Origin of the sequence: Burkholderia sp. Ac-20379, from assembly GCF_017104645.1 — a bacterium.
In the GTDB taxonomy this organism is placed as follows: Bacteria; Pseudomonadota; Gammaproteobacteria; order Burkholderiales; family Burkholderiaceae; genus Burkholderia.
This window is the reverse complement of the sequence record NZ_JAAGPF010000019.1, coordinates 1-46,434: the sequence shown is the minus strand read 5'-3', so window position 1 is coordinate 46,434 and position 46,434 is coordinate 1. Positions and strand designations below refer to the sequence as shown.

The window sequence follows — 46,434 nt, the reverse complement described above, 5'->3', positions numbered from 1 at the left end:
CGCCGTGCCGCGCGCGGACCGGCCGGCCGCCGCGCTGCAACGCGGCCTGCGCGACGCGCTGCACGCGCTGGTCGGTATCCGGCTGTCGCTGAACCCGGCGTTGATGCAGCCGCTGCCGCCACCGCCGCCCCGCTCCTGACCGACACCATGCAGAACACCAGAACGCAATCATGATCGGCGAAATCGACATCTTCGGCGTGTTCGTCCCGGCACCGCTGGTGCTGATGCTGATCGCCTATCTCATCAACATCGCCGTGCGCGCGCTGCTCACGCGCACCGGCATCTACCGCTTCGTCTGGCACCGGTCGATCTTCGATCTCGGCATTTATGTCTTCATCCTGGCCGGCGTCGTGATCGCCTCCCACCATTTCGTGGCTACCTAACGTGAACGTGAAAAGAACCTGGTTTTCCGCGGGGCAGATCCTGCTGACGCTGATCGTCGTCGTGATCGCGGTCGTCGTGCTCTGGCGCATCGTCGACTACTACATGTTTTCGCCGTGGACGCGCGACGGGCACGTGCGCGCCGACGTGATCCAGGTCGCGCCGGACGTCTCGGGCCTGATCACCGACGTGCGCGTGGCCGACAACCAGGCCGTCAAGCAGGGGCAGGTGCTGTTCGTGATCGACCGCGCCCGCTACGAACTGGCGGTGCGGCTCGCCGAGGCGACCCTCGAACAGCGGCGCGCCACGCTGGCCCAGGCCCGGCGCGAATACGCGCGCAACCTGAAGCTCGGCAACCTGGTGGCGAGCGAGCAACTGGAAGAGAGCCGCACGCGCGTCGATCAGGGCGACGCGGCCGTGGCCGATGCGCAGGTCAACGTCGATACCGCGCGGCTGAACCTGCATCGCACCACCATCGTCAGCCCCGTCGACGGTTATCTGAACGACCGTGCGCCGCGTGTCGGCGAATACGTGCCGGCCGGGCGCGCGGTGTTGTCGGTGGTCGATCAGCACTCGTTCCGGGTGGATGGCTACTTCGAGGAAACCAAGCTGAGCGGCATTCATATCGGCCAGCCGGTCGATATCCGCGTGATGGGCGAGCCGCGGCCGCTGCGCGGGCACGTGCAGAGCATCGTCGCCGCCATCGAGGATCGCGACCGCTCGCAGAGCGCGAACCTGCTGCCGAACGTCAATCCGGCGTTCAGTTGGGTGCGGCTGGCGCAGCGGATTCCGGTGCGCGTCTCGCTCGACGAGGTGCCGGACGATTTCCGCATGATCGCGGGGCGCACGGCCACGGTGGCGATGGTGTCGCCGGATGCGAAGCGGGATCGGAATGCGGCTTCGGCGGGGGCGGCTTCGGGTGCTTCGGGTGCTTCGGGTGCTTCGGGTGCTTCGGGTGCTTCGGGTGCTTCGGGTGCTTCGGGTGCTTCGGGTGCTTCGGGTGCTTCGGGTGCTTCGGGTGCTTCGGGTGCTTCGGCAGGCATCGTACCGGCCTCGGGTGCGGCATCCGCCGCCAACGGAGCCTCCCGATGAGCACGCGAGCCTATCGCCGCGCGGTCGCGCTCACGCCGCTCGCGGTGGCCGCGTTGGCGCTGGCCGCCTGCACGACCGTCGGTCCGAACTATCGGGTGCCCAAACAGGCGCTCGTCAACGCGCCGCTGGCCGATGCCCCGCTCGATGGCGCAGGCGACGGCAGTTCGCTCGTCTCGCACGGCGACGTGCCCGTGAAATGGTGGCGGCTCTACGACGACCGGGTGCTGGACGGCCTCGTCGAGCAGGCGCTGCAATCGAACACGAACCTGCGCGTCGCCGCGGCGAACCTCGCCCGGGCGCGCGCCACGCAGGCCGAGGCGAACGCGCAAGGCGGCTTTTCTGGCGGCTTCGAAGGCGCCGCCCAGCGCGCTCAGGAATCGGCCGAGCAATATCTGCTGACCGAAAAGCTGCCGGTGGTCAACGAAGGCGCGTTCAACATCAACGTCTCGTACGAGTTCGACCTGTTCGGCAAGCTGCGCCGCGGCGTCGAGGCCGCGCGCGCCGACACGGACGCCGTCAAGGCAGCGGGCGATCTCGCCCGCATCACCGTGGTGGCCGACGTCGTGCGCGCCTACGTCGAATCGTGTTCGGCCGGCGAGGAGCTCGACATCGCCCGGCGCTCGCTCGATCTGCAGCAGCAGCGCGTAACGCTGTCGAAGCGGCTGCGCGACGCCGGACGCGGCAGCCAGACGGCCGTGACGCAAGGCACCACCCAGGTGCGCACGCTGGCCGCCGACATTCCGCGCTTCGAAGGCCGCCGCAAGGTCGCGCAATATCAGTTGGCGGCGCTGCTGGCCCGCTCGCCGGACAGCCTGCCGGCCGCCGCATTGACCTGCAAGACGCTGCCGCAACTGAAACAGCCGATCCCGGTCGGCAACGGCGCAGCCCTGCTGCGCCGCCGTCCCGACGTACGCGAGGCGGAACGCAAGCTGGCCGGCGCCACGGCACGCATCGGCGTGGCGATCGGCGCGATGTATCCGACGATCAGCCTCGGCGCGTCGGTCGGCACGACGGGGATTTTCGGGGATCTGCTCGGCCCGACCACGAACCGCTGGTCGTTCGGCCCGCTGATCAACTGGACGTTCCCGGCCAACGGGCAACGCGCCCGCGTGCAGGAAGCCGAAGCGGCAACCGGCGGTGCGCTCGCGCAATTCGATGGCGTCGTGCTGAACGCATTGCGCGAAACGCAATCGAGCCTCGCCACCTACGCCGCCGACACGCAGCGCGCCGATGCACTGCGCACCGCGTATCAATCGGCGCGCGATTCGGCCGACGAAACGCACCGGCTGTATGCCGTGGGGCGCGAGTCGTTCCTGTCCGATCTCGATGCGACACGCACGCTGACCAGCGTGCGCGCGCAGGTTGCCGCCGCGGAAGGTGTGGTGGCGGCCGATCAGGTGAGACTGTTCCTGGCGCTCGGCGGAGGATGGGAAAACGACGCGGCGAATCAGCCCGGAACGCCGCCGGCGCCGGCAAGCGGCACCGCCGCGCCTGCCGCGTCAGCCAGGCAATGAAGCGAGACGGGCGCGCCATGCCTGACGGCGCGCCCGATTGGATGTTCTACAGCAGCTTCTCGATACGCCGCGACAATTCGATTTCATTGCTCACGCCGAGCTTGCGCATTGCATTGCGCTTCTGCGCACTGATGGTTTTGTGGCTTCGATGCGTGGCGTGAGAGATCTGCTTGATCGTCAAGCCTTCGGACCACATGCGCACCACCTCCAACTCGCGCGTGCTGAGCGTTTGCACCGAGGCGCGCGGCCGGCTGTCGAGCATCGCTTCATGGCGCTCCCGCAAATAGCGCTGCATCGCGATGTCGAAGTGCGTATCGCCATCGCCCAGCTTGCGCACGACGTCGGCCAGCTCGATGAACGCCTCGTCACCCTTGTACAGAAACCCGGCGATGCCACCGTGGTCCACCGCCCGCGCGACGATTTCAAATTGCTCGTATGCCGACGTGACCAGTAACTTCAGACGCGGGTGCACGGCACGGAGATGTTCGATCAGGGCCAAACCGTCGGCACCCACCGCTTCGCCCAACTGGTAATCGAAGATCAGGACGTCGCATGCGATTTCATCGAGCGCGGCGAAGAGTTGCGCCACCGAACTCACGCACGCGATCGTCTCGATACTGCCAGCCTGGTCGAGCAATGACCTGATGCCGATCAGCGTGATCGGATGCGCATCGGCAGCCACTACACGAATCGATCCATCGCACGCTTCGGCATCGGTGAGGGCATCGCTGTCGTAAGTCATGGATTGTGCTTCGCGAACTGGAAGGAAGTCAGCGCGCTGTCAGTCGAACCTGATAGTTCAACAGAGACACGGCGTTGGCAGGCATGTCTCGTGACACGGGAGCGTGAGCACGAGCCGCTGCGTCCTGTCGTGCCAGTTCGTTGCGAATGGCACGCAGGGTATCGTCATTCCGCCAATCGTCGCTCACGAACACGCGCGGAGCCGGAGACGGTTGGCGATGCGCAACGACGCGCACGCGTGCCGGTGTCTGCTTCTTCGGCGCCAGCGTTTGATGCGCCGTGCGCACGGGATGCGGGCGATGAACACTGCGCTTGACCGACCTCGCCACGGCCTCCCCGACATGCTTTGCCGGCACGACCGTTGCGGCGCGCATGATGTGCCGAACCGATGCCGCGCGAACCATCGGCCGCGCAGAGGCAGCGACGGCGAGCCGCGGCGCCGCCTGTTTCGGCGCGCGACGTATGTCCGCCAGGAATGCCGGTCCGGATTGAGCGCCGATTCGCCCATCGAACCATGGCATCGGATGTTTCACCGCGCTATCGACGCGCATGAAGCGCAATACCGAAACCAGGGCGAACGCGCCGATCAGGATCGCGCAGCACGCCAGCGCGACCGCCCGCAATGGCCGGCGAACAGGTTGCGACACGATCACCATCCAGGCATTGTTGTCGGTTCCGAACGCCGACGCGGCGATCGTCCGCCCCACCGCTCCGTCGAACTTGCGCCACCGTTCCGACATGTACGCGCTCCGAGGGCCTACCGGCCGTCGGCCGCTCGATCTGAAATTGCCGAGCAGCTTGCCCCGGAACGTGCCGTAGGGAGGCGGCAGATAGCCGGCGACAGGCGGCGACACGACAAAGCGGGACAGCGATACGAGCACAGCCGACGACATGATTTGCTCCTCCTTATCTCAAGCGGCAATACCGGCCCCATCGCCAAGCGGCGGCGATTCGCATCAGGCCACCACACCATCGCGCAACCAGCGCATCAGCACGCCGGCCGATGCGTAGCCCTGCAACGTCGCGGCATACCCTTCGAACCGGTAAGCGATTTCGTTGACGCGGTTGTTGTAGTAGTCGTTCTCCGCGATCAGCACATCGAGCAGCGAACGCTTGCCAAGGTGGTACCACTGATCGTAGAACGCCTGGCGCACCCGATCCGACTCCAACGATAGCGCGCGATACTGCTCCGCCTGTGCGGCATAGGTGCGCGCATTTTGATCTGCCGCACGCAGTTGATATTCGAGATCGAGGCGCGTCTGGTCGACTTGACGATGGCTTGCGATGGCGCGATACGACGCGGCTTCTCTCATGGCGGTGGAGGCCCCGCCGTTGAAGGCGCTCCAGGTCAGCGTCAACATCGTCTGCCAAGGCATGCGCCGGCCCAATGCGTCGCGCCCGGTATTGGCGCTGACCACCCAATCGAGCTGCGGTTTGGTGGAAGCCTTGACGGCGTCGCGGTTCAGATCGGCGGCGTTCGCCTCGGCGCGCGCCTGAAGCAATATCGGATTCTCGTCCAGCGACGACATCAGCGCGGCGAGCGGCTGCGGACGCAACGGCCAAGCGGCAGCGACCGGAACCGGCACCGGCCGCTCGCCAACCAATTTGCGCAAATTCAATTCGGCGTCGCGGAACTTGGACTGTGCCGAATCGCGGCTCGCCATCGCTTGCAGCAGCCGTGCCTTGGCCTGCGTCAACTCGCTGCCGCGCCCGCGATCCACGGCAACGATCGATTCGAGCATGGCGACGAGACGCGACATGCGGTCGACGAACCGTTGACTCAGCACGGTCATGTTGCGCTGCTTGCCGAGCTCGACGAGCGTGCTCGCCACCTGGTATGCCGAATTCTCGATCTGTGCGACATAGTGTTCCTGCGTCGCCACCGCCGACTCGCGGCGGCTGCCAATCAGCTTGTTGGTGCGTCCCCAGTCGAACAGCATGGTACGGAGGTTCACGCCGACGGAATTGCCGGCATCGTACGCACTGCCCGCATTCGCGCCGAACTGCGCGGTGCGCGTCTGCCCTGTCAATTGCAATTGCGGCCAGCGCGAGCCCTTTACCTGATCGACATCGGACTGCGCGGCCTGATATTCGGCATACATTCGCTGCACGGTCGGGTTCACGTCGACGGCGGCTTCGGTGGCCGCGTAAAGCGCACTGCGCAGCTCGGCTTCGGTGACGGGGTCGACGTCGATATCGATATCGACATCGAGCGCGGCATCCGCCGGATCGCCGGGTTGCGGCAGCGCAGTTGAGGGCGGGCAGCGCCGTATCGCATCGCCGGCGATACCCGACGCCGGCGTCGCTGCCTCATGACAGATCGAGGCTTCGCCATGCCGGGCCGGCAGTGCGAGCAACACGGCCGCCATCATCGCGAAGCCGTGCCGGCGAACGATGCGCGGGCAATCATGCAGGTTCATTTCAGCGCTCCCGGAAAGCCTCGCGGGCCTTGAAAATGGGTTTCAGCAAGTAATCGAGAATGGATTTCTCGCCGGTCCGAATATCGACCGTCGCCTGCATCCCGGGCAAAATCGGCAGAGCCTTGCCGCCGGCATCGAGCGTCGTTGCGTCCGTCTCGATCATCAACCGGTAGTAGTTCGCATCGGGACGCCCGGTGGCGGCCTTCTGCTCGTCGCGCAGGGTGTCCGGGCCGATACTGACAACGTGCCCGTCGATCCCGCCATAGATGCCGAAGTCGTAGGCCGACAGCTTCACGAGCGCCGGCAGGCCAACCCGCAGGAACGCCACGTCCGATGGCTTGATCCGCGCCTCGACCAGCAGCCGGCCATCGAGCGGCGCGATCTCCATGATGTGTTCGCCGGATTGCACGACGCCACCGGCCGTATGCATCCGGATGTTCTTCACGATGCCGTTCATCGGCGCCACGACTTCGGTACGCGCGAGCACGCCGGCGCGCCCGGCCAGCACCTCGATGGTCTGCGCCAGTTCGGATTCGCGTCGCAGCAACTCGTCGTTCGCATCGGAACGGAAGCGGTTCTCCACATCGGCGATCTGCGAATCGATGTCGGTTTCCTGGCGCCGCATCCGCAGAATCTCGACTTCGGAGATCAACCCCTTGGCCGACAGCGGCTCCGACATCGCGATCTCGCGGCGCACCAGCGCCTGGCTCTTCTTCAGCGCGGCAACGCGTTGATCGACCGCCTGCCGTTGTGTGCGATAGGCGTCCCGCTCCTGAGCGACGACCTGCGGCTCGCGCATGACCTCCTCGGGAAACACGAGCGGCCGGCCGGATACTTCCGCCTTGAGACGGGCGATGCCAGCCTTCAGGTCGACCGCCTTGGCGCGCAATTCCCGATAGCTCGATTCGGCCGATGTCGGATCGATCTTCGCAAGCGGTTGCCCCTTTTCGACCTCCTGCCCTTCGTGCACCAGCACATCGCGAACGATGCCGCTCTCCAGCACTTGAATGACCTGCTCCCGACTCGGCGACACGATGGTGGCTTCGCCACGCGTGACTTCTTCGACGCGCGCGAAATGGGCCCAGACCAGGCCGAGCATCAGCACCGCGGCGATCAGATACAGCACGGCCTGCGCGCCGGCCGACGAGCGAACCAGCATGGCCTCGCGCAGATCGCTCATGAATACTGAATCGGCCGCGGCGAGGCGGGGTTCGGTTGCGCTTCGGCGCGAACGGAAGAATGGATTTCGCATGATCACGCCTCCTTGTGCGTCGCGGCTTCCGCTTGGGACGCGTGCCCGCGCGACGGTACCGGCCGCACGGGTGCGGCGGGCTCGCCGGTGTGCCTGGAAACCGGGTTGCCCGACAGGGCGGCCAGGACGCGCTCCTTCGGGCCATCGGCGACGATCCGGCCCTGGTCGACGATCACGAGCCGATCGACCAACGGCAATAGCGACATGCGGTGCGTCACGACGACCAGCGTCTGACCTGCGGACGCCGTCCGCAGATGTCCAATGAATTGCTGCTCGGTTTGTGTATCCATCGCGCTGGTTGGCTCATCGAGCAGCAACGTTCGCGGACGGTTGACGAGACTGCGCGCGAGGGCCACGAGCTGCCGCTGGCCACCCGACAACGCGCCACCGTGCTCGCCGACCTGCAGATTGATGCCGAGCGGATGCGTGGCCACCAGTGCATCCAGCCCGGTCACGCGCAATACGTACAACAGCTCCTCGGGGGTGGCGCCTGGGCGGCCGATCGTCAGGTTCTCGCGCAGCGAGCCGTAGAAGAGCCGGCTGTCCTGCCCGACATAGCCGAACGTCGCGCGCCAGTCGGCAGGCGAGATCTGGCCCGCATCGAGGCCGTCGGCAAACAGCTTGCCCGAGGTCGGCTGGTACAGGCGCGCGATCATCCGCAGCAACGTGGATTTGCCGCTGCCGACGCGCCCGAGTATCGCCACGCGCTCACCGGCCTTGATGTCGATCGACACGTCATGCAACACGGCAGGATTCGACTGCTCGAGCTGCGCGGGATACGCGAACGCCACCTTGTCGAGCTTCACCTGTCCACTCAACGATGGGCTGCCGAGATACGCCTGATTCGTGTCGTGATCCACCGGCATCGCCATCAGTTCGTTCAGCGAGCGCAGCGCCGCACGCGCCTGTTGAAAGCGCAGCGCAAGGCCCATCACCTGGCTGAGCGGCGCGGTAATGCGCCCGGCGAGCATCACCGAGCCGATCAGCGCCCCCTGCGTCAACTGGCCTTCTCCGATCAGATAGACGCCGCAAACGACCAGCACGACTGTCTGGATCTGCTGCAGGAACGTGACGACGCAGGTCGCGGTGCTGGACAACTGGCGCGACCGCATCGCCGTCTCGGCCGTTTTTGCACTGCAATGATCCCAGCGATGGCGCATCGTGCCTTCGCCGCCTACCGCCTTCAGCGTCTCCAGCCCCTCGATCGATTCGATCAGCACGCCTTGTTTGAGCGACCCTTCGCGCAGGTTCTCGCGCATCACGCGCGCGAGCGGCCACTGCACGATCGCACCGATGCCGACGATCAGCGGAATCATCAGCAATGGAACCCAGCCGAGCGGCCCGCCCACCGAGAAGATAACCGCGACGAACAGCAGCACGAACGGCAGATCCGATAGTGCGGACAAGGTGGCCGAGGTCGCGAAATCGCGCAACGATTCGAATTCGCGCAGACGATTGGCAAACGATCCTGCCGATGCGGGCCGCTGCTCCATCCGGATCGACATGGTTTGCCTGAACAGCAGGCTGCCGAGCACGAGATCCGCTTTCTTGCCCGCCATGTCGAGCACATGCGCACGAACGTGGCGAGACACGCCTTCCATCGTCATCGCGATCATCACGCCGATCGCAAGCGACCACAGCGTCACATAGGCTTGCGTCGGCACCACGCGGTCGTACACGTTCATCGTGAAAAACACGCTCGCGAGCCCAAGCACATTGATCAGCAGGGCGCCAAGCGCCGCACTCGAGTAATAACGACGGTACGACCAAAGCGTACGCAGCAGCCAATGGCCGGCCGGCTCGGGCGCCGGCTCGCCGGCGCGATTGTCGGCGCGCGCAGCCGGCTTCACGAATACGACGTAACCGGAATAGGTTTTCTCGATCTCCGACGCGTCGTATTCGACCGGCGTCACCCCCACTTCAGGAATCACAATCCGGTAACGAAGCACGTCGTCATCGCGTTGCGCGCCATCGCAGCGCCCCAGCAGCACGGCGGCTCGGCCATCGCGCAGGAACAGCAGCGCCGGCATCAATGCATCGGGTAACTGCGACAGTTTTCGCGTCAACAAGCGCGCCGAAAATCCGGCGCTCGTCAGCGCTTCGACCGCGTGCGACGGCAGGAGGCGCTCTTGCATCGCCAGCCCTTGCGTGAGCACGCTGTGGCTAAGGGACATTCGATGATGCGCACACATCCACGCGAGTGCGTCGAGCAAACTATCGCTCGTGATCGTGGTCGGAGCCGGGATGGCTTCGGCGGATTCCGATGTCGTCGAATCGGGTGTCGTTTCTGCCTGCATGATTGAATACTTGTTGGCGAACCGGAAAGCAAGATCCAATTCGTATGGATAACGAATCGATTTGTTGATGAATCCAATTTCGATTCGTGCCGAACAGCCTGTCTTCGCTCACGACGTGAGCGATCGACATTCAGCGTGTTGGACAGTAGAAGCACATCGCGAGGCTGGCGGCCCGCCTTGCGATGCGCAGGATTGAGCCGTCACGCTCGAAACGCCCGACGGCTCATCAAGGATGGCAATCGTCCGATTGCGACTATTGTTCGATATGGATTTCGACTCGGCGGTTCAGCGCACGCCCTTCTTCTGTCTTGTTAGATGCGACCGGCTCGGCCGAGCCGGCGCCTTGAGCGGAGAACGATTGCGCATTCAATCCCGCGTCTTGCAAATAGCTCACAACCGATTGCGCCCGAGCCACGGACAACTTGAGGTTGTGGGCCGGCATGCCAGTCGAATCGGTGTGACCCACCACGGTCACGCGATTGAACGCGTTTCCACGATTGATCTCGACAAAGCGACTGAGCCGCGCACGCGCGTCCGGCAGCAGCATGGCGCTGTCGAACGCAAAGTTTGCACCGCCCTGCAGCAGCACCTGGCGCTTCACGACCGGCTTAGGGGGCTGCGGCTGCGGCTGCGGCTGCGGTTGAGGCCGGAGCTGCGGTTGAGGTTGCGGTACCTGGCGAGAAACCGGAGCGGGCTTCGGTACGCCGCAGATAAAGGTCAGCGCGCGAGGATCCAGTTTGGGTTCGTTGTCTGCGACGCGGTCGATTGCTTGCAATACCGTGATGCCCTGGTTGGCGCAGAAATCCTGCGCGGCCGATTCGCATTGCCGGGTACTGGACAGCAACCCTTCACACGTCACACGAAATGCCGCGCCTGGTTTATTTGGCAGATTGACTGCGCGAATGCTGTAAGTCGGCCCGGATTGCGTTGTGCAGGCACCAAACAAGATGCTTGTGGCCGCAATGACGCCACCACAGAGAAAAGTGGAAATTTTCATGACTTGAATGACCCGCCAGAGCGGGTAAGGAAAATTAGCGAATGGAGTAAAAGCGGAATGAGTGAGGAGGCGCCGTGCCGGGAACGCGCACCGCCTGCGCCGCTCATCGAGCGGCGCGCGGCAAGGCGCAAGCAACGCGCCTTGCCGTCACGCTCGTGTGATTACCACTGATACGATGCGCCCACGCCGAACGTGTTGCCGCCGCTTGCCAGGCCAACACCCGCTCGAATCTTCAGGTTCTCCGTGATGCGAGCTTCACCGCCCAGCGCCACGGCCTGATACCCCTTGTACGATGCGCCGGCAACGCCGAACGACAGGTTCTTGCCTGGATCGACACCTGGAATCATCGTCAGCGCCGTTGCCGCCGCGATACCCGAATAGGCATTCTTCGACAGATCGTTGATCTGGCCGCGCACACCGCCGATCGCACGATCCAGTTGCCCCTTGTTGACCGCGTCCGTCGAATTCACACCGTCCGCAACGTGGACGATCCTGCGCTCCGAGTCGGCCGCACCGACCGACACGGTATTGGCCTCGCTCGCAACCGAGCCGTTACCCAGCGCAACCGAGTTTTCGGCACTGCTGCCCACCTTGGCGCCTTCGCCGATCGCCGTACCGCCGTTCGCCTTGACTTGCGCCTCGGTGCCGATGGCCGTGCCGTCGTTGACGCCATCCGACACGCGCGAGCTCGAGCCCGCGGCAGTGTTGCCGTTGCCATTGCCCGAGTTTGCGGCAACCACCTCGCCCTCCTCTGCGGCATGACCACCGGTGCCGCTGATCAGGTCGTTGCCTGCACCGCCGCCCGGGTTGCCCGGATCGCCAGGGATCGTCACTGCGCCCAGTCGATCGTCGAGATCGTCGACACGTTCCGACAGTGCCGACAACTGGCCGTAGTTGACCGCATCGTACGTGCTGGTGCCGTCGGCAACATTGGTCAAATGCACCGGCCCCGTCGAACGACCATTGCCCAACGTTACCGAATCGAAATTCACGGATTTGTCCGCGTTTCGATCGTAGGCAACCGCACCCGCCAGATCCGTCGCGTCGCCGATGTTGCTCTGGATGTCCTTGACACGGCCGTCGATATCCGTCAACGCATCGCCGACGTTGTGATACGTGTTGCCGCCGATATCGTAGGTCGGCGCCACGATCGCCCCGGTGGTCGGATCGATCGTTGTACCGCCGCCGAGCGCATCGGTGACACCGGTCAATTGACTGACGTTGACGGCATCGGTTGCAGCCGTACCGGCAGCAACGTTGTGCAGGCCCACGGCCGTATCGGCCTTGCCCAACGTCACCGAGCTGTAGTCAGGATTGCCGTCCGCGCCCTGGTCGTAGGTCACGGCAGCGAGCGTCTTGCCACCGTCGCCGATCAGACCTGCGGACTTCATCTGCGACACGTTCACCGCGTCCTTGTCGGCCACGCCATCCGCGACGTTCGACAGCGTCGTGCCATTGGCGCCAGCCAACGTCACCTTCGACTTGTTCGAATCGGCATCGTACGTCACCGCAGCCAGCGGCTTTCCGTCATCGCCGATCAAGCCAGACGACTTCAGTTGCGACACGTTCACTGCATCCTTGTCGTCGACACCCGCGTTCACGTTCTTCAGCGTCGTGCCATCCTTGCCGGCAAGCGTCACCTGATCCTGGTTCGGACCGTCGTACGTCACCGCCGCACGCGACTTTCCGTCGTCGCCGATCAAGCCGGCATCCTTCAACTGCGCTACGTTGACCGCGTCCTTGTCGTCAACCCCCGCGTTCACGTTCTTCAGCGTCGTGCCGTCCTTGCCGGCAAGCGTCACCGTGCCGTTGTTCGAGCCAACGTCGTAGTGCACCGCGCCTTCATCCGGGCCATTGCCCGTTTCGGCGGCGGCCTTCAGCGCATCGCCCACGTTATCGTAGGTCTTGTCGCCAATCTCGTAAGACGGCGCCTTGATCTTGCCGTCTGCACCGACCCCGGCATCGCCACCCAGTGCATCCGTCACACCCGTGAGCTGCGATACGTTCACTGCATCGGTGTCCGTCCTACCCGCCGCTACGTTGTGCAGCCCCACCGGAGCGCCCGCATTGCCCAGCGTCACCGACGCATAGTTCGTCTTGCCATCCTGCCCCTGGTCGTACAGCACCGCGGCACGCGACTTTCCGTCGTCGCCGATCAGGCCCGTATCCTTCAACTGCGCTACGTTCACTGCGTCCATGTCCGCCGTGCCGGCCTTCACGTTGCTCAGCTTCGTGCCACCCGTACCGGCAAGCGTCACTTGATCCTGATTCGGACCGTCGTACGTCACTGCGGCAAGCGACTTTCCGTCGTCGCCAATCAGGCCCGTATCCTTCAACTGCGCTACGTTCACTGCATCCATGTCCGCCGTGCCGGCCTTTACGTTGCTCAGCTTCGTGCCGCCCGTACCGGCAAGCGTCACCTGATCCTGGCTCGGACCGTCGTACGTCACCGCTGCGCGCGACTTCCCGTCGTCGCCGATCAGGCCCGTATCCTTCAACTGCGCTACGTTCACTGCGTCCATGTCTGCGGTGCCGGCCTTTACCTTGCTCAGCTTCGTACCATCCTTGCCGGCAAGTGTCACCTGATCCTGGTTCGGACCGTCGTACGTCACCGCCGCACGCGACTTTCCGTCGTCGCCGATCAGGCCAGCATCCTTCAGCTGCGACACGTTCACTGCATCCTTGTCGTCAACCCCCGCATTCACGTTCTTCAACGTCGTGCCGTTCTTGCCGGCAAGCGTCACCGTGCCGTTGTTCGAGCCGGTGTCGTAGTGCACCGCGTTTTCATCCGGGCCATTGCCCGTTTCGGCGGCGGCCTTCAGCGCATCGCCCACGTTATCGTAGGTCTTGTCGCCAATCTCGTAAGACGGCGCCTTGATCTTGCCGTCTGCACCGACCCCGGCATCGCCACCCAGTGCATCCGTCACACCCGTGAGCTGCGATACGTTCACTGCATCGGTGTCCGTCCTACCCGCTGCAATATTGTGCAACCCAACCGGAGCGCCTGCGTTGCCCAGCGTCACCGACGCATAGTTCGGCTTGCCGCCCTGATCCTGGTCGTACAGCACCGCTGCACGCGACTTCCCGCCATCGCCAATCAGGCCCGTATCCTTCAACTGCGATACGTTCACCGCGTCCATATCCGCCGTGCCGGCCTTCACGTTGCTCAGCTTCGTGCCACCCGTACCGGCAAGTGTCACCTGATCCTGGCTCGGACCGTCGTACGTCACAGCCGCACGCGACTTTCCGTCGTCGCCGATCAGGCCGGCATCCTTCAACTGCGACACGTTCACTGCATCCTTGTCGTCAACCCCCGCGTTCACGTTCTTCAGCGTCGTGCCGTTCTTGCCGGCAAGCGTCACCGTGCCGTTGTTTGAGCCGACGTCGTAGTGGACCGCGCCTTCATCCGGGCCATTGCCCGTTTCGGCGGCGGCCTTCAGCGCATCGCCCACGTTATCGTAGGTCTTGTCGCCAATCTCGTACGACGGCGCCTTGATCTTGCCGTCTGCACCAACCCCGGCATCGCCACCCAGTGCATCCGTCACACCCTTCAGCTGCGACACGTTCACTGCATCGGTGTCTGTCGAACCCGCTGCAATATTGTGCAACCCGACCGGAGCACCTGCGTTGCCCAGCGTCACCGACGCGTAGTTCGGCTTGCCATCCCTACCCTGGTCGTACAGCACCGCGGCACGCGACTTCCCGTCGTCGCCGATCAGGCCCGTATCCTTCAACTGCGATACGTTCACTGCGTCCATGTCCGCCGTGCCGGCCTTCACGTTGCTCAACGTCGTGCCGGTCTTGCCGCCCTTCAGCGTGACCTTGTCTTTCTTCGTGCCGTCGTACGTGACGGCGAGAGATTCACCCGTCGTCGGATCGATCACGCCACCGTCTTCCAGCGAATCCTTCAGGTCGCCAATGCTCTTGTTCGTCTGGAACAACTGACCGCCGTTGACCGCATCCGTGCTCTTTTCCGTCAGCGCGCCTGCCTTCACGTTCGTCAGCGTCGTACCTGCCGCACCACCGCCCAGCGTGACTTTATTCTTTGACTCATCGTCATACGTCACAGCCGATCGCGCCGAGCCTTTGTCGTCGATCAGGCCCGAATCCTTCAACTGCTTCACGTTCACCGCGTCCATGTCCGCCGTGCCCGCCTTCACGTTGCTCAGCGTCGTGCCCGTCTTGCCGCCCTTCAGCGTGACCTTGTCTTTCTTCGTGCCGTCGTAGGTGACAGCGAGAGATTCACCCGTCGTCGGATCGATCAAGCCACCGTCTTCCAGCGAATCCTTCAGATCGCCAATGCTCTTGTTCGTCTGGAACAACTGGCCGCCGTTGACCGCATCCGTGCTTTTCTCCGTCAGCGCGCCTGCCTTCACGTTCGTCAGCGTCGTACCTGTCGCACCACCACCCAGCGTGACTTTATTCTTTGACTCATCGTCATACGTCACAGCCGATCGCGCCGAGCCTTTATCGTCGATCAGGCCCGAATCCTTCAGTTGCGACACGTTCACCGCGTCCATGTCTGCGGTGCCGGCCTTTACGTTGCTCAGCTTCGTGCCATCCTTGCCGGCAAGCGTCACCCGATCCTGGTTCGGACCGTCGTACGTCACCGCCGCACGCGACTTCCCGTCGCCGCCGATCAGGCCGGCATCCTTCAGCTGCGACACGTTCACTGCATCCTTGTCGTCGACACCTGCATTCACGTTCTTCAGCGTCGTGCCGTCTTTACCCGTCAACGTAACCGTGTCTTGCTTGCTGCTGTCATAAATCACACCGTTCGGATCCGTGCCACTTGCCAGTTTTGCCGTTGCGGCCAGAGCGTCGCCGACATTGTCATAGGTGTCGTCTCCGATCTTGTAGGACGGCGCCTTGATCTTGCCGTCTGCACCAACCCCCGCATCGCCGCCCAGTGCATCCGTCACACCCGTGAGCTGCGATACGTTCACTGCATCGGTGTCCGTCCTACCCGCTGCAATATTGTGCAACCCAACCGGAGCGCCTGCGTTGCCCAGCGTCACCGACGCATAGTTCGGCTTGCCATCCCTACCCTGGTCGTACAGCACCGCCGCGCGCGACTTCCCGTCGTCGCCGATCAGGCCGGCATTCTTCAACTGCGTTACGTTCACTGCATCCTTGTCGTCAACGCCGGCATTCACGTTCTTCAACGTCGTGCCGTCCTTGCCGGCAAGCGTCACCGTGCCGTTGTTCGAGCCGGCGTCGTAGTGCACCGCGCCTTCATCCTTGCCATTGCCCGTTTCGGCGGCCGCCTTCAGCGCATCGCCCACGTTGTTGTAGGTCTGGTCGCCAATCTCGTAAGACGGCGCCTTGATCTTGCCGTCTGCACCAACCCCGGCATCGCCGCCCAATGCATCCGTTACCCCTTTCAGCTGTGACACGTTCACGGCATCGGTATCTGTCGAACCCGCCGCGATATTGTGCAACCCGACCGGAACGCCTGCGTTGCCCAGCGTCACCGATGCATAGTTCGTCATGCCACCCTGATCCTGGTCGTACAGCACCGCTGCGCGCGAATTCCCGTCGTCGCCGATCAAACCCGAGTCTTTCAGCTGCTTCACGTTCACCGCGTCCATGTTCGCGGTGCCGGCCTTCACGTTGCTCAGCGTCGTGCCGGTCTTGCCGCCCTTCAGCGTGACCTTGTCCTTCTTCGTGTCGTTATACGTGACGGCAAGAGATTCGCCCGTCGTCGGATCGATCACGCCACCGTCTTCCAGCGAATCCTTCAGGTCGCCAATGTTCTTGTTCGTCTGGAACAACTGGCCGCCGTTGACCGCATCCGTGCTCTTTTCCGTCAGCGCGCCTGCCTTCACGTTTGTCAGCGTCGTTCCGCCTGCGCCACCGTCCAGCGTGACTTTATTCTTTGACTTGTCGTCATAGGTCACGGCCGATCGCGCCGTGCCGCCGCCATCGATCAGGCCCGAATCCTTCAACTGCTTCACGTTCACCGCGTCCATGTCCGCCGTGCCGGCCTTCACGTTGCTCAGCGTCGTGCCGGTCTTGCCGCCCTTCAGCGTGACCTTGCCTTTCTTCGTGTCGTCATACGTGACGGCCATCGATTCACCTGTCGTCGGATCGATCAAGCCGCCGTCTTCCAGCGAATCCTTCAGGTCGCCAATGTTCTTGTTCGTCGCGAACAACTGACCGCCGTTGACCGCATCCGTGCTCTTTTCCGTCAGCGCGCCTGCCTTCACGTTCGTCAGCGTCGTCCCGCCTGCGCCACCGTCCAGCGTGACCTTGTTCTTCGACTCGTCGTCATACGTCACGGCCGACCGCGCCGTGCCATCGTCATCGATCAGGCCCGAGTCCTTCAGCTGCGACACGTTCACGGCGTCCATGTCCGCCGTGCCGGCCTTCACGTTGCCCAGCGTCGTGCCGGTTTTGCCGCCCTTCAGCGTGACCTTGTCTTTCTTCGCGTCGTTATACGTGACGGCCAAAGATTCGCCGGTCGTCGGATCGATCAAGCCACCGTCTTCCAACGAATCCTTCAGGTCGCCAATGCTCTTGTTCGTCGCGAACAACTGGCCGCCGTTGACCGCATCCGTGCTTTTCTCCGTCAGCGCGCCCGCCTTCACGTTTGTCAGCGTCGTCCCGGCCACACCACCGTCCAGCGTGACCTTGCTCTTCGATTCGTCGTCATACGTCACGGCCGACCGTGCCGTGCCATCGTCATCGATCAGGCCCGAGTCCTTCAACTGCGACACGTTCACCGCATCCATATCCGCCGTGCCGGCCCTCACATTGCTCAGCGTCGTGCCAATCTTGCCCTTCAGCGTGACTTTGCCTTTCTTCACGTCGTCATACGTGACGGCCATCGATTCGCCCGTCGTCGGGTCGATCAAGCCGCCGTCTTCCAGCGAATCCTTCAGGTCGCCAATGCTCTTGTTCGTCGCGAACAACTGACCACCGTTGACCGCATCCGTGCTCTTTTCCGTCAGCGCACCCGCCTTCACGTTCGTCAGCGTCGTACCTGCGCCACCGCCCAGCGTGACCTTGTTCTTCGACTCGTCGTCATACGTCACGGCCGACCGCGCCGAGCCATCGTCATCGATCAGGCCCGAGTCCTTCAACTGCGACACGTTCACCGCATCCATGTCCGCCGTGCCGGCCTTCACATTGCCCAGCGTCGTACCCGTCTTGCCGCCCTTCAGCGTGACCTTGCCTTTCTTCGTGTCGTCGTACGTGACGGCCATCGATTCGCCCGTGGTCGGGTCGATCAAGCCACCGTCCTCCAGCGAATCCTTCAGGTCGCCAATGCTCTTGTTCGTCTGGAACAATTGGCCGCCGTTGACCGCATCCGTACTCTTTTCCGTCAGCGCACCGGCCTTCACGTTCGTCAGCGTGGTACCGCCTGCGCTGCCATCCAGCGTGACCTTGCTCTTCGACTCGTCGTCATAGGTCACGGCCGACCGCGCCGAGCCATCGTCATCGATCAGGCCCGAGTCCTTCAGCTGCGACACGTTCACGGCATCCATATCCGCCGTGCCGGCCTTCACGTTGCTCAGCGTCGTGCCGGTCTTGCCGCCCTTCAGCGCGACCTTGTCTTTCTTCGCGTCGTTATACGTGACGGCCAGCGATTCGCCTGTCGTCGGATCGATCAAGCCACCGTCTTCCAACGAATCCTTCAGATCGCCAATGCTCTTGTTCGTCTGGAACAATTGGCCGCCGTTGACCGCATCCGTGCTCTTTTCCGTCAGTGCACCCGCTTTCACGTTCGTCAGCGTCGTACCTGCCGCACCACCACCCAGCGTGACCTTGTTCTTCGACTCATCGTCATACGTCACGGCCGACCGCGCCGAGCCGTCTTCATCGATCAGGCCCGAGTCCTTCAGCTGCGACACGTTCACGGCATCCATATCCGCCGTGCCGGCCTTCACGTTGCTCAGCGTCGTGCCCGTCTTGCCGGCCTTCAGCGTGACCTTGTCTTTCTTCGTGTCGTCGTAGGTGACGGCGAGAGATTCACCCGTCGTCGGATCGATCACGCCATCGTCTTCCAACGAATCCTTCAGGTCGCCAATGCTCTTGTTCGTTTGGAACAACTGACCGCCGTTGACCGCATCCGTGCTTTTCTCCGTCAGCGCGCCCGCCTTCACGTTCGTCAGCGTCGTACCGCCTGCGCCACCGGCCAACGTGACTTTATTCTTCGACTCGTCGTCATACGTCACGGCCGACCGCGCCGCACCATCGTCGTCGATCAAGCCCGAATCCTTCAGTTGCTTCACGTTCACCGCATCGGTGTCTGTCGAACCCGCTGCCACGTTGTGCAACCCCACCGGCGTGCCCGCGTTGCCCAGCGTCACCGACGCATAGTTCGGCTTGCCGTTCTTGTCCTGGTCGTACAGCACCGCTGCGCGCGACTTCCCGTCATCGCCGATCAAGCCGGACGACTTCAGTTGCGACACGTTCACTGCATCCTTGTCATCAACGCCCGCGTTCACGTTCTTCAGCGTCGTGCCATCGATACCGGCAAACGTTACCCGATCCTTGTTCGAACCGTCATACGTCACCGCTGCAAGCGACTTCCCGTCGCCGCCGATCAGGCCGGCATCCTTCATCTGCGACACGTTCACCGCGTCCTTGTCGTCGACACCCGCGTTGACGTTCTTCAGCGTCGTGCCATCGGCACCGGCAAACGTCACCTGATCCTTGTCCGGACCGTCGTACGTCACGGCTACGCGCGCCTTCCCGCCGTCGTCGATCAGGCCTGAATCCTTCATCTGCGACACGTTCACCGCGTCGGTTTCTGCGGTACCGGCAGCCACATTGACGATCTGACGTTGCGACGTGCTCGAGCCGATAGACAGCGCGTTGCCACGGTTCGCGACCGAGCCGGTACCGAGTGCAATACCGTCGTAATTACCCTCTTTCACAATCGAATTTGCGCCCAGCGCCATGCCCCCGACAACATCGACTTCCACTGCCGATCTTGTACCGATGGCGATGGAGTTCACGGCTTTCGAACGCGCCTGTGCTTGGCGACCGATCGCGACTGATCCATCGCCGACTGCGTGAACGTCATCCGAACCCAATGCCGTGGAGTAATCGCCGTTGGCGATCACGTCGTACGAACCGATCGCGACGGCGTAGTTGGCACCGGTAAAAACCTCGTAGCCAATTGCAACGGCGGCTCGCTTCTTGGCCAGCGTCGACGCACCGGTACCGAGTGCGACCGAAACGTCGCCATAAGCCGCGCTCTTGTAACCAAACGACACAGCGCCTTCGCCAGCGGCAACGTTCGCGAAACCGACGGCGATTGCAGCAGATTTCGAGCCCTTCTTGACGCTTGCGAGGTTTGGCATGTCGCTGGTTTTACCTTCAAACGCGAAGATAACGTCCGGGGGCGATTCGACGTCGCGCAATTTCGGAGGCAGGCTTCGTGATTTCCGATCCACCGTCGACAGCCCATCCACCTTCGCCAGCACATCGTGAAGCTGCTTCATATTGACGGCATCGGTATCGTCCTTACCTGCCGCGACATTTACGATGCGACGCTCGTTCCCTGTACTGCCGACTGCAAACGTGTTCGCTTTCGTCGCCACTGACCCATATCCGATCGCGACCGAGTTCGTCGCATCCGGTCCCACACGCGAACCGCTTCCGATCGAAACGCTGTTGTCGGCAAGCGCGTTGGCCAGGCTGCCAATCGCAACAGAGTCTTCACCGGTAACAACGGCCTTAGCGCCGTCCGCTTTGACCTTGATATACTTCATTTCGAGCGTACCGTCGGCCAGGCCATCCTTGATCTCGCCCGTGGCATCGGTCAGCTGCTTGACATTGACTGCATCGGTATCGGCTACACCGGCCGCCACATTTTTCAGTGAAACCGGTTTGCCAGCTTGTTTAGTCCCCAACGTGACAGCCGACTTGCTCTCATCGTCATACTGAACGGCATTTTCGCCACCGCCTCCACCACCAGTATCCGCAGCCGCTGCGATCGCATCGCCCACGTTGTGGTAGGTCTTGCCGTCGACTACATACGTCGGCGCCGTGACCATGCCGTCTGCGTCAACCTCTGCATTTCCACCCAGCGAATCTGCGACACTGGACGCCAGATCGAACAGTTGCGAGCCATTCACGGCATCGGTGCTCGATGCGTTGATCGCGCCCGCTTTGAGGTTCGTCAGCAACGTACCGGCCTTGCCTTGCAGCGAAACCTTGTCTTTCTTCGTATCGTTGTAGGTGACAGCCAGCGATCCACCCGTCGTCGGATCGATCACGCCCCCGTCTTCCAGCGAATCCTTCAGATCGCCGATGCTCTTGTTCGTCTGGAACAACTGACCGCCGTTGACCGCATCCGTGCTCTTTTCCGTCAGCGCGCCTGCCTTCACGTTCGTCAGCGTCGTACCTGCCGCACCGCCACCCAACGTGACTTTATTCTTTGATTCGTCGTCATACGTCAAAGCCGATCGTGCCGTGCCGTCACCATCGATCAGACCCGAATCCTTGAGCTGCGACACGTTCACCGCGTCCATGTCGGCCGTGCCGGCCTTCACATTGCTCAACGTCGTTCCCGCCGCGCCACCTTTCAGCGTGACCGTATCCTTCGTCACGTCGTTGTAGGTGACGGCCAGCGATTCGCCCGTCGTCGGATCGATCACGCCACCGTCCTCGAGCGAATCCTTCAGATCGCCGATGTCCTTGTTCGTCGCGAACAACTGCGAGCCAATCACTGCGTCGGTGCTTTTTGCCGTCAACGCACCCGCCTTCACGTTCGTCAGCGTCGTACCCGCCGCGCCGCCGCCCAGCGTGACCTTGCCCTTGCCGGCATCGTCATACGTCACCGCCGACATTGCCTTGCCGTCGTCGCCGATCAGACCCGACGACTTCAGTTGCGACACGTTCACCGCATCCATGTCGGCCGTACCGGCCTTCACATTGCCCAACGTCGTGCCGGTCTTGCCGCCCTTCAGCGTGACCTTGCCTTTGTTCACATCGTCATACGTGACGGCCATCGATTTGCCCGTCGTCGGATCGATCACACCACCGTCTTCCAGCGAATCCTTCAGGTCGCCGATGTTCTTGTTCGTCGCGAACAACTGCGAACCATTGACTGCATCGGTGCTTTTTGCCGTCAACGCACCCGCCTTGACATTGGTCAGCGTCGTACCTGCCGCGCCACCGCCCAGCGTGACCTTGCCCTTTCCGGCATCGTCGTACGTCACCGCCGACATTGCCGTACCGTCATCGCCGATCAGCCCCGACGACTTCAATTGCGACACGTTCACCGCGTCCATGTCGGCCGTGCCGGCCTTCACGTTCTTCAGCGTCGTGCCACCCTTGCCACTCAGCGTCACCGTGCCATCGCCCGAGCCCGCGTCGTAGTGCACCGCGTCTTCATCCGCGCCGTTGCCCGATTCAGCGGCGGCCTTCAATGCGTCGCCCACGTTGTCGTAGGTCTTGCCGTGAACCTTGTACGCTGGCGCCTTGATCTTGCCATCCGAGCCGACCGCGGCTTCACCGCCCAGCGCATCCGTCACGCCAGTCAGTTGCGATACGTTCACCGCATCGGTTTGCGCGATACCCGCCGCCACGTTGTGCAGCCCCACCGGAACGGCTGCTTTACCCAGCGTCACCGACGCATAGTTCGCATTGCCGCTCTTGTCCTGGTCATACAGCACCGCCGCATGCGACTTGCCGTCGTCGCCGATCAGTCCCGAATCCTTCAGTTGCGCAACGTTTACCGCATCCTTGTCTTCAATGCCGGCTTTCACGTTTTTCAACGTCGTGCCTGTTGCGCTGCCTTTCAGCGTGACCGTGTCCTTCTTCGTATCGTTGTAGGTGACCGCCAGCGATTCGCCCGTCGTCGGGTCTATCACACCACCGTCTTCCAGCGAATCCTTCAGGTCACCGACGTTCTTGTTCGTCGCGAACAACTGCGAACCATTGACCGCGTCGGTGCTCTTGTCCGTCAGCGCACCGGCCTTCACATTCGTCAGCGTCGTACCCGCCGCGCCGCCCAGCGTGACCTTGCCCTTGCCGGCATCGTCGTACGTCACCGCCGACATTGCCTTGCCATCGTCGCCGATCAGCCCCGACGATTTCAGCTGCGATACGTTCACCGCATCCATGTCCGCCGTGCCGGCCTTCACGTTGCCCAACGTCGTACCCGCCGCGCCCCCCTTCAGCGTGACCGTGTCCTTCTTCGTGTCGTTGTAGGTGACGGCCAGCGATTCGCCCGTCGTCGGGTCGATCAAGCCACTGTCTTCCAGCGAGTCCTTCAGGTCGCCGACATTCTTGTTCGTCGCGAACAACTGCGAACCATTCACTGCATCGGTGCTTTTTGCCGTCAATGCACCAGCCTTCACATTGGTCAGCGTCGTACCCGCTGCACCACCACCCAGCGTGACTTTGCCCTTGCCGTCATCGTCGTACGTCACAGCGGCCCGCGCCGCGCCGTCGTCGCCGATCAGCCCCGACGACTTCAATTGCGACACGTTCACCGCGTCCATGTCGGCCGTACCGGCCTTCACGTTGCTCAACGTCGTACCCGCCGCGCCCCCCTTCAGCGTGACCGTGTCCTTCTTCGTGTCGTTGTAGGTGACCGCCAGCGATTCGCCGGTCGTCGGGTCGATCACACCACCGTCTTCCAGTGAATCCTTCAGGTCGCCAACGTTCTTGTTCGTCGCGAACAACTGCGAGCCATTGACCGCATCGGTGCTCTTGTCCGTCAGCGCACCGGCCTTCACATTGGTCAGCGTCGTACCCGCCGCGCCGCCCAGCGTGACCTTGCCCTTGCCGGCGTCGTCGTACGTCACCGCGGCCCGCGCCGTGCCGTCATCGCCGATCAGCCCCGACGACTTCAACTGCGACACGTTCACCGCGTCCATGTCGGCCGTACCGGCCTTCACGTTGCCCAACGTCGTGCCCGTCTTGCCGCCTTTCAGCGTGACCTTGCCTTTGTTCACCTCGTCATACGTGACGGCCAGCGATTCGCCGGTCGTCGGATCGATCACACCACCGTCTTCCAGTGAATCCTTCAGATCGCCGATGTTCTTGTTCGTCGCGAACAACTGCGAACCATTGACCGCATCGGTGCTTTTCGCCGTCAGCGCGCCGGTCTTCACATTGGTCAGCGTCGTACCCGCCGCACCACCGCCCAGCGTGACCTTGCCCTTTTCGTCATCGTCGTATGTCACCGCCGACCGCGCCGTGCCGTCGTCGCCGATCAGCCCCGACGATTTCAACTGCAATACGTTCACCGCGTCCATGTCGGCCGTGCCGGCCTTCACGTTGCTCAACGTCGTACCGGTCGCGCCACCTTTCAGCGTGACCTTGTCTTTCTTCGTGTCGTTGTAGGTGACCGCCAGCGATTCGCCTGTCGTCGGATCGATCACGCCACCGTCTTCCAGCGAATCCTTCAGGTCGCCGACGTTCTTGTTCGTCGCGAACAACTGCGAACCATTGACGGCATCGGTGCTCTTGTCCGTCAGTGCACCGGCCTTCACATTCGTCAGCGTCGTACCCGCCGCGCCACCGCCCAGCGTGACCTTGCCCTTGCCGGCATCGTCGTACGTCACCGCCGACCGCGCCGTGCCGTCGTCGCCGATCAGACCCGACGACTTCAACTGCGACACGTTCACTGCATCCATGTCCGCGGTGCCGGCCTTCACGTTGCCCAACGTCGTGCCCGTCTTGCCGCCTTTCAGCGTGACCTTGCCCTTCTTCACGTCGTCATACGTGACCGCCATCGATTCGCCCGTCGTCGGATCGATCAGCCCCCCGTCTTCCAGCGAATCCTTCAGGTCGCCGATGTTCTTGTTCGTCGCGAACAACTGCGAACCATTGACCGCGTCGGTGCTTTTCGCCGTCAGCGCACCCGCCTTGACGTTGGTCAGCGTCGTGCCCGCCGCGCCGCCGCCCAGCGTGACCTTGCCCTTTTCCTCATCGTCGTACGTCACCGCCGACAGCGCCGTGCCGTCGTCGTCGATCAAGCCCGACGACTTCAGTTGTGACACGTTCACCGCATCCATGTCGGCCACACCGGCCTTCACGTTGCTCAACGTCGTGCCCGTCTTGCCGCCTTTCAGCGTGACCTTGCCCTTCTTCACATCGTCATACGTGACCGCCATCGATTCGCCCGTCGTCGGATCGATCAGGCCACCGTCTTCCAGCGAATCCTTCAGGTCGTCGATGTTCTTGTTAGTCGCGAACAGCTGCGAACCATTGACCGCGTCGGTGCTTTTCGCCGTCAGCGCACCGGCTTTCACATTTTTCAGCGCAACCGGTTGTGCCCCCGTGCCGCCGAGCGTGACCGTGTCTTTCGACGCGGAGTCGTACTGAACGCCGTCCCCGCCGCCACCGCTTTCTGCGGCCGCGACCAGTGCATCGCCAACGTTCGAATACTTCTTGCCACCGATCGTGTAGGTGGGCGAAGTGATGTTGCCGTCCGCATCGACATCCGCGCCACCGCCGAAGACCTGCACGGCATCCTGCAACTGCTCGACGTTCACCACATCGGTAGCATGGGTGCCGCGCGCAACGTTGATGATCTGGCGCTCCACACCTTCCGCGCCAACCGATACCGACATCTCGCGATCCGCAACCGACAGGGAGCCGATCGCGATGCTGAAATCTTCCGTTGCCGAGGCTTCGGAACCGAACGCCATGGAATCCTCGCCCGAAGCCACGGACATATTGCCGATCGCGGTTGCGTTGATGCCATCGGCCCGCGATGTCGAACCGATCGCAAGCGCGCCGTTTTTGCTGGCGATGGCCGCGCTGCCGAGTGCGTAGGACCGAATGCCGCTTGCCTTCGCCCCATTGCCGATCGCGAGCGCGGATTTGCCTCCCGCCGTGGCACTGGCGCCCACCGCGACCGCGCCGATGTCACCCTGGGCATTCGCCGCCGAGCCCAGTGCAACGCCATTGCCCGCCGCCCGGGTGCCGCTGCCGATCGCCAATGCACCGCCGAGACCGCTCCCTGCCGAACTCGTGCGCGCATCGCTGCCGATCGCGACCGACTGTTCGCCCTGTGCCAATGCCCTGCTGCCCATGGCGATCGACTTCGATCCGGATGCCGAAGCAACGTCGTTGCCGCTCGGATCCACATCGATTTTCACGTACTTGCTGTTGTCGGTCGCCACCGTGCGCGTGGACGGCAAGCCGCGCGGATCGACAGCCGTGTCGTCTGCTTCGGCGTCACGCGCGGTTTCCCCTGCATCGCGCGCAGTTTCCCTGGCATCGCGCGCACTTTCCGTTTCCGGCAATGGACCGTCGACCGTATCGTTCGGCACGGCAAAGGCAGAACCCATCGACGCTGCGACGAGCGCCGCGGCGACCGCCACCCGCTTCTTGACCGAGGTGGACTTTCCGCGCGTGCGCGCCGTCTCGGAAACCGCGCACCAGGCGCCGGTAGATGCGTTCCATACAACTCGATACGTCTTGTTCATGCTGAAACTTCCTTCTGGTGAATCTGGTCCGCCACGTCGCCGGACGGCAGATCCGGCAACGGACAAATGGAAATGCAATGGGATTGACGACGCGACGACGCATGCCAAACTGCATCACATGCGCCCGAGAGGATGAGAGCGACCCGACCGTCAAATAGTTGATTACCTGACATGACACACTCGATATATTGAAAAAATACCGACTGAATCAAAGAAGCGACGCGGCAATGCTTATATTGCATGCGCAACCGGAAAGCCAGGAAACCGCCACCACGGCTCCACGACGATAACGACTGGCGCCTTGCGTATCGGCCGCCGGCACTGAACCGCGAGCGAACTCGATACATAAGGCGCCTGTGGACAGGCAGCAGCATGCCGATGCCGCAACACCCCAAAGATATGTTGCGGCATGAATTGCCACTCAATCGGAAAAATCTCAAAACACGATATTTAAGATTATTCCCAATACAAACAAACTTACTTCACAGCACCGCACAACGATGCATTGAATCGCATGCAGTTTGAAACATATCGAATCAGAGTATAGGGATCCGCAAACATGCTGCCTATAAGACAAGGCTTAATTTTTAGAGATTGAATTGATTCAAGCCAACACAAATAACGTTTTTGACAACCAAATCAGATAAAAATCAATCTCTTCGTTGGACGAACGCCGGCGGTTGGAACGGTTGCGCCGAGCCGGCATATAAAATGGGGCGACATCGATGCAAATCGACGCGGCACGGGCCTCGGCAACCATCGGCCGCAGGGGCGAATCGCGCCGGCCGATCTCCTTTCCAGGCCGGCAACCGGGCGAAATCTCGATGATTTCGGTCAAAAGCCCGCATCCGCTGTACCATCCGGGCTCGATCCGCACGACCACGCTTCATCCGCCATGCCAGCCACTCCGCAGCCGCGCACCTACGCCATGCCCGAGCGCAGCGACCGCCTCGATTTCTATATCCGGGATCAGACCACGCGACAGGCGATTACCGAGCCGCACCGGCATGCGTATTTCCAGATCCAGTTCAACCTGGGCGGCGATACCGAGCAACGCATCGGCGGCGTCACGCGGCCGTTCCCGCGCGGCGCGCTCGCGTTCATCCTGCCGTTTCGCGAGCATCTGATCCCACATCCGCCTGGCGCGCATTTCATCGTCATCAACTTCTCGCAGCAGTTCCTGCGCACCGATCTCGACGTCGATCCGCTCGATCTCGACGACGTGCCGGTGCAGCGCGTGCCCGAGCTCGCGCCGTTCCGTTTCCAGGAGCGGCTCGACTACATCCTGACCGGCGACGCGTACGACGATGCGCGGCGCATCGCCCAGCGCATGCTCGACGCCAATCGCGAGCGCACGTTCGGCTCGGTCACGTTGCTGCGCGGCCATTTGCTGCAGTTGATCGGCCTGGTCAGCACCCAGTACGCGGGCGCGCTAGACCGGCTCGCGCACAGCCACGGCGCACAAAAGGCCGGCCGCCGCGACGCGCTTGCCCGCGTCATGCGCCACATTCGCACCAACCTGACGAGCGGCGAGCTGACGCTGACCAGCACGGCCGAGGCGGCGTTCCTGTCGCCGAACTATCTCGCGCATCTGTTGCGCAAGGAAACCGGCAATACGTTCACCGAACTCGTGACGGAGCGCCGAATCGCCTTGGCGCAGTCGCTGCTCGCCCACACCACCCGGCGCATCGCCGATATCGCGCACGAGGTCGGATTCCGCGACGAAGGCTACTTTTCGCGGCGGTTCCGGGCTTGCGTGGGCGTGTCCCCGAAGGAATACCGGGAAGCCAATGGCGACAAGGGCACACCGCTCCCCGCCGCCGCCGTCTTGCCCGAAACCGGCGACACGCCGAAGCCCGACTGAGCGACATCGGCCGGACGGCCAATTGGCAAGGGAGAGGCGGGCCAGCGTAATTTTGTCCAGAATGTCGACAACTACGTCGCATTGCGGCGCGGGCACGCTTGCTATCGTTGACCCATGCCGCTGTCACGCGGCGCCCCTTGACCCTTCACGCCAACGAGTTTCGCCATGACCGATCGCTCCGCAGATTTCGTCGTTCCGCTTCCGGCGCCCGCCAGCGTCGCCGTCGCCGGTTCCACCGCCCGCTTCCCGCTGCGCCGCGTGTTCTGCGTCGGCCGCAACTACGCCGAGCACGCCCGCGAGATGGGCGCCGACCCGACCCGCGAGCCGCCGTTCTTCTTCGCCAAGCCCGCCGACGCCGTGATCCCGGCCGAAGGCACGGTGCCGTATCCGACGCTGACTTCGGACCTGCACCACGAAATCGAACTCGTCATCGCGGTCGGCAAGGGCGGCAGCAATATCGCCGCGGCCGATGCGCTCGGCCATATCTGGGGTTATGGCGTCGGCGTCGATCTGACGCGCCGCGACCTGCAAGCCGAAGCCAAGAAGCTCGGCCGGCCGTGGGATTGGGCAAAGGGCTTCGACGCGTCCGGGCCGGTCTCGCCGCTGTACGCCGCCGCCGACATCGGTCACCCGCAAACCGGCCGCATCTGGCTGGCCGTGAACGGTGAAACGCGCCAGCAGGGCGATCTCGCCGACCTGATCTGGCCGATCGCCGACATCATTGCCTATGTGTCGCGGGCGATCGAACTGCAGCCGGGCGACTTGATCTTCACCGGCACGCCGGCCGGGGTGAGCGCGCTGCAGCCGGGCGACCGCGTGACGGGCGGCGTCGATGGCGTGGCCACGTTCGAATTCACGATCGGCGCGAAACCCCAGGCCGCAGCCTGACCAGGATGGCCGTCCCGGCTCCGCAGCCGGGACGGCCCTTACCGGGCCGAGCGCCCGGTTCGCGGCAGGAAACGCCGCTCACGCACTATGATGTGAGCCCGCGCGACTTCTCCCTTCAGAAATGTCCGATTTCCCGACGACGATACTGCTGCCCTGGGCGGCAATCTTCGCCGCCGCGCTGCTGGCGTGGTGCCCCCGGCTCAGGTCCGCGAGCCTGATTCTCGGTTTGCTCGGTTACGGCTCGGCGTTCGCGCTCGGCCTGCTCGCGCCGCTAGCGTTCGCGTCGCTGGCTGGGCTCGGCATCGCCGCCTACGCCATCGCAGCGGGACGCGCATGGCCGCTGCGAATCGCGGCCGGCGTTCTGTTTACCGTGCTGGGAGGCGCGCTGCTGCTGCATCTGGCGCCGGGCTTCCACAACCTGCGCGTACTGCACGGCGTGCGGATCACGCCCGACGCCGTGCCGTTCACGATGTATTTGAATGCCGACAAGGCGCTGATCGGCCTGTGGCTGCTGTGGGTGCTGCCGTCGGCCGTGCGGCCGGCACGCTGGGCCAAGGCCGCGCCGATTGGCGTCGCGGCCGCCGCCTGCGTGTTGCTGATCAGCCTGCCGATCGCCTTCGCCGCCGGCGCCGTGGGCTTCGCGCCGAAATGGCCCGCGTTCGGCTGGCTGTGGCTACTGAACAACCTGCTGATCGTGACGCTGGCCGAAGAGGCCTTCTTCCGGGGCTGGATCCAGCGCGGGCTCGGGATCGGCCTGGCCCGGGTGGGCGGCGGCCAATGGATCGCGGTGGCGATCGCGGCGTTGTTGTTCGGCGCCGCTCACGCCGCGGGCGGCGTCGTGCTGGTTGCCCTGGCGACGCTGGCCGGGATCGGCTACGGCCTCGCCTACCGGTTCGGCGGCCTGCGTGCGGCCTGGCTCGCGCACGCCAGCTTCGACGTGATCCATTTTGCGTTGTTCACCTATCCGCTGCGCGCGATGCACGGCGGATGATTACTTGATCTGATCGGCCAGCGGCTGCAGGAACGCCGAGAAGCCGGTCAGCATGATCTGCACGCCCACGCACAGCAGCAGGAACGCCGACACGCGCTGCGCGACCTTGGTGCCTTCGACGCCGAGGTAACGGGCCAGCACTTCGGCGCGGCTGTAGGTTTGCCAGATCACGAGCGCAACCAGCGCCGAAACCGCCACCGACACGATGCTCGACAGCAGGAACTCCGACAGCTTGTGGGTGCGGTTCGCATTCAGCGCAATGGCCGTGGCGATCGAACCGGGGCCGACCGTCAACGGGATCGTCAGCGGAAAGAAGGCGCGCGCCATCACGTTGCGCGGATCGATCGGCTTGACGGCGTCGCTGCTCGGCACGTCGGGCGCGTTCAGCATCTGCCAGCCCGACACGGCCACCGCGAAGCCGCCGCCGATCCGCAGCGCTTCCATCGAAATCCCGAAGAAATGCAGCACCGGCGTGCCGAGGAAAAACGCCACCAGCAGCACGATGAACGCGTTGATCGCGACCTTGCGCGCCAGCACGGCCCGTTGACGCTCGTTCAGCGAATCGGTGCGCTCGAGAAACAGGAAGGCGATACCGAAGGGATTGATGATGCCCATCAGGCCGGTGAAGCCGAACAGGATTTCAGAAATCAGACGGTCGATGATCATCGCGGAAAGAAGGCGGAGCGGGGTTCGAAATCGGGGCCGGCGCCATTGTAGTGCAGCGCTTCGCGCCTGAATCGCCCGGTTGAACGAAACCGGACGAAACATTTCGCCATCGCGTCGGAACGCGGTCAAGGCGGCCGTTCGGCCTATGCCGATCGCAGGGCCTGACCATGGCGGCCCGCCTGCTAGAATCGTCGTCGCCCTCACCCGGACCACAGGATTCCCGATGCCGCACTCCTCGAATGCCTTGCCTCGCTGGACCCTCTGGGCGCCGCTCGCCGCCTGGGTCGTCCTGGGTCTGTCGCGCGTGATCGCGGCCGACAGCGGATTCGCGCTCGTCTTCGTTGCGGCGGCGCTGGCCGGCGCCGTGTTCGCGGCCGTTCACCACGCCGAAGTGATCGCGCATCGCGTCGGCGAGCCGTTCGGCACGCTGGTGCTCGCGATCGCCGTCACGGTCATTGAAGTGGCGCTGATCGTCTCGGTGATGCTGTCGTCCGGCCCGGAGAAGGCCGGGCTCGCGCGCGACACGGTGTTCGCGGCGGTGATGATCGTCTGCAACGGGATCGTCGGGCTGTGCCTGCTGGTGGGCGGCTGGAAACACGGCGAGCAGGATTTCCAGGGGCGCGGCGCGAACAAGGCGCTGGCCGTGCTGGCCTCGCTGGCAGTGCTGTCGCTGGTCATGCCGAACTACCTGAGCGCCGCGCCCGGCCCGCAATTCTCCACCTCGCAACTGGCGTTCGCGGGCGTGTCGTCGCTGGTGCTGTACGGCGTGTTCGTGTTCGTGCAGACGGTGCGCCACCGCGATTACTTCCTGGTGCCCGACAGCGCCGACGAATCCGTCCACGCGGTGCCGCCGAGCGGCAAGGTGGCGCTGGTCAGCATGATCTTTCTGTTCGTCGCGCTGGTGGCGGTGGTGCTGCTGGCGAAGCTGCTGTCGCCGGCCGTCGAGCGCGGCGTGGCGCAACTGGGCGCGCCGGAAGCCGCAGTGGGGATCGTGATCGCCGCGCTGGTGCTGCTGCCCGAAGGCCTGGCCGCGGTGGGCGCGGCGCGCGCCAACCGCCTGCAGACCAGCCTCAATCTCGCGCTCGGCTCGGCGCTGGCCAGCATCGGGCTGACCATTCCGACGGTGGCGGCCGTGTTCGTCTGGACCGGCCAGCCGCTCACGCTCGGCGTGGGCTCGATGGAAACCGCGCTGCTGTCGCTGACGCTGCTGGTCAGCACGCTGACGCTCAGCACGGGGCGCACCACAGTGCTGCAGGGCGTGGTGCACTTGTCGCTGTTCGCCGCCTACCTGTTCCTATCGATCACGCACTGAACGCGCGCCTGGCCGGGCGGCGACGCGCGCCCGGCCGGCACCCGGCGCTCAAGCGCCAGCCGCCACCGGGCTGGCGAGCCGCTCCAGCTCGACAAGATCGTTGGCCAGCGCCGGCGTGAGCGTCGTCCGCAGGTGATCGAGAAACGTGCGCGTCTTCGCGTCGAGATAGCGGCGCGACGCATACACGGCAAACACATGGATCGTGTGCAGCCGGTAGTTCGGCAGCACACGCACGAGCCGCCCGGAGCGCAGGTCGTCGATCGCCGTGTAGAGCGCGATCGAGCCGATGCCGCGCCCCGAGCGCAGCGCCACGGCCAGCGCGTCGGGCACGTTCACCTGAAACGGCGAAGCCGGCAATTCGTAGCGCAATTCCTCGCCGTCGCTGCCTTCGAGGCGCCACTCGCCGCCCGGCGCCGACGGCGTGTCGAGCCGCAGGCAGACATGCTTGCGAAGATCCTCGGGCGTCTTCGGCGTGCCGTGGCTCGCCAGATAGTCGCGCGACGCCACCAGCACGCTGCAGCTTTCGCCGCAGGTCTGCGCGACATAGCCCGAATCGGGCAACTGCGCCGCCGTCACGATCGAGACGTCATAGCCTTCCTCGACGAGGTTCGGCATGCGCTGCGCGAGCGTCAGGTCGACCGACACCTCGGGGTTGTCTTCCTGATAGCGCACCACGGCCGGCACCACATGGCTCTGCCCCAGCCCCGTCATGGCATGGATGCGCATCCGCCCGCTCGGTTTGAGCAGTGCGTTGCGCGCCTCGGCGTTCGCATGATCGATTTCGGCGAGGATCGATTTCGCGCGTTCGAAGTAGCGCTGGCCGCTCTCGGTCATGCCGAGATGGCGCGTCGTGCGATGCAGCAGGCGCGTCTGAACGTGAGCCTCGAGATTCGAGACGGCGCGTGATACCTGCGCTGTCGTGGCGGCGATTTCCTTGGCAACGGCGGTGAAGCTGCCGGCCTCGACGACGCGCACGAACAGCCGCATGTTTTCGAGCATGTCCATGGGGATTCAGGGAGACGGTGGGTGGCGCAAGACCGCGACGGCGCAGGCCGCGCGGCCCGCTCGGCGAAGGCAGCCCGACCTCGGCCTTGGCAGCGGGCAGGAGGACGGTATCGCGAGCGGCATGTTATGGAATGGAATGTGAAACAAGCGGATTGGCGCGAATTGTACGCCTGCTCGCCGCACATCGCGCACCCGATTCATCACGAATTCACGTGGCTCGTCTAGCTGCGCACCTCGGCATCCATCGCGAAACCTTGCTCCACTCGCACAGTTATTGAACATTTTCGTTTCGAAACGGAGCAAAAACGCACCATGTCGGCACCGATGCACCATGATAAATATCATGTTGAGATATAATTCGCGCTCGTCCGACTGCCGCCAACCGCTTTCGCCATGCCATCCGTCACCCCGCATTCCCCCGCCTCGACCGCCTCGCGCCTGCGCGCCTGGCTGCTCGGTTTCGCTCCGGCGCCCGTGACGCTGAGCGCCCGCGAGCGGCTGCGCTCGTGCGTCGGCGCACTGGTCGGGATCGCCTGCGTGGGGCTCACGATGCGCATGCTGCCGGGCATTCCCGAGGCGATGCCGCTGCTGGTGGCGCCGATGGGCGCGTCGGCGGTGCTGCTGTTCGCGGTGCCCGCCAGCCCGCTCGCACAGCCTTGGTCGCTGCTGGGCGGCAACCTGGTGGCGGCCACCGTCGGCGTGGCCTGCGCACGCTGGATCGCCGATCCGGTGGGCGCGGCCGCGTTGGCGATCGCGCTGGCCATCGGCGCGATGCTGGCGTTGCGCTGCGTGCATCCGCCGTCGGGCGCGGTGGCGCTGACGGCCGTGGTCGGCGGGCCGGCCGTGCATGCGCTCGGCTTCGGTTTCGTGCTGGAGCCCATCGCCCTGCAATCGGCCGCGCTGCTGGTGGCCGCGCTCATCTATCACGCGCTGACCGGCCACCGCTACCCGCACCGCGCCGCCGCGCCGCGCGAGGCGCAACAACGGCCGGCGGGCGGCTTTTCGCGCGAGGATCTCGAAGCGGTGCTGAAGCGCCGCACCGAATGGCTCGACGTGTCGACCGACGATCTCGACGCCCTGCTGCGCGAAACCGAGCTGCACGCCTACGCGCGCACCTTCGGCGCACTGAGCTGCGCGGACATCGCCGCGCACCCCGAGGCCCGCCTGAACGCCGACACGCGCGTCGCCGCTGCGCTGGCCATGCTGGATCGCCTCGGCGCGAGCGCGCTGCCGGTGGTCGACGCCACGCAACGCCTGCTCGGCATCGTCACGCGCGACGCGCTCGCGCCGCTCGCTTCGGCGGCCTCGGCGGCTTCGGCCCATCCTGCCGTGATCGACGCGAAACGCGACCCGGCAATCGCCAGCCTGGTGATTGCCGACGTCCCGACCATCCTGTCGACCGAGCCGATCACGGATCTCGTACCGCGGTTCGCCGAAGCGGGCGAACCGGTGATCGTCGTGGTCGACGCGGCCGCACGGCCGGTCGGGCTGGTCACTCAGGCCGACCTGATTGCCGGACTGTACCGGCGCACGCAGGTATTGAAGGCCGCCTGACCGACAAGACCGAGAACCGCATGCGTCGATCCCTGCCCCTGGTCGCCAAACTTCGGCCATTTATATCATGTCGTGATATATTCATCGATTCCGCACGAACCCGGCTTCCAGGAATCACGATGAGCGACACGCCCCCCTTGCTGCAGAAACGCGATTTCGAGCAGCTTTCCGACTTCCGTTATCACATGCGGCGCTTCGAGCGCTTCTCGGAGCGCGCCGCCCAGACCGAAGGCGTGACGCCGCTCCAGTACCTGCTGTTGCTGCATATCAAGGGCTTCCCGGCCCGCGAATGGGCCACGATCGGGGAGCTGGCCGAGCGGCTGCAAGCCCAGCATCACGGCGTGGTCGCGCTGGTGACGCGCTGCGAGGCGCTCGGCCTCGTGCAGCGCCGCACCAGCGAAAGCGACCGGCGGCAGGTGGAAGTGCATCTGCTCGAAGCCGGCGAAACCGTGCTGACGCGGCTCGCCGCGCTGCATCGCGCCGAACTCAAATCCCTGCGCGGCGCCTTCCAGGTGCCGCAGATCGACTACTGATTTCCTTACTGTTCCGTCGCCCGCCATGCACGCCGCTCCACACCAGCGCGATTTCGCGCCCAATGTCCGCCTGCCCCGTATCGCCGTGCTCGCCGCCGTGATCGGCGTGACCAGCACGCTCGCCGCGGTCGTGCTGCTGAACCTGATCCACCTGTTCACGAACCTGTTCTTCTTCGGCCACTGGTCGTTCGCCGACCGCTCGCCGGCCGGCCATGCGCTCGGCGCGTGGGTGATCGGGGTGCCGGTGATCGGCGGGCTGATCGTGGGCCTGATCGCGCGCTACGGCTCGGAGAAGATTCGCGGCCACGGCATTCCGGAGGCGATCGAGGCGATCCTGTTCGGCAAGAGCCGGATGTCGCCGAAGGTGGCGGTGCTCAAGCCGCTGTCGTCGGGCATCGTGATCGGCAGCGGCGGCCCGTTCGGCGCGGAAGGCCCGATCATCATGACCGGTGGCGCGCTGGGCTCGCTGATCGCGCAGTGCTTCAAGGTGACGGCGGCCGAGCGCAAGACGCTGCTGGTGGCTGGCGCCGCGGCCGGCATGACGGCCGTGTTCGGCACGCCGGTGGCCGCCGTGCTGCTCGCCGTGGAATTGCTGCTGTTCGAATGGCGGCCGCGCAGTTTCCTGCCGGTCGCGCTGGCCTGCGCGGTGGCCGGTTTCGCGCGGGCGCTGTGCTTCGGCGCCGAGCCGCTGTTTCCGTTGACCACGGCGGCGCCGTCCACCTCGGCGCTCGGCATCTGCCTGATCGCCGGGCTGCTGTCGGGCGCGCTGGCCAGCGGGCTGTCGGCCGCGCTCTATCGCACCGAGGATGCGTTCGGCAAGCTGCCGCTGCACTGGATGTGGTGGCCCGCGCTCGGCGGCGTCGCGGTGGGCATCGGCGGCTGGCTCGAACCGCGCGCGTTCGGCGTGGGCTACGACGTGATCGGCGATCTGCTGCACGGCCATCTGGCCTTGCAGGTGGTGCTGGCGATCCTGGCCGTGAAGGCGCTGATCTGGGTGATCGCGCTCGGCTCCGGCACCTCGGGCGGCGTGCTCGCACCGCTGCTGATGCTCGGCGCGGGCCTCGGCACCGTGATCGGCGCGGTGCTGCCCGGCAACGATCCCGCGCTGTGGCCGCTGGTGTGCATGGCCGCCACGCTCGGCGCGACGCTCGGTGCGCCGCTCACGGCCGTGGTGTTCGCGTTCGGGCTCACGCACGACGCCAACGCGCTGCTGCCGCTGCTGGCCGCCACGCTGGTGGCGCACGGTTTCTCGGCGGTGGTGATGCGCCGCTCGATCATGACCGAGAAAATCGCGCGGCGCGGGTATCACATCTACCGCGAATACGGCGTCGATCCGCTCGAACGCCACCACGTCGCGGACGTCATGACGCGCGAGGCGATCGCGCTCGACGCGGCCATGACGATCGCCGCCGCGCGCCAAACCGGCTTCGCCGCCGACCAGCGCCATCGCGCCTACCCGGTGCTGCGCGACGGCGCGTTCGTGACGATGCTCGACCGCGCGACGCTGGAGCGGATCCACACCGCTTTCGGCCCCGACGCGACGCTCGGCGACGCGCTGCACGGCCAGTCGCGCGGCGCCTACGCGCTGGCCGACGAAACCTGCCGGCTGGTCGCCACCCGGCTGGCCGTGCACGAGTTGGAACGGCTGCCGGTGCTGACCGATCCGCACACACGGCAACTCGCCGGCATCGTGTCGCGCAGCGATCTGGTCAAGCCGGCGCTTCGCCATTTCGACGAGGAACACAAGCGCGAGCGCTTCCACGCGATGCGGCCAAGCCGCCCGGCGCGCAGGATGATCCGCGCGCGCTGAACTCCGGTTTTCGGCGCCTGAACGCGCCGAGAAAATAGGTGCCCGGCCCCGTATGACGATGTCACGATTGCCGCGATGTATTTATAAGTGCTTAACAGTCGTGGACGGCATTTTTTGCGATCATGCTTGCAAATGCGACGGGGCCACCGCTCAGCAAACACACTACGCCATCGGTCGAAGAACCGGGGCGTAGGCTGACGGCGGATTTCGCATCGTTTCCCTTCATCGCGTCTTTACCGCGTCTTTCCCGCTTGTCCCAGATCGTCCGCGCCGGCTCATCCTCGGCACGGCGCCATCGAAGCCCTCATCGCAAGACCAGCGATCACGGGGCCACCTCCCCCTCGAAACACTTGGATACGTCTCGTCACGTTTCGGCAGGCAACTTAACAAACTGTTGCGCACTTCCCGGAACGGATCGGCGAACATGTGATCTGACACTTTCGTAGTCACCACCGGCGCGCTGCCATCTAGAAGCGCCCGGTTTGTCTCAACGACCGAACAAGGAGATAACGTGAAGAAACTGCTGCCGCTTATCGCACTGACCGTCGCCGCTTCCGCTTTCGCGCAAACGCAACCCCAGTGGACGATCCAGAACGTCGGTCAAAGCCAGAAACCCGCCCAGCAGGTTTCCGCCTGTATCGCGAAGGCCTGGGCCGACAAGTCCCAGCAAACCGTGGTCTCGCAGAACGTGCTCGCGAATGGCCAGGCCATGGATGTCTACGTGCCGGGCCAGCAGCCGCCGAACGGCGCTGCGGCAATGGTCCGCCCGGCCCGCTCGGCCGGCGCCGCAACCTGGGTGGGCTTCCGCTCGGTGGGCGACGCCGCCAGCCCGGCCGCTGCCGACCTGAACGCCTGCCTGTAAGCCGGCGTTCCGAGCCAGGCGCCGCATCGTTCGCTCCACGCAAAGCCCGATCGGCGCCGAACCTCGCACCAACCTCGCTTCGGCGAGGTTGTTGTCTTTTTGGGGTGCGAATCGCCAATAACGTCGACGAAATCACCCCGTTTCGTCCCACATTCCCTCCAGACCGCCCGGTTGCTCGCGCCGCATGACGAAACGGTGGCATGATACGAGCCTTGCGCCATCTTTCATTCCAATCGCGCCGAAATATGTCGAATCTGATCGTTCACGGCGGCACTCCGCTACGCGGGGAAATCACGCCGTCCGCCAATAAAAACGCCGTTCTCCCGATTCTCTGCTCGACCCTGCTGACCGATCAGCCGCTGCGTCTCGTCGGCGTGCCCGACATCACCGACGTGCGCAAGATCCTCGACATCTTCCGCGCGCTCGGCAGCAGCGTATCGATGGATTTCGCGACCGGCGTGCTCGACCTGCACCACCGCGACACCAAGTTCGACCCGGCCGTGCACCGCCTGCCCGAGGAAATGCGTTCGTCGATCATGCTGGTGCCGCCGCTGCTCGCGCGCTTCGGCGTGGCGCGGCTCGAGAGCGACGTGAAGGGCTGCACGCTCGGCGTGCGCGAGATCGATCCGCACGTCGAGGTGTTCGAGCGCTTTGGCGCCACCATCGAACGCACCGCCGATTCGCTGATCGTGCGCGCGTCCGGCCCGCTGATCGCCAACGATCACTGGCTCGACTACGCGTCGGTCACCACCACCGAGAACTTCGTGCTGTGCGCCACGGCCGCGGCCGGCGTCTCGACGCTCGTCAACGCCGCCTCGGAACCGCACGTCCAGGAGTTCTGCCACTTCCTCGAATTGCTCGGCGTGCCGATCGAAGGCATCGGCACCTCGCACGTGCGCGTGCAGGGCGGCCGCAGGCTCGGCGGCGGCGAACACCGCTTCGCCGAGGATTTCCACGAAATCGCCACGTTCCTCGCGCTCGGCGCGATCACGGGCGGCGACATCGCGGTGCGCAACAGCGGCCCCGAGATGTTCCCGCTGATCGACCGCACGTTCGCCAAGCTCGGCGTGCAGGTCACGCACGAGAACGGCTGGTCGCGCGCCACGCGCGACGGCGTGATGCGCGTCAAGAAGCCGTTCACGCAGAACATCCTGACCAAGATCGAAGCCGCGCCGTGGCCGTATCTGCCGGTCGATCTGCTGCCGATCTTCATCGCGCTCGGCGTGAAGGCCGAAGGCAGCGTGATGTTCTGGAACAAGGTGTACGACGGCGCGATGGGCTGGACGGGCGAGCTGTCGAAGTTCGGCGCGCACGTGTTCCAGTCGGATCCGCACCGCCTGATCACGTTCGGCGGCCTGCCGCTGACGCCGGCGCGCGTCGAAAGCCCGTACATCATCCGCGTCGCGATCGCGCTGCTGATGGTGGCCGCGAGCATCGAGGGCCGCTCGGAGATCCTCAACGCGCAGCCGATCCGCCGCGCGCATCCGCACTTCGTCGAGAACCTGCGTTCGGTCGGCGCGAATGTGGAGTGGACCGCCGGCGACTGACGCCGCCGCAGGCGTCCCAAGCCCCCTCGGATCGCCCGGCGCACGGCCTCGCCGCCCCGCCGGGCGATCTGTCTTTCATGCCGCAATAGGCAAACGGGCCGCGATCGACGCGGCCCGTTTGCATGTCTTCCCGAGCGAACGGCCGGCCAGGCCCGGCCGCCGTGTTCCATCAGAAGTTGTGCATGATCCCGACGTAGGCGCCCGTCTGCGATTCGCCCGTCAGCGGGTTGGTCGAGGTGGAATCGCGCGTCGAGGCGATCAGGCCGAAGTTCGAATTCCCGCTGTTGCGCATGTAGGCCACCGTCCCGTACAGGAACGTGCGCTTCGACAGGTTGTAGGTGGTGCCGAGCACGTACATGATCGCGTGGCCCGACGGATCGTGCGTCGCGTCGCCGTTGCCGCTGCCCACGCGCACGTAATAGCCGCCGCCCGTCACCGCCCAGGCCGGCGTGGCCGAATAGGTCGCGCCGAGCCAGATGTGATCGGCGCGGTCGGCCAGGCCCTGCGGCGTGTCCGGCGCCGAGTAATGCGTGTAGGCGGCCTGGATCTTGAACTTCTGCACGTACACATTCGTCCCGACGAAATACTCGCGCGACGCCGTGAAGATGTTGTCCATCTTGCCGTTGTTGTTGCGCAATTCGTCGTAGATGCCGCGCACGTCGAACAGCGGCGAGTGATACGACAGCATGATGCCGTCCGAGCGGCCGAAATCGCCGGTCGGGCCGGTGTTGAACTTCGTCTGGTTGCCGAACGCGTATTGCCCCTGCACGTCGAAGCCGTTCCACACCGGGCTGTGATACTCGATGTTGTTGCTGGTCTGCTGCCAGTTGCGGCCGCGCACCAGCGATGCCGACGAAAACGCCTGCTGCACGAACGGGTCGAATTCCCACACGCCGTCGCTGTCGATGAACAGGTTGCGACCGGCCTGCAGCGTGCCCCACTCATTGTTCTTCAGGCCGACGTAGGCGCGCCGCGAGAACATCCGCCCGCCGCCCGTGGTGCCGTTCATCACCTGGAACGCCGTTTCGAGGTTGAAGATCGCCGCGGTGCCGCCGCCCAGATCTTCCGTGCCCTTCAGGCCGAACATGCTGGTGCCCCAGTCGCCGCCCTCGGCGCTCCAGCGCGTGCTGCTGCCCGTGCCCGACGGGTTCGCGATGTGATTCAGATACTCCACGCCGCCGTCGATGCGGCCGTAGAGCGTGACGCTCGACTGCGCGAACGCGGCAGCCGGCATGGCGACGACCAGCGCCGCGATGGAGGTCTTTCGAAGTGTCATATCCCCAGCCTGTTTGTCTCTCAGATTGATTGGCACGTCCGGCGGCCCGTGCGGCGCTGGTGACGCTTGCGACGCCAGGCACGGCCCGCCGGAACGTGTCCCGGGCGCACCTTGCCCGCCGCGGTTCGGTCGGGCAAGTGCGGTCTTGTTGTTGTCGACGACCGGTTCGATCCCAGCATCGCGCTGCCGCGAGGCGTCGCCCACGAGCGAACCGGCGGCCGCCGGTTCCGCATCCACGCGCCGGCTGGCCGGTTTTCAGCCCCCGCCGGACCGCGCGGACCGGAAATGTACGCGTTTGGACCGGGCAGGACAATCTCTTTATAGACGAAGGATTGTTACGCTCTACTGGATAAACCGTCCCGCCGGCCGGTTTGTCGGCACCGCGCCACAGCGTCTTTCGAGTGCGACGCAATCGTGCTAACGCGACGAAATTTGTAGCCTGACACCTGAAAGGGCTCGGTTAGAATCGCAGGCATTCCGAAAAAAATGCCTCCCGAGGGCGGGTCAGCGATGAAGCAGAACACATCCAAAAAAATCGTGTATTGGAGCGCCGCCGTGGCGCTCGCAGCGGGGCTCGGAGCCGGTTTCGGCTGGCCGGCCGACGCGGCGAAGATCGTCAGCGTTTCGCCGCAAGGCTCGACGCCTGACGTCAGCCAGGTCGTGATCAAGTTCGACGAGCCGATGGTGCCGCTCGGTTCGCCGTCCCGGACGGCGCCGGCGACGATCGTCTGCGACGATCCGGCCAGCGCCAAATACGACGCGGTGTGGAGCAACGAGCGCACGTGGGTCGCGATGTTCCAGCAGAACCTGCCCGCCTCGGTGCGCTGCACCGTGACGCTCGACGACAAGCTGCGCTCGGTGGCCGGCCATGACGTGACCGGCCCGCGCCGCTTCGCGTTCCAGACCAGCGGCCCGTATCCGGCCGAGATCCGCCCGAGCCGCACCGAGATCGAGGAAGGCCAGCAGTTCGTGCTGAAGCTGACCGGCCCGGCGACCGACGCCTCCGTGCGCGAGAACGTCTGGTGCGAAGCCACCGGCATCGGCAACCGCATCCCGATCAAGTTCACCGACGCCGACACGCGCGCGCAACTGCTCGACCACTTCCACTGGAAAAAAGACGCCGCTCGCGTGCTGACGCTCGGCTGCGCGCAAACCCTGCCGCCCGGCCAGCCCATGCAACTGGTGTTCGGCGCCGGCGTGAAAGGCCCGAACGGCGTGGCCGGCGGCGCTGAAAAACGCTTCGATTTCCGCGTGCGCGAGCCGTTCGCGGCCAACTTCAGTTGCGAGCGGGAAAACGCCAAGGCCGCCTGCACGCCGCTGCGCCCGGTGCGCATCGAGTTCAACGCGCCGATCACGCGCGCCAACGCCGAGAAGCTGCGCCTGCAAGGCCCCGACGGCGCGATCGCCCCGACCTTCAAGGCCGACGACAACGCCGGCGACACGCGCGCCGTGGAATTCGCCGCGCCGCTGCCCGACAACGCGAACCTCACGGTCACGCTGCCCGACGGCCTGACCGACGACAGCGGCCGCCGCCTCGCCAACGCCGATCTGTTCCCGCTCAAGACGCGCACCGCGGCCATGCCGCCGCTCGCGAAATTCTCGTCGTCGACGTTCGGCATCGTCGAGCGCTACGCCGAGCCCGATTCGCCGGCGCTGGTGCCCGTCACGCTGCGCAACGTGGAAGCCGACCTGAAGATCGCCGGCCTCAACGCCGGCCAGGCCGAGTTCGCGAATATCCGCGTGGAAGACGACAACGCGATCCGCGACTGGATGCGCACCGTCGATCAGCTCGATACGATCGGCATGTCGGTCGACAGCCTCGACAAGCTGCGCCCCGGCCTGTTCGAGCATGCCAAGCACCCGGTGTTCGTCCCGCCGGCCGAAGGCGAGAAGCCGCCGGTGGGCAAGCAGCGGATCGTCGACGTGCGCTCGCTGTCGCTGCTGGCCGGCGAGCCCAAGCTCCAGCGCCTGACGCTGCCGAAGGCCGATCCGGCCACGCTGCGCCCGTTCGAGGTGGTCGGCGTGCCGATCCCGAAGCCCGGCTTCTACGTGCTCGAACTGGCCTCGCCGGCGCTCGGCCGCTCGCTGATGGCCAAGCCGGGCGCGATGTACGTGCGCACCACCGTGCTCGTCACCAATCTCGGCGTGCACTTCAAGCGCGGCCGCGACAACAGCGTCGTGTGGGTCACCACGCTCGACAAGGGCAAGCCGGTGCCGAACGCCGAGATCCGCGTGTCGGACTGCAACGGCGAAGCGCTTGCCTCGGGCCGCACCGATAGCCAGGGCCTGCTCAAGATCGACGGCCCGCTGTCCGAACTGCATCAGTGCAACTACGAAAGCGGCTTCCGCAACACGTTCGTGTCGGCGCGCGTCAACGACCCCGTGACCGGCCCCGACATGGCGTTCGTCACCGACGACTGGAACCGCGGCATCGAATCGTGGCGCTTCGACGTGCCGACCGATCGCTCGGCGCGCCCGAACGTGGTCGCGCACACCGTGTTCGACCGGATGCTGGTGCGAGCCGGCGAAACGGTATCGATGAAGCATTACCTGCGCACCGAGACGCTCGATTCGCTCGGCTTCCCGAAGCGCTACCCGACCCGCGTGACGATCCGCCACGAAGGCAGCGGCGACACCTACGAGCAGCCGCTCGTCTGGGCCGCCGATCACACGGCCGATTCGAGCATCACGCTGCCGGCCGGCGCCAAGCTCGGCGAATACACCGTCTCGCTCGACTACGGCGGCGCCGATGCGGGCGGCCAGGCGGCTTCCGACAACGACGGCCAGGACGATGCGCACACCGCCTACGACGCCGGGTCGTTCCGCGTCGAGGCGTTCCGCCTGCCGGTGTTCAAGGGCACGGTGGCCGTGCGCGACGCCCGCACCAGCCCGTTGGTCGGCGCCAGCGAGGCGCCGGTGACGGTGCAGCTCGATTACGTATCGGGCGGCCCGGCCTCGAACCTGCCGGTGCGCGTGTCGGCGCTGGTGCGCCCCGCCACCCCGGCGTTCGCCGACCGTTACCCCGATTTCTCGTTCAGCCCGTATCGCCCCGAACAGCCCGGCTCGGACGCCGGCGCGAGCGACGAGGACGACGACGGCAGCGCCGCGAGCAGCGGCCCCGATCCCGACGCGCCGAAGCTGGTGGCCGACAAGCTGCCCGTCACGCTCGACCGCAACGGCGCGGGCGCGCTGACGCTGAAATCGCTGCCGAAGGTCGATTCGCCGAAGCGCCTGGCGCTCGAGGCGACGTTCGCCGATCCGAACGGCGAAATCCAGACGATCCGCAACGACACCACGCTGTGGCCCGCCGCGCTGGCGGCCGGCATCAAGGCCGGGCACTGGGTGGCCGTGGGCGATTCGGTGCCCGTCACCGCGCTGGCCGTCGACCTGGACGGCAAGCCGCACGCCGGCGCGGCCGTGGAAGTGCACGGCTATGCGCGCATCACGACCTCGTCGCGCAAGCGCATGGTCGGCGGCTTCTATTCCTACGACAACCGCAGCGAAACGCGCGACCTCGGCGCGCTGTGCAGCGGCAAGACCGACGACAAGGGCCGCTTCGCCTGCGACGCCAAGCTCAAGGACGCCGGCGAAGTGTCGCTGGTGGCCGTGGTCAAGGACGGTTCGGACCGCGCCGCCACCGGCAGCACCTCGGTGTGGGTGGTGCGCGAGGACGAACTCTGGTTCGGCGGCAACAACACCGACCGGATCGACCTGATCCCCGAAAAACCGTCGTACGAACCGGGCGAAACCGCGCGCTTCCAGGTGCGCATGCCGTTCCGCTTCGCCACGGCGCTGGTCGCCGTCGAGCGTTCGGGCGTGATGGAAACGCACGTCGTGCAACTGAACGGCCGCGATCCGACCGTCGAACTGAAGGTCGACAAGACCTGGGGGCCGAACGTCTACGTGTCGGTGCTGGCGCTGCGCGGCCGGCTGCGCGAGGTGCCCTGGTATTCGTTCTTCACGTGGGGCTGGAAGACGCCGGTGGACTGGGCGCATGCGTTCTGGAACGAGGGCCGCCATTACGTGCCGCCCACCCCGCTCGTCGATCTGTCGAAGCCGGCGTTCCGCTACGGGCTGGCCGAGATCAAGGTCGGCACCGCCTCGCATCAGCTCGGCGTGACCGTCACGCCCGACGCGGCCAGCTACCCGGTGCGCGGCACCGCACACGTCAAGGTGGCGGTGCGGCTGCCCGACGGCAAGCCCGCGCCGGCCGGCACGCAGATCACCGTGGCCGCCGTCGACGACGCGCTGCTCGAACTGATGCCGAACACCAGTTGGGATCTGCTCGGCGCGATGCTGCAACGGCGCGGCTACGGCGTCGAAACGGCCACCGCGCAGATGGAGATCGTCGGACGCCGCCACTTCGGCCGCAAGGCCGTGCCGGCCGGCGGCGGGGGCGGCGCCGCGCCCACCCGCGAACTGTTCGACACGCTGCTGTTGTGGAACCCGCGCGTGACGCTCGACGCGAATGGCGAGGCCAGACTCGACATCAAGCTCAACGATGCGCTGACGCGCTTCACGATCGTCGCCGTGGCGTCGGTCGGCGCCGACCGCTTCGGCACCGGCCGCGCGAGCGTGCGCAGCACCCAGGATCTGCAACTGATCTCGGGCCTGCCGCCGCTGGTGCGCGAAGGCGACGCGCTGGTCGCGCCGTTCACGCTGCGCAACACCACGTCGCGCGCGATGAAGGTGGTCGTCACGCCGAACGCGCCGGGGCTCGACCTGCCCGCGCAAACGGTGGAGCTGGCCGCCGGCGCCTCGCGCGAGGTGTCGTGGCGGGTGGCCGTGCCGGTGGGCGCGGGCGATGCGGGCGGTGCGCTGCCCTGGTCGATCGCCGCCGCCGAGCAAGGCGGCGCGCACGCGGCCGACGCGCTGAAGCTGACCCAGCGCGTGGTGCCCGCCGTGCCGGTCACGGTGCAGCAAGCCACGCTGACGCAGATCGACGGCAGCTTCTCGGTGCCGATCGCGGCCCCGGCCGACGCGGCCGCCGGCAGCAACGGCATCCCGCGCGGCGGCATTTCGGTGGCGCTGCAATCGAAGCTCGCCGACGGGCTGCCCGGCGTCACGCGCTGGTTCCAGCAGTATCCGTACCGCTGCCTCGAACAGCAGACCTCGCGCTCGCTCGGCCTGCACGATCCGGCGATGTGGCAGGCCGTGATCGCGCAGATGCACGCCTATCTCGACCGCGACGGCCTGGCGGGCTACTTCCCGCTGTCGGCCGAAAGCGGCGAGAACGGCAGCACCACGCTGACGGCCTACCTGCTGTCCGTCACCGACGAAGCGGCCAAGCTCGACCCGCGCTACGCGCTGCCCGAGGCGCTGCGCACGCAGCTCGAAGCCGGGCTGGCCAGCTATGTGGACGGCCGCATCACGCGCGACACCTGGGCGCCGCGCGAGGATCGAGACCTGCGCAAGCTCGCCGCGCTCGAGGCGCTGTCGCGCCACGGCGCCGCGCGCGCCAGCATGCTCGGCTCGATCGCGATCACGCCGGAACGCTGGCCGACCTCGGCGCTGCTCGACTACTACGCGATCCTGTCGCGCATGACGGACATCCCGCAGCGCGACGAGAAACGCGCGCAGGTCGAGCAACTGCTGCGGGCGCGCCTGTCGTATCAGGGCACGCAACTGGTGTTCTCGACCGCGCGCGACGACGATCTGTGGTGGCTGATGACCGGCAACGACAGCAATGCCGCGCGGCTCGCGCTCGCCTTCAATGGCAATCCGGCGTGGAAGGACGAGATGCCGCGCATCGTATCGGGCCTGCTCGCGCTGCAACACAACGGCGCCTGGCAGACCACCACCTCGAACCTGCTCGGCGAGCTGGCCGTCGAACGCTTCTCCAGGACGTACGAGAACACGCCGGTCACCGGCCAGACGCAGTTGCGGCTCGGCGATGCGGAGCGCCATATCGGCTGGGGCGGCGCAGCCGCCGCCGATGCGGGCGCGACTGCCGCTTCGGCGCCGGTGCAGGCTTCGGGGGCCAAGCTGGCCGCGCCGTCGAACGTGGCGCAGTCGTCCGCCGCCACGC

The 46,434-nt window shown here is 65.2% G+C and carries 24 protein-coding genes; 13 read left to right on the top strand and 11 right to left on the bottom strand.

The genetic code is table 11. The features are described 5' to 3' along the window. The first annotated feature begins 170 nt into the window (after nt 1-170). From G3N92_RS04610 to G3N92_RS04600, 3 genes are read left to right on the top strand one after another with little or no spacing between them, the layout of a single operon-like run. The gene (locus G3N92_RS04610) at nt 171-383 is read left to right on the top strand and encodes a DUF1656 domain-containing protein (protein WP_206126274.1); all 213 of its coding nucleotides are present in this window, start codon (nt 171-173) and stop codon (nt 381-383) included. A 7-nt stretch (nt 384-390) separates the two neighbouring features. Then, entirely contained in the window at nt 391-1,473 is a 1,083-nt protein-coding gene (locus G3N92_RS04605; protein ID WP_206126275.1) for an HlyD family secretion protein, read from the top strand. Further along, complete coding sequence (locus G3N92_RS04600) at nt 1,470-2,987, top strand: efflux transporter outer membrane subunit (RefSeq protein WP_206126273.1); 1,518 nt, start codon at nt 1,470-1,472, stop codon at nt 2,985-2,987. The genes G3N92_RS04605 and G3N92_RS04600 overlap by 4 nt, the downstream gene beginning before the upstream one ends. A gap of 46 nt (nt 2,988-3,033) precedes the next feature. Here G3N92_RS04600 and G3N92_RS04595 read toward each other — a convergent pair whose 3' ends face one another. The 8 genes from G3N92_RS04595 to G3N92_RS04560 form a co-directional block, all read right to left on the bottom strand. After that, complete coding sequence (locus G3N92_RS04595) at nt 3,034-3,729, bottom strand: response regulator transcription factor (RefSeq protein WP_206126272.1); 696 nt, start codon at nt 3,727-3,729, stop codon at nt 3,034-3,036. 28 nt (nt 3,730-3,757) lie between these two features. Continuing rightward, on the bottom strand, nt 3,758-4,621 hold the full coding sequence (locus G3N92_RS04590; protein ID WP_206126271.1) for a hypothetical protein: 864 nt from the start codon (nt 4,619-4,621) through the stop codon (nt 3,758-3,760). A gap of 63 nt (nt 4,622-4,684) precedes the next feature. After that, nucleotides 4,685-6,148, bottom strand: a complete 1,464-nt coding sequence (locus G3N92_RS04585; RefSeq protein WP_206126270.1) for a TolC family protein — start codon at nt 6,146-6,148, stop codon at nt 4,685-4,687. Between the two features lies 1 nt (nt 6,149). Further along, a complete protein-coding gene (locus tag G3N92_RS04580) occupies nt 6,150-7,328 on the bottom strand; it encodes an HlyD family type I secretion periplasmic adaptor subunit (protein WP_206126269.1) in 1,179 nt (392 codons plus the stop codon). A 74-nt stretch (nt 7,329-7,402) separates the two neighbouring features. Then, complete coding sequence (locus tag G3N92_RS04575; RefSeq protein ID WP_206126268.1) at nt 7,403-9,697, bottom strand: type I secretion system permease/ATPase; 2,295 nt, start codon at nt 9,695-9,697, stop codon at nt 7,403-7,405. Nucleotides 9,698-9,950: 253 nt separating this feature from the next. Further along, on the bottom strand, nt 9,951-10,694 hold the full coding sequence (locus G3N92_RS04570; protein ID WP_206126267.1) for an OmpA family protein: 744 nt from the start codon (nt 10,692-10,694) through the stop codon (nt 9,951-9,953). Between the two features lie 161 nt (nt 10,695-10,855). Beyond that, nucleotides 10,856-26,098 (bottom strand): ESPR-type extended signal peptide-containing protein, encoded by a 15,243-nt coding sequence (locus G3N92_RS04565; protein WP_206126266.1) that lies wholly within the window; start codon nt 26,096-26,098, stop codon nt 10,856-10,858. A 604-nt stretch (nt 26,099-26,702) separates the two neighbouring features. Continuing rightward, on the bottom strand, nt 26,703-26,936 hold the full coding sequence (locus G3N92_RS04560) for a hypothetical protein (protein ID WP_206126265.1): 234 nt from the start codon (nt 26,934-26,936) through the stop codon (nt 26,703-26,705). A gap of 57 nt (nt 26,937-26,993) precedes the next feature. Between G3N92_RS04560 and G3N92_RS04555 the strand changes: the two genes are divergently transcribed. The 3 genes from G3N92_RS04555 to G3N92_RS04545 all read left to right on the top strand — a co-directional run bounded on the left by G3N92_RS04555 (nt 26,994) and on the right by G3N92_RS04545 (nt 29,841). Next, nucleotides 26,994-27,962 carry a helix-turn-helix transcriptional regulator gene (locus G3N92_RS04555; protein ID WP_241014583.1) on the top strand — a complete coding sequence of 323 codons (969 nt, stop codon included), beginning with the start codon at nt 26,994-26,996 and terminating at the stop codon, nt 27,960-27,962. 165 nt (nt 27,963-28,127) lie between these two features. Then, nucleotides 28,128-28,850, top strand: a complete 723-nt coding sequence (locus tag G3N92_RS04550) for a fumarylacetoacetate hydrolase family protein (protein ID WP_206126264.1) — start codon at nt 28,128-28,130, stop codon at nt 28,848-28,850. 121 nt (nt 28,851-28,971) lie between these two features. Next, nucleotides 28,972-29,841, top strand: a complete 870-nt coding sequence (locus tag G3N92_RS04545; RefSeq protein WP_206126263.1) for a CPBP family intramembrane glutamic endopeptidase — start codon at nt 28,972-28,974, stop codon at nt 29,839-29,841. Here G3N92_RS04545 and G3N92_RS04540 read toward each other — a convergent pair whose 3' ends face one another. Then, entirely contained in the window at nt 29,842-30,507 is a 666-nt protein-coding gene (locus tag G3N92_RS04540; protein ID WP_206126262.1) for a MarC family protein, read from the bottom strand. It lies immediately after the preceding gene. Nucleotides 30,508-30,730: 223 nt separating this feature from the next. Here G3N92_RS04540 and G3N92_RS04535 point away from each other — a divergent pair, with 223 nt between their 5' ends. Next, nucleotides 30,731-31,819, top strand: coding sequence for an ionic transporter y4hA (locus G3N92_RS04535; RefSeq protein ID WP_206126261.1), 1,089 nt, complete (start codon nt 30,731-30,733; stop codon nt 31,817-31,819). Between the two features lie 48 nt (nt 31,820-31,867). On the opposite strand, the gene G3N92_RS04530 is transcribed toward G3N92_RS04535, so the two are convergent. Then, nucleotides 31,868-32,824, bottom strand: coding sequence for a LysR family transcriptional regulator (locus G3N92_RS04530; RefSeq protein ID WP_206126260.1), 957 nt, complete (start codon nt 32,822-32,824; stop codon nt 31,868-31,870). Nucleotides 32,825-33,217: 393 nt separating this feature from the next. On the opposite strand from G3N92_RS04530, the gene G3N92_RS04525 reads away from it, so the two are divergent. The 5 genes from G3N92_RS04525 (at nt 33,218) to G3N92_RS04505 (ending at nt 39,130) form a co-directional block, all read left to right on the top strand. Then, entirely contained in the window at nt 33,218-34,378 is a 1,161-nt protein-coding gene (locus tag G3N92_RS04525) for an HPP family protein (protein ID WP_206126259.1), read from the top strand. A gap of 119 nt (nt 34,379-34,497) precedes the next feature. Beyond that, nucleotides 34,498-34,911 carry a MarR family winged helix-turn-helix transcriptional regulator gene (locus tag G3N92_RS04520; RefSeq protein WP_206126258.1) on the top strand — a complete coding sequence of 138 codons (414 nt, stop codon included), beginning with the start codon at nt 34,498-34,500 and terminating at the stop codon, nt 34,909-34,911. A gap of 25 nt (nt 34,912-34,936) precedes the next feature. Beyond that, nucleotides 34,937-36,721 carry a chloride channel protein gene (locus G3N92_RS04515; protein WP_206126257.1) on the top strand — a complete coding sequence of 595 codons (1,785 nt, stop codon included), beginning with the start codon at nt 34,937-34,939 and terminating at the stop codon, nt 36,719-36,721. Nucleotides 36,722-37,232: 511 nt separating this feature from the next. Beyond that, a complete protein-coding gene (locus G3N92_RS04510; protein WP_206126256.1) occupies nt 37,233-37,583 on the top strand; it encodes a hypothetical protein in 351 nt (116 codons plus the stop codon). 245 nt (nt 37,584-37,828) lie between these two features. After that, nucleotides 37,829-39,130, top strand: a complete 1,302-nt coding sequence (locus G3N92_RS04505) for a UDP-N-acetylglucosamine 1-carboxyvinyltransferase (protein ID WP_206126255.1) — start codon at nt 37,829-37,831, stop codon at nt 39,128-39,130. A gap of 169 nt (nt 39,131-39,299) precedes the next feature. On the opposite strand, the gene G3N92_RS04500 is transcribed toward G3N92_RS04505, so the two are convergent. Further along, nucleotides 39,300-40,406, bottom strand: a complete 1,107-nt coding sequence (locus G3N92_RS04500) for a porin (protein ID WP_206126254.1) — start codon at nt 40,404-40,406, stop codon at nt 39,300-39,302. 510 nt (nt 40,407-40,916) lie between these two features. On the opposite strand from G3N92_RS04500, the gene G3N92_RS04495 reads away from it, so the two are divergent. Continuing rightward, nucleotides 40,917-46,434, top strand: a 5,518-nt coding sequence (locus G3N92_RS04495) for an MG2 domain-containing protein (protein ID WP_206126253.1), incomplete at its 3' end; no start/stop codon positions are given.

Excerpts from the sequence above, each read along its gene's own strand:
- G3N92_RS04575 (WP_206126268.1), bottom strand. The coding sequence starts at position 9,697 with ATGCAGGCAGAAACGACACCCGATTCGACGACATCGGAATCCGCCGAA.
- G3N92_RS04545 (WP_206126263.1), top strand. The coding sequence starts at position 28,972 with ATGTCCGATTTCCCGACGACGATACTGCTGCCCTGGGCGGCAATCTTC.
- G3N92_RS04520 (WP_206126258.1), top strand. The coding sequence starts at position 34,498 with ATGAGCGACACGCCCCCCTTGCTGCAGAAACGCGATTTCGAGCAGCTT.
- G3N92_RS04555 (WP_241014583.1), top strand. The coding sequence starts at position 26,994 with ATGCCAGCCACTCCGCAGCCGCGCACCTACGCCATGCCCGAGCGCAGC.
- G3N92_RS04530 (WP_206126260.1), bottom strand. The coding sequence starts at position 32,824 with ATGGACATGCTCGAAAACATGCGGCTGTTCGTGCGCGTCGTCGAGGCC.
- G3N92_RS04600 (WP_206126273.1), top strand. The coding sequence starts at position 1,470 with ATGAGCACGCGAGCCTATCGCCGCGCGGTCGCGCTCACGCCGCTCGCG.
- G3N92_RS04515 (WP_206126257.1), top strand. The coding sequence starts at position 34,937 with ATGCACGCCGCTCCACACCAGCGCGATTTCGCGCCCAATGTCCGCCTG.
- G3N92_RS04500 (WP_206126254.1), bottom strand. The coding sequence starts at position 40,406 with ATGACACTTCGAAAGACCTCCATCGCGGCGCTGGTCGTCGCCATGCCG.
- G3N92_RS04525 (WP_206126259.1), top strand. The coding sequence starts at position 33,218 with ATGCCATCCGTCACCCCGCATTCCCCCGCCTCGACCGCCTCGCGCCTG.
- G3N92_RS04595 (WP_206126272.1), bottom strand. The coding sequence starts at position 3,729 with ATGACTTACGACAGCGATGCCCTCACCGATGCCGAAGCGTGCGATGGA.
- G3N92_RS04565 (WP_206126266.1), bottom strand. The coding sequence starts at position 26,098 with ATGAACAAGACGTATCGAGTTGTATGGAACGCATCTACCGGCGCCTGG.
- G3N92_RS04590 (WP_206126271.1), bottom strand. The coding sequence starts at position 4,621 with ATGTCGTCGGCTGTGCTCGTATCGCTGTCCCGCTTTGTCGTGTCGCCG.
- G3N92_RS04550 (WP_206126264.1), top strand. The coding sequence starts at position 28,128 with ATGACCGATCGCTCCGCAGATTTCGTCGTTCCGCTTCCGGCGCCCGCC.
- G3N92_RS04540 (WP_206126262.1), bottom strand. The coding sequence starts at position 30,507 with ATGATCATCGACCGTCTGATTTCTGAAATCCTGTTCGGCTTCACCGGC.
- G3N92_RS04535 (WP_206126261.1), top strand. The coding sequence starts at position 30,731 with ATGCCGCACTCCTCGAATGCCTTGCCTCGCTGGACCCTCTGGGCGCCG.
- G3N92_RS04610 (WP_206126274.1), top strand. The coding sequence starts at position 171 with ATGATCGGCGAAATCGACATCTTCGGCGTGTTCGTCCCGGCACCGCTG.
- G3N92_RS04585 (WP_206126270.1), bottom strand. The coding sequence starts at position 6,148 with ATGAACCTGCATGATTGCCCGCGCATCGTTCGCCGGCACGGCTTCGCG.
- G3N92_RS04580 (WP_206126269.1), bottom strand. The coding sequence starts at position 7,328 with ATGAGCGATCTGCGCGAGGCCATGCTGGTTCGCTCGTCGGCCGGCGCG.
- G3N92_RS04570 (WP_206126267.1), bottom strand. The coding sequence starts at position 10,694 with ATGAAAATTTCCACTTTTCTCTGTGGTGGCGTCATTGCGGCCACAAGC.
- G3N92_RS04505 (WP_206126255.1), top strand. The coding sequence starts at position 37,829 with ATGTCGAATCTGATCGTTCACGGCGGCACTCCGCTACGCGGGGAAATC.